Annotated in this window: 48 protein-coding genes and 1 other RNA gene; 18 read left to right on the forward strand and 31 right to left on the reverse strand. The window is 48.6% G+C overall.

All coding sequences use genetic code 11. The features are described from left to right. Nucleotides 1-139 precede the first annotated feature (139 nt). A complete protein-coding gene (locus AC5JR3_RS15360) occupies nt 140-1,279 on the reverse strand; it encodes a quinone-dependent dihydroorotate dehydrogenase (protein WP_495847418.1) in 1,140 nt (379 codons plus the stop codon). A 146-nt stretch (nt 1,280-1,425) separates the two neighbouring features. Here AC5JR3_RS15360 and AC5JR3_RS15365 point away from each other — a divergent pair, with 146 nt between their 5' ends. After that, nucleotides 1,426-4,293 (forward strand): GAF domain-containing protein, encoded by a 2,868-nt coding sequence (locus tag AC5JR3_RS15365; protein WP_495847419.1) that lies wholly within the window; start codon nt 1,426-1,428, stop codon nt 4,291-4,293. A 725-nt stretch (nt 4,294-5,018) separates the two neighbouring features. Here the strand turns inward: AC5JR3_RS15365 and dnaK are convergent. Next, a complete protein-coding gene (gene dnaK, locus AC5JR3_RS15370) occupies nt 5,019-6,929 on the reverse strand; it encodes a molecular chaperone DnaK (RefSeq protein ID WP_495847420.1) in 1,911 nt (636 codons plus the stop codon). A 461-nt stretch (nt 6,930-7,390) separates the two neighbouring features. Between dnaK and dusB the strand changes: the two genes are divergently transcribed. Beyond that, nucleotides 7,391-8,443: a tRNA dihydrouridine synthase DusB gene (dusB, locus tag AC5JR3_RS15375; RefSeq protein ID WP_495847421.1), complete on the forward strand. Its 1,053-nt coding sequence runs from the start codon at nt 7,391-7,393 to the stop codon at nt 8,441-8,443. Nucleotides 8,444-8,726: 283 nt separating this feature from the next. Here dusB and AC5JR3_RS15380 read toward each other — a convergent pair whose 3' ends face one another. The 4 genes from AC5JR3_RS15380 to AC5JR3_RS15395 form a co-directional block, all read right to left on the reverse strand. Beyond that, complete coding sequence (locus tag AC5JR3_RS15380) at nt 8,727-9,101, reverse strand: low temperature-induced protein (protein ID WP_495847422.1); 375 nt, start codon at nt 9,099-9,101, stop codon at nt 8,727-8,729. A 167-nt stretch (nt 9,102-9,268) separates the two neighbouring features. Continuing rightward, nucleotides 9,269-9,556, reverse strand: coding sequence for a hypothetical protein (locus tag AC5JR3_RS15385; RefSeq protein WP_495847423.1), 288 nt, complete (start codon nt 9,554-9,556; stop codon nt 9,269-9,271). 85 nt (nt 9,557-9,641) lie between these two features. Next, nucleotides 9,642-10,706 (reverse strand): ABC transporter permease, encoded by a 1,065-nt coding sequence (locus AC5JR3_RS15390; RefSeq protein ID WP_495847424.1) that lies wholly within the window; start codon nt 10,704-10,706, stop codon nt 9,642-9,644. 704 nt (nt 10,707-11,410) lie between these two features. Further along, nucleotides 11,411-11,929 carry an adenine phosphoribosyltransferase gene (locus AC5JR3_RS15395; protein ID WP_495847425.1) on the reverse strand — a complete coding sequence of 173 codons (519 nt, stop codon included), beginning with the start codon at nt 11,927-11,929 and terminating at the stop codon, nt 11,411-11,413. Nucleotides 11,930-12,285: 356 nt separating this feature from the next. Here AC5JR3_RS15395 and AC5JR3_RS15400 point away from each other — a divergent pair, with 356 nt between their 5' ends. Both AC5JR3_RS15400 and AC5JR3_RS15405 read left to right on the forward strand, forming a co-directional pair. Next, the gene (locus AC5JR3_RS15400; RefSeq protein WP_495847426.1) at nt 12,286-12,912 is read left to right on the forward strand and encodes a DUF3038 domain-containing protein; all 627 of its coding nucleotides are present in this window, start codon (nt 12,286-12,288) and stop codon (nt 12,910-12,912) included. Continuing rightward, the gene (locus tag AC5JR3_RS15405) at nt 12,909-13,946 is read left to right on the forward strand and encodes a DUF4335 domain-containing protein (RefSeq protein ID WP_495847427.1); all 1,038 of its coding nucleotides are present in this window, start codon (nt 12,909-12,911) and stop codon (nt 13,944-13,946) included. Before AC5JR3_RS15400 ends, AC5JR3_RS15405 begins: the two co-directional genes overlap by 4 nt. A gap of 122 nt (nt 13,947-14,068) precedes the next feature. On the opposite strand, the gene AC5JR3_RS15410 is transcribed toward AC5JR3_RS15405, so the two are convergent. From AC5JR3_RS15410 to bioB, 4 genes are all read right to left on the reverse strand, one after another. Then, nucleotides 14,069-16,309: a PBP1A family penicillin-binding protein gene (locus AC5JR3_RS15410; protein WP_495847428.1), complete on the reverse strand. Its 2,241-nt coding sequence runs from the start codon at nt 16,307-16,309 to the stop codon at nt 14,069-14,071. A 237-nt stretch (nt 16,310-16,546) separates the two neighbouring features. Further along, complete coding sequence (lspA, locus tag AC5JR3_RS15415) at nt 16,547-17,020, reverse strand: signal peptidase II (RefSeq protein WP_495847429.1); 474 nt, start codon at nt 17,018-17,020, stop codon at nt 16,547-16,549. Nucleotides 17,021-17,177: 157 nt separating this feature from the next. Next, nucleotides 17,178-17,762 carry a biotin transporter BioY gene (locus AC5JR3_RS15420; protein ID WP_495847430.1) on the reverse strand — a complete coding sequence of 195 codons (585 nt, stop codon included), beginning with the start codon at nt 17,760-17,762 and terminating at the stop codon, nt 17,178-17,180. Between the two features lie 55 nt (nt 17,763-17,817). Then, entirely contained in the window at nt 17,818-18,921 is a 1,104-nt protein-coding gene (gene bioB / locus AC5JR3_RS15425; RefSeq protein WP_495847431.1) for a biotin synthase BioB, read from the reverse strand. A 217-nt stretch (nt 18,922-19,138) separates the two neighbouring features. On the opposite strand from bioB, the gene psb27 reads away from it, so the two are divergent. Next, entirely contained in the window at nt 19,139-19,537 is a 399-nt protein-coding gene (psb27, locus tag AC5JR3_RS15430) for a photosystem II protein Psb27 (protein ID WP_495847432.1), read from the forward strand. A 259-nt stretch (nt 19,538-19,796) separates the two neighbouring features. Further along, nucleotides 19,797-21,317 carry a family 10 glycosylhydrolase gene (locus tag AC5JR3_RS15435; protein WP_495847433.1) on the forward strand — a complete coding sequence of 507 codons (1,521 nt, stop codon included), beginning with the start codon at nt 19,797-19,799 and terminating at the stop codon, nt 21,315-21,317. A gap of 48 nt (nt 21,318-21,365) precedes the next feature. Here the strand turns inward: AC5JR3_RS15435 and leuS are convergent, their stop codons facing one another. Beyond that, complete coding sequence (gene leuS, locus AC5JR3_RS15440) at nt 21,366-23,927, reverse strand: leucine--tRNA ligase (RefSeq protein WP_495847434.1); 2,562 nt, start codon at nt 23,925-23,927, stop codon at nt 21,366-21,368. A gap of 112 nt (nt 23,928-24,039) precedes the next feature. On the opposite strand from leuS, the gene AC5JR3_RS15445 reads away from it, so the two are divergent. After that, the gene (locus tag AC5JR3_RS15445) at nt 24,040-24,459 is read left to right on the forward strand and encodes a gamma-glutamylcyclotransferase family protein (RefSeq protein ID WP_495847601.1); all 420 of its coding nucleotides are present in this window, start codon (nt 24,040-24,042) and stop codon (nt 24,457-24,459) included. A gap of 76 nt (nt 24,460-24,535) precedes the next feature. Here the strand turns inward: AC5JR3_RS15445 and AC5JR3_RS15450 are convergent, their stop codons facing one another. Together AC5JR3_RS15450 and AC5JR3_RS15455 are read right to left on the reverse strand one after the other, a co-directional pair. Then, on the reverse strand, nt 24,536-25,081 hold the full coding sequence (locus tag AC5JR3_RS15450; protein WP_495847435.1) for an anti-sigma factor family protein: 546 nt from the start codon (nt 25,079-25,081) through the stop codon (nt 24,536-24,538). 111 nt (nt 25,082-25,192) lie between these two features. After that, on the reverse strand, nt 25,193-25,852 hold the full coding sequence (locus AC5JR3_RS15455) for a sigma-70 family RNA polymerase sigma factor (RefSeq protein WP_495847436.1): 660 nt from the start codon (nt 25,850-25,852) through the stop codon (nt 25,193-25,195). A 617-nt stretch (nt 25,853-26,469) separates the two neighbouring features. Here AC5JR3_RS15455 and AC5JR3_RS15460 point away from each other — a divergent pair. Together AC5JR3_RS15460 and AC5JR3_RS15465 are read left to right on the forward strand one after the other, a co-directional pair. Beyond that, nucleotides 26,470-26,925: a response regulator gene (locus AC5JR3_RS15460; protein WP_495847437.1), complete on the forward strand. Its 456-nt coding sequence runs from the start codon at nt 26,470-26,472 to the stop codon at nt 26,923-26,925. Between the two features lie 131 nt (nt 26,926-27,056). Then, the gene (locus AC5JR3_RS15465) at nt 27,057-27,644 is read left to right on the forward strand and encodes a L,D-transpeptidase (RefSeq protein WP_495847438.1); all 588 of its coding nucleotides are present in this window, start codon (nt 27,057-27,059) and stop codon (nt 27,642-27,644) included. 142 nt (nt 27,645-27,786) lie between these two features. Here the strand turns inward: AC5JR3_RS15465 and AC5JR3_RS15470 are convergent, their stop codons facing one another. The 5 genes from AC5JR3_RS15470 to AC5JR3_RS15490 form a co-directional block, all read right to left on the reverse strand. Continuing rightward, nucleotides 27,787-29,136 (reverse strand): D-alanyl-D-alanine carboxypeptidase, encoded by a 1,350-nt coding sequence (locus AC5JR3_RS15470; protein ID WP_495847439.1) that lies wholly within the window; start codon nt 29,134-29,136, stop codon nt 27,787-27,789. A 101-nt stretch (nt 29,137-29,237) separates the two neighbouring features. Continuing rightward, complete coding sequence (locus AC5JR3_RS15475; RefSeq protein WP_495847440.1) at nt 29,238-29,672, reverse strand: GNAT family N-acetyltransferase; 435 nt, start codon at nt 29,670-29,672, stop codon at nt 29,238-29,240. Nucleotides 29,673-29,842: 170 nt separating this feature from the next. Beyond that, nucleotides 29,843-30,226, reverse strand: a complete 384-nt coding sequence (locus AC5JR3_RS15480; RefSeq protein WP_495847441.1) for a DUF4346 domain-containing protein — start codon at nt 30,224-30,226, stop codon at nt 29,843-29,845. Between the two features lie 317 nt (nt 30,227-30,543). Then, a complete protein-coding gene (locus tag AC5JR3_RS15485; protein WP_495847442.1) occupies nt 30,544-31,746 on the reverse strand; it encodes a GNAT family N-acetyltransferase in 1,203 nt (400 codons plus the stop codon). 96 nt (nt 31,747-31,842) lie between these two features. After that, nucleotides 31,843-32,550, reverse strand: coding sequence for a RibD family protein (locus tag AC5JR3_RS15490; RefSeq protein ID WP_495847443.1), 708 nt, complete (start codon nt 32,548-32,550; stop codon nt 31,843-31,845). A gap of 450 nt (nt 32,551-33,000) precedes the next feature. Between AC5JR3_RS15490 and AC5JR3_RS15495 the strand changes: the two genes are divergently transcribed. Then, nucleotides 33,001-35,091, forward strand: coding sequence for a sensor histidine kinase (locus AC5JR3_RS15495; protein ID WP_495847444.1), 2,091 nt, complete (start codon nt 33,001-33,003; stop codon nt 35,089-35,091). Here the strand turns inward: AC5JR3_RS15495 and AC5JR3_RS15500 are convergent. The 10 genes from AC5JR3_RS15500 to AC5JR3_RS15545 all read right to left on the reverse strand — a co-directional run bounded on the left by AC5JR3_RS15500 (nt 35,054) and on the right by AC5JR3_RS15545 (nt 47,211). Next, the gene (locus AC5JR3_RS15500) at nt 35,054-36,112 is read right to left on the reverse strand and encodes a Gfo/Idh/MocA family protein (protein ID WP_495847445.1); all 1,059 of its coding nucleotides are present in this window, start codon (nt 36,110-36,112) and stop codon (nt 35,054-35,056) included. The two genes, AC5JR3_RS15495 and AC5JR3_RS15500, sit on opposite strands and share 38 nt — an antisense overlap. A 29-nt stretch (nt 36,113-36,141) precedes the next feature. Next, nucleotides 36,142-36,858, reverse strand: a complete 717-nt coding sequence (gene rnc / locus AC5JR3_RS15505; protein ID WP_495847446.1) for a ribonuclease III — start codon at nt 36,856-36,858, stop codon at nt 36,142-36,144. 295 nt (nt 36,859-37,153) lie between these two features. After that, an RNA gene (gene rnpB, locus AC5JR3_RS15510) (RNase P RNA component class A) lies at nt 37,154-37,572 on the reverse strand. Nucleotides 37,573-37,600: 28 nt separating this feature from the next. Next, nucleotides 37,601-38,251, reverse strand: a complete 651-nt coding sequence (locus AC5JR3_RS15515) for a hypothetical protein (protein ID WP_495847447.1) — start codon at nt 38,249-38,251, stop codon at nt 37,601-37,603. A 303-nt stretch (nt 38,252-38,554) separates the two neighbouring features. After that, nucleotides 38,555-39,688, reverse strand: a complete 1,134-nt coding sequence (gene corA, locus AC5JR3_RS15520) for a magnesium/cobalt transporter CorA (RefSeq protein WP_495847448.1) — start codon at nt 39,686-39,688, stop codon at nt 38,555-38,557. A 49-nt stretch (nt 39,689-39,737) separates the two neighbouring features. Next, on the reverse strand, nt 39,738-41,009 hold the full coding sequence (locus AC5JR3_RS15525) for a hypothetical protein (RefSeq protein WP_495847449.1): 1,272 nt from the start codon (nt 41,007-41,009) through the stop codon (nt 39,738-39,740). A gap of 185 nt (nt 41,010-41,194) precedes the next feature. Then, on the reverse strand, nt 41,195-42,868 hold the full coding sequence (gene groL, locus AC5JR3_RS15530; protein ID WP_495847450.1) for a chaperonin GroEL: 1,674 nt from the start codon (nt 42,866-42,868) through the stop codon (nt 41,195-41,197). Nucleotides 42,869-43,304: 436 nt separating this feature from the next. Continuing rightward, on the reverse strand, nt 43,305-43,655 hold the full coding sequence (locus AC5JR3_RS15535) for an Lrp/AsnC family transcriptional regulator (protein WP_495847451.1): 351 nt from the start codon (nt 43,653-43,655) through the stop codon (nt 43,305-43,307). A gap of 396 nt (nt 43,656-44,051) precedes the next feature. Next, complete coding sequence (gene trmFO / locus AC5JR3_RS15540; RefSeq protein WP_495847452.1) at nt 44,052-45,416, reverse strand: FADH(2)-oxidizing methylenetetrahydrofolate--tRNA-(uracil(54)-C(5))-methyltransferase TrmFO; 1,365 nt, start codon at nt 45,414-45,416, stop codon at nt 44,052-44,054. A 304-nt stretch (nt 45,417-45,720) separates the two neighbouring features. Then, nucleotides 45,721-47,211, reverse strand: a complete 1,491-nt coding sequence (locus AC5JR3_RS15545) for a site-2 protease family protein (RefSeq protein WP_495847602.1) — start codon at nt 47,209-47,211, stop codon at nt 45,721-45,723. 189 nt (nt 47,212-47,400) lie between these two features. Between AC5JR3_RS15545 and AC5JR3_RS15550 the strand changes: the two genes are divergently transcribed. Further along, nucleotides 47,401-48,093, forward strand: coding sequence for an MBL fold metallo-hydrolase (locus AC5JR3_RS15550; protein ID WP_495847453.1), 693 nt, complete (start codon nt 47,401-47,403; stop codon nt 48,091-48,093). 252 nt (nt 48,094-48,345) lie between these two features. On the opposite strand, the gene ctpA is transcribed toward AC5JR3_RS15550, so the two are convergent. Next, the gene (gene ctpA / locus AC5JR3_RS15555) at nt 48,346-49,581 is read right to left on the reverse strand and encodes a carboxyl-terminal processing protease CtpA (protein ID WP_495847454.1); all 1,236 of its coding nucleotides are present in this window, start codon (nt 49,579-49,581) and stop codon (nt 48,346-48,348) included. Between the two features lie 351 nt (nt 49,582-49,932). Between ctpA and petB the strand changes: the two genes are divergently transcribed. Together petB and petD are read left to right on the forward strand one after the other, a co-directional pair. Then, nucleotides 49,933-50,601: a cytochrome b6 gene (petB, locus tag AC5JR3_RS15560; protein WP_495847455.1), complete on the forward strand. Its 669-nt coding sequence runs from the start codon at nt 49,933-49,935 to the stop codon at nt 50,599-50,601. A 135-nt stretch (nt 50,602-50,736) separates the two neighbouring features. Continuing rightward, nucleotides 50,737-51,219: a cytochrome b6-f complex subunit IV gene (petD, locus tag AC5JR3_RS15565; protein ID WP_495847456.1), complete on the forward strand. Its 483-nt coding sequence runs from the start codon at nt 50,737-50,739 to the stop codon at nt 51,217-51,219. 198 nt (nt 51,220-51,417) lie between these two features. On the opposite strand, the gene AC5JR3_RS15570 is transcribed toward petD, so the two are convergent. Further along, on the reverse strand, nt 51,418-52,557 hold the full coding sequence (locus AC5JR3_RS15570) for an RNA-guided endonuclease TnpB family protein (protein WP_495847457.1): 1,140 nt from the start codon (nt 52,555-52,557) through the stop codon (nt 51,418-51,420). 147 nt (nt 52,558-52,704) lie between these two features. Here AC5JR3_RS15570 and AC5JR3_RS15575 point away from each other — a divergent pair, with 147 nt between their 5' ends. From AC5JR3_RS15575 to AC5JR3_RS15595, 5 genes are all read left to right on the forward strand, one after another. Beyond that, nucleotides 52,705-53,127, forward strand: a complete 423-nt coding sequence (locus tag AC5JR3_RS15575) for an ATP-binding protein (protein WP_495847458.1) — start codon at nt 52,705-52,707, stop codon at nt 53,125-53,127. Nucleotides 53,128-53,194: 67 nt separating this feature from the next. Beyond that, complete coding sequence (locus tag AC5JR3_RS15580) at nt 53,195-54,196, forward strand: GDP-mannose 4,6-dehydratase (protein WP_495847459.1); 1,002 nt, start codon at nt 53,195-53,197, stop codon at nt 54,194-54,196. Nucleotides 54,197-54,251: 55 nt separating this feature from the next. Beyond that, nucleotides 54,252-55,400 carry a glycosyltransferase family 4 protein gene (locus AC5JR3_RS15585; RefSeq protein ID WP_495847460.1) on the forward strand — a complete coding sequence of 383 codons (1,149 nt, stop codon included), beginning with the start codon at nt 54,252-54,254 and terminating at the stop codon, nt 55,398-55,400. Between the two features lie 86 nt (nt 55,401-55,486). Further along, complete coding sequence (locus AC5JR3_RS15590; RefSeq protein ID WP_495847461.1) at nt 55,487-55,867, forward strand: hypothetical protein; 381 nt, start codon at nt 55,487-55,489, stop codon at nt 55,865-55,867. A gap of 170 nt (nt 55,868-56,037) precedes the next feature. Continuing rightward, nucleotides 56,038-57,210 (forward strand): cysteine desulfurase family protein, encoded by a 1,173-nt coding sequence (locus AC5JR3_RS15595; RefSeq protein ID WP_495847462.1) that lies wholly within the window; start codon nt 56,038-56,040, stop codon nt 57,208-57,210. Nucleotides 57,211-57,323: 113 nt separating this feature from the next. On the opposite strand, the gene AC5JR3_RS15600 is transcribed toward AC5JR3_RS15595, so the two are convergent. Beyond that, nucleotides 57,324-57,491 (reverse strand): hypothetical protein, encoded by a 168-nt coding sequence (locus AC5JR3_RS15600; protein ID WP_495847610.1) that lies wholly within the window; start codon nt 57,489-57,491, stop codon nt 57,324-57,326. Between the last annotated feature and the right edge of the window lie 180 nt (nt 57,492-57,671).

Consider the following 57,671-nt stretch of genomic DNA (forward strand, 5'->3'; position numbering starts at 1 on the left):
TCCCTCCTCCACTTTTGCCCTTCTCTCTTTTGTAAAAAACCTACACCTGTGAGGGCACTCATCCCCCAGTGGGGGCTTCCCCCCAAGCTGGGTTTTTCTCAAGAACAACTATTTACCGCTGAAGTCAGTGCCATTCTACTTAAATTGACGTGTTTTCTATCCCTACCGCTTCAGCAATAGAATTTAAACCTCGCTCCTCTAGGCGTTGCACTAATCCTTCCAGAACCTGCCTTACCATTGAGGGCCCTTCATAAACCCAGCCAGTATAAACCTGAATTAAACTTGCTCCTGCTGTAATTTTTTCCCAAGCATCCTCTGCTGTAAAGATGCCTCCAACGCCAACAATGGGTAACTGTCCGTTGGTTTGCTGCCAGATAAAGCGAATTACCTCTGTAGAACGCTGACGTAGGGGTGCGCCACTAATGCCCCCCGCTTCCTCTGTGACGGGCTTACCTGTTGCTGCAATCTGTTGCGTTTTGAGCATGTCGCGGCGAATCGTTGTATTCGTGGCAATAATCCCGGCTAGTTGATAGGTTTGTGCCAGCTTAATCACATCCGCGATCGCCTCCCATTCCAAATCCGGCGCGATCTTTACCAGGATTGGCTTTGCCAGGAGCTGATTTTCCTCTTGCAACGCCTCAACAATGCGACTGAGCTGTTCGGCATCTTGGAGCGATCGCAAACCTGGAGTATTGGGCGAACTGACATTAATCACAAAATAATCGCCCCACTCTTTTAAAAGGCGAAAACTCCCCAAATAGTCAGCCGGAGCATCAGACAAGGGTGTTACCTTAGATTTACCTAAATTAATCCCCAAAGGAATTACCCTAGGACGCTCTTGGCGTTTTGCCAACTCCGCCGCTATCACCGCACTACCTTGATTATTAAATCCCATACGATTGAGGGCAGCGAGATCCGCAGGTAAGCGAAATAGCCGGGGACGAGGATTTCCCGGTTGTGCCTGAAAGGTGACAGTACCGAGTTCAGCAAAGCCAAACCCAAAGGCACTCCAAATCCCCGCCGCCACGCCATCCTTATCAAATCCGGCGGCTAACCCTAGAGGATTGGGGAACGTTAGCCCCCATAATGTTTGTTCAAGACAAGCATGACGGAGACAATAGGCTTGCTCTAACTGGGCTTGAATGCGACGACTCAAGAAGCGATCGCTGTTGTGATCCAGCCAGCCTAGCACTTGCAAAGTCTGGCGGTGTACCCACTCTGGGTCTGCTTTTAAGCCAGAAAACAAAATCGGGCGAATACCCGCTTGGTAGATATCCATAGTTGAAGTACGAAGTATGAAAGAAATTATCCCTAGTTCCTCATCCCCTCATCAGCAATTAGCAATTAGCCTAACTCTTGGATAATACAAGCATTGACAAGTGCTGATATTTTGTTCCCGCACAAAGTAGTTGGATTGAGAGCATCATGGGTCAACAGCATCGACAACCCAATGACGAAAATCTTCTTGTTGCCTTGGGGCGCGTTCTCCAGACAATGCGGGAAGAGGAGAACGCCGATGTTTTGATTGAAACGGTTCTGGATTATCTCCAGAGCGAGTTTGATTATCGCTTAATTTGGATTGGTCTGTATGACCGTTTAGATCACCGCTTGTTTGGCAAAGGCGGATTTACTCCCGACGGGGACACAACGTTTCTTAAACAGCGTTTTAACCTTAATCCAGGAGATCTTTTAGAGCAGGTGGTCATCCAGCAGCGACCTGTGGGGGTTTCTGATTTGCGGCAGGAAGTTCGGGCTGGGGAGTGGCGGCGAGTGGCACAGCAGTATGAGGTTCAGGGGGCGTTACTCTTTCCCCTGCGCTGCAAAGACCGTTGTTTTGGTGTGGCTCTGTTGGGGTCGCACTTATGGGGGGTGTCCCCTCGCCCAGGAGAAAAAGCCCAGCTATCGTTACTTCTGGGAGGATTGGCGGCGGCGTTGTATCAAATCGAAGTGGACTGGCAACGTTCGGCAACCAAGCACCCTGACCAGGTGATGTTTCAGATGCTAGACCAGTTACTGAAACTACCGTCTTTAGAACTGCGGCTAGACTCGATTGTGAACATGACACAACAGTTTGTAGCGTCTACCCGCACTAGCATTTACTGGTACTCTCCAGAGCGCCGCTACTTCTGGCACCGCGTCGGCAATCTGCAATCGATCCGTCGCTTTGGAGAGCGTCGGACAGGGGCGGCGGGAATTACTGTGGCAGAAGCGAATGACTTTTATCAGGCGCTTTCTGGAGGTCAGTTAGTAGCCATTGGAGCAGGTCGTAGCCCGCTCAAAGCTAATAGTACTGGGCATTTGCTGGGACGGCTGCGGGCGCGATCGCTTCTAGCTGCACCGATCAAATCCGATTCAGAACTCCTAGGGTTTCTAGCGGTGGAAGATAACGAAGCCCGCATTTGGGAAGAAGCAGAACGACAGTATATCCGCGCCACGGCTCAAATTGTGGCGCTGGTAGTGGAGCGCGAGCATCTAGAAACAACGCTACAGCAATCTTCTCAAGATTCTCATTTTGCGGCGGCAATGAGTAACGCGATCGCTACTGCTACTAACACAAATACTGCCCTAAAAAACTGCGCCAAACTGTTGAGCGATCGTCTAGAGACAGAGCGTTTTATGGTGCTGCGGGAAGCAGAGGATGGACAATTTCACCTCCTCTACCAGCAACAACCCCCAAACCGCCGTTCTTTAACCGCACCATTAACGGTATTAGGTGAAACTGACCGACAGCGCCTCGCCTCAGTCACAGCCCCCATCGTCATTGAAGACTGGGAAGACGATGTCCAACTGTTGCCGTGGCGAGAGGTACTGCTGCCCTTAGGAGTGCATTCAGCGTTGCTGGTGTCTCTTCACCAAACCCTCCCCGGTGACAACACCACTCAGACCAGAAAGGGACTGTTGATCGTTGCCCATGATACACCGCGCACTTGGAACCAGACAGAACGCAACTTGGTAAGTGTCACCAGTCAGCAGATCGCTTTACTTCTGTCCTTTGATGATTTTCGCGCCTCGACAGAACAGGCGACTGTGACTCATCAACAGTTGCTAACCGGTTTAGATATCCTCTGGAATGCTCCCACAGCTCCCGATCAATTTGAACGTGCTTGGATGGAGCATCTAGCAAGCCTGTTAGAGTGTTCCCTCGCCGCCGTTTTAAGCTGGACTCCTCAGACGCCGACAGCAACGATCACTGCCGCTGTCGTCGCCAATTCTCGTTTTGCCCTGTCCCCCGTGGCAATTCCAGTGGCACACGATGCTTTAATTCAAGAAGCCCTGATCACGCCGGGTTTATTCTCTCGTAACGTTGCCGACTTACCTGCCGCCACTCGTCGCTGGTTGAATATCCCTGGTATCACTCAGGTGTATGCTATTGCCCTTTATACAGGCGAGCTAGCCCCAACGGGGATGGTGATCCTAGCTGGTGATGCTGGCACTCGTTTAAGCGATCGCTGGCGCTCCCTTGTGGAAACCCTGATGTCTCAGTTTGCCTGGTTGCGCCACTACCGTCGCCTGAGTGCCGTTAAAGGCAGCGAGGCGACAAATTTGCAAACCCTAAACTGGTACAAACATCGCTGTTTAGATACCCTGCACCAGATTGTTGCCGAGGGCGTCAGTGCCTTACTAGAACTGGAATCCCAAGCACCAACACCCCCTGCTAAAGGAGATGCCTCTTCACCCCTGACCAATCGTCAACCTTTACGGCAGATGCGAACTTCTCAGCTCTTGCACCACTTAGAAGGAACGCTCTCCACGTTAACCCCCGTACTGCGGGACGAACAGTGGCGCTTACAGCCCCACCTGAGTCCTGTGTCTCTGACAAATTTACTCAGGCGATCGCTCAGTCGTGTCGAACCTCTCTACAAGCAGCGCACTCTGAAAGTCCAAATCCATAACTCCAGTCAAATCAGCGTCTACGGTGACCAACTGAAACTCGAATGCGTTTTATTTGAGCTGCTCCTCACCTCCTGCTGTCGCGCCCAACCCAGAAGCCAGCTTGACCTCTGGTGCCGCTTTTTAGACCCATCTATCAACAGCAGCAATCTCCCCACAAACCCCAAAAAACTTCCCCTAGTCGATTTATCGATTGTTGAAAGTGAAATGAGCGCCAATCTTTTATCTATCGAAAGCCTAGACAAAAGGCTTGCCACCCTCTCTCCAGAACTGCCGTCTAGCCTACAACTAAGAGCCTGCCAAGAAGTCCTCCGCATCTGCGGCGGTGACCTGCTATTTTATCCCCTAGAAGCTGGTCATTACTGGACTCGCTTAATTCTGCCCGCCGCCAAGCAGAAGTGACCAAAAACATTGGGATACAAGCCCCGTCCTTCGACAGGAGTTCGGACGTTCGGCGAGGCGTTCGACTGAGCGCTCACGCCGAAGTCTCAGTCGAGTCGCGAAGGCTCACTCGAGCCGCTCAGGAACACCTATAAGGTGTTCCTGAGCCTGTCGAAGGACGGCTTTTTGATACAATGATGGTGGTTGAAATACCCACCTCATCTTGCAGCGATATACCAGCCATAGGCTGTGAAACCGGGACTGGGACGGTAAGAGGGAAAGAACCCAAGGGCAACGGACGCTCCGACCTGAAGGCACTAAAAAAACTGAATATGCAAGTTCATCAACTTTAATCGCGGGCGGGCAGTTCGAGATTTAAAACGGACGTGGAGGAAGACATAAATCCAAGCTAGGCTTGGTTGCCACCTGTGAAGCGTCAACCCCATTCAGCGACCATTCTCCTATTCGTAGGTTTTGGCGTGGTGAGGAATCCCCGCACCTTCAGGTCGGGGAGGATGTCAAAAAAGAGGGATACCAAGGGGGGTAACCAATTCATGCAAGAAGTCTAATGAACCCTACACCCTAGTCAGCCGATTCTTCTATAGTGCTTGCTGGCACTTCTTCATCCCCAAGCTGAACGCCTGCGGGAAAGCAAAAAAAAGGTTGATGAACTAGTTCATCAACCCTAATCTTTATATTCCCTTTAGAGAAGAGGCAAACTCATCGCTTGCACTCTAGCTCAAACACTACTTGCTTTCAGTTTCTGAGAACTCAGCATCAATTACATCATCAGAACCACCAGTGGGAGGCTCAGTACCACCAGGAGCGGGGCCACCAGGCTCAGGGCCACCAGCACCTTGCTGTTGATAGAGGTTGGTGCCAATACTGTAGAGCGCCTGCTGTAACTCAGTGGTGAGAGTTTTGATGCGGTCGTCGTCTTCCTGCTGGACAGCTTCTCGTAGGTCTTTGACTTGACCTTCAACCTTGGTTTTGTCAGCCTCAGGGACTTTGTCACCTAGTTCAGCGAGTTGCTTTTCAGCTTGGTAAACTAGAGAGTCAGCCTGGTTCTTACGGTCGATCCGCTCGCGGTACTCTTTATCAGCCGCCGCGTTGGATTCTGCTTCTTTGACCATCCGCTCAACTTCATCACCAGGTAGGGTCGAAGCACCCGTAATGCTGATCGATTGCTCTTTACCTGTGCCTTTATCTTTGGCGGTGACGTTGAGGATACCGTTAGCGTCGATGTCGAAGGTTACTTCAATTTGAGGAACACCACGGGGAGCTGGAGGAATACCATCTAAGCGGAAGGTACCCAAGCTCTTGTTGGTGTTAGACATTTCACGCTCACCTTGGAGGACGTGAATTTCCACGTTAGTTTGACCATCTACCGCCGTCGAGAATGTTTCTGACTTCTTGGTAGGAATGGTTGTGTTGCGAGGAATAATCTTGGTCATGACACCACCCAAGGTTTCAACACCTAAGGATAGTGGGGTGACATCAAGCAGCAAGATATCCTTGACTTCACCCGCCAAGACACCCGCTTGAATTGCTGCACCAGTGGCGACAACTTCATCCGGGTTAACGCTTTGGTTAGGATCTTTTCCAAGAATCCGCTTAACCAACTCTTGTACGGCAGGAATCCGGGTGGAACCACCGACTAAGACGATCTCATCAATGGCGCTCTTGTCAATTTTTGCATCACGCACCGAATTCTCAACCGGGATGCGGCAACGATCAATTAAATCAGCGCAAATTTCTTCAAATTTACTCCGTGTTAAGGTCGTATCCAGGTGCTTCGGGCCATCCTGGGTAGCCGTGATGAAGGGTAGGTTGATTTCAGCTTGGGTGACGCTGGAAAGCTCAATCTTGGCTTTTTCTGCGGCTTCCGTCAGACGTTGTAGCGCTTGCTTGTCCTTACGAAGTTCGATACCTTCAGCTTTCTGGAATTCGCTGGCTAAGTAATCAACGATTTTCTTATCGAAGTCGTCGCCCCCTAGGTGAGTGTCACCAGAGGTTGATAACACTTCAAAGACACCATCGCCCACTTCTAGGATGGATACGTCAAAGGTACCACCACCAAGGTCAAAGACGAGAATGGTTTCGTTGCTCTTCTTGTCTAAGCCGTAGGCTAGAGAAGCGGCAGTTGGTTCGTTGATGATCCGTAGTACATCAATGCCTGCAATCTTACCTGCGTCTTTAGTCGCTTGACGCTGGGAGTCGTTGAAGTAAGCCGGAACAGTGATCACGGCTTGGGTAACAGTCTCACCGAGGTACTTGCTAGCGTCCTCTACTAGCTTACGTAGCACTTGAGCAGAAATCTCTTCTGGCGCAAACTGCTTGCTTTGAGCTGAGGAGTCTAGTCTAACGTTGCCGTTGGCATTAAGGACTTTGTAAGAAACTTCCGTGAGTTCTTGACTAACTTCGCTATATTTGCGTCCAATAAAGCGCTTTACAGAGTAAAAAGTATTTTCAGGATTCATTACCGCCTGACGCTTGGCGATTTGACCGACTAAGCGATCGCCATTTTTTGCATAGGCGACAACCGATGGGGTCGTCCGAAAACCTTCAGCATTAGCAATCACGGTTGGCTTACCACCTTCCATGACGGCTACGCAGGAGTTCGTTGTACCTAAGTCAATTCCAACAACTTTTGCCATAAGAGTATTTCGGGTCTGTACTAACTACAAAGACTGGTATAGGGGTTTGGAGACAAAAAATTGAACGGTTATCGGTTCAATTCAGCAGCCAGTTCAGCTTCAATTGCCAGCTAATTTGCTTACTAATCTCTATACTGAGTGTGATTGGCTTGTCTCTTGAAGGGGGGGTTTCCGAACCTTCATCAGGGCGGTTCTACCCGCAGGGCGAAGAGTCACCCCTTCTTTTAGGTGCAATTCAGCCGTCTGATCCGTCCTAGTCGTGCTGATTGCTTTCACTTCATCTAATGTATGAAAGATTGGGGCCAAAGAGATTGGGGCGAACCGTAATGAATCAGTTGTATTTGCCGCCTGAAAGCAAATAATACCCAAAAACTCAGTCAGTAGAGAGGTAGTATGCTACGTCTCTACTTCAAATCAACTAGGTAAAATAGAAAAGCTCGATCGCGCCCAACGTCTTTTCTATGGTTTCCTTATCTCCAGAATTGCAAGCTCGACTTTCAACTCCCCTCAAAATTGGCTCGGTTGAGGTCAATAGCCGCGTGCTTCAGTCACCCTTATCTGGTGTGACTGACTTAGTATTTCGTCGCCTCGTGCGTCGCTATGCTAGTGACTCGATGATGTACACCGAAATGGTGAATGCAACCGGACTGCACTATGTCAAAGAGCTGCCAAAAATCATGGAGGTAGACCCGAATGAAAGACCCATTAGCATCCAGCTTTTTGATTGTCGCCCAGATTTCTTAGCAGAAGCTGCCCGGATGGCAGTGGAGGAAGGAGCAGATACGGTTGACATTAATATGGGTTGCCCCGTTAACAAAATCACCAAAAACGGCGGTGGTTCTTCCTTACTGCGGGAACCCCAAACGGCGGAGGCAATTGTCCGGGAAGTGGCGAAAGCGGTAGACGTACCCGTAACGGTGAAAACCCGCCTTGGCTGGTCAGACAAGGAAATTAATATTTTAGAGTTTGCCAAACGCATGGAAGATGCGGGGGCGCAGATGCTAACCCTGCACGGTCGCACCCGCGCTCAGGGATACAATGGCTCGGCTCGGTGGGAGTGGATTGGACGAGTCAAGGAAGTTCTCTCGATTCCCGTGATTGCCAATGGCGATATTTTCTCCATTGAAGCGGCGGTGCGTTGCTTAGAGCAAACAGGTGCAGATGGGGTGATGTGTTCGCGCGGCACCCTCGGCTATCCGTTTTTAGTCGGAGAAATTGACCGTTTTTTGAAAACTGGGGAGCAGTTACCCTCGCCAACGCCTGTGGAGCGTCTGGAATGTGCCAAGGATCATTTAGAGGCGTTATGGGACTATAAAGGCGATCGCGGTATCCGCCAGTCTCGTAAGCATATGACTTGGTATGCCAAAAATTTTCCCGGTGCGGCTGAACTGCGAGGACAACTAGCTGTCATTGAAACAGTAGAACAAGGTGTAGAGTTACTAAACCGTGCAATGGAGGGATTGGCTAATTTACCTTGCCCAGAAGAGGTCTCTGTCGAACCACAGTTGGTGTAGAGGCAAACCGCACTTGTCTCGAAGACGTTAAGCCATCAATCCCCTAGGGCAATTTATAGCAGTCACCCCATAGGTTAAGACATTCCTGATTCTCTAAAAGCAAGCTCTGGTTGAATCTTCAACTCACCGACTCAGGACTTTGCTACATCAGCCAGAGAAACCCAAAAAAACAAGGCAGGTGTTTTACCTGCCTTATCTATTTGAAAAGGACAATTACTTAAAAATTATCCTTGAAACAACGCTCTACACCTAGGCGGCAAAAACAGACCCATCTTAGTCGGGCTTAGTTGCCAACAGCACCTTCTAGGACATTCTCAATCTTGTCTTCGATGGAAACAGCCTGGGAATTTTCTGGTCGCTTCTGCTTATCAGCATCCGCCGTTCCCTGAACAGCATTTAGACCAGGGTTGGTTCTCGCCTGGGTATCTTTTTGGTTTGTCGCAGCGGGGTAGGAGCGGATTACCTTCTGCGACTCTCGTTCAATCCCAAGTAAGTTGTCCTCACCCTTAGTCGGACTACTGGTGGGGGCACTTGGGTTGGGATTAGCGCTGTAGGCAGGTAAAGCCTGAGAGAATAGTACAAAAGTGCAGACGAAAGCAGCTACCACCAAACGTGCTCGACGCCACAGGGTAGACCAGTTAAAACGATTAGATTTCATAGAAAGCTTCTCCTAATTTTTGGGAATTTTTGCATGAATCGGGTCAATAACCCGCTCAAAGCCAGTCAAATATTAAACTACCTTGTATCTATTGCCTCAAACTTTTGATCGCAGCAAATCTACACCTAGGTAGATCTGTAGGAGGCTTAAACAAAATGTTAAGTAACTTAACTTTGCTTAAGAAATTCTATGGTGGGGATTAAGGGGTCTTGAACAATACCCACACCTGTAAATCCCCACCGTTGCAACAGCGCTTTTAGCTGATTTTTAGAGATGGTTTCTACGGCAAAGCGATTGGCGAGGTCGGCACCGTGAGTATTGAGGTAACTTAGAGCCTCAAAATGCTCACGAAACATCAACAAGTATGCCGACGATGATTCGCGATCGCTATTAACCTGCGCCGCCAAATAGCGACCGTCAGCTCTAGACAGAAGGAGGTAATATACTTCACTCATTAGTCATTAGTCATTAGTCAGTTGTTCCAAGTGGGCGCTCCCTTACGGCTACCCAAACAGGGCTAATCTCCAATCCACCCATCTCTCACTTCAGATTAGCTAACCGAATCCGGGGGTCAACCACTTTCAAGAGTAAGTCCGCTAGTAAGTTACCCACAATCAGCATCAACGCTCCCATCATCAAGCTTGCCATGACCAGATAAAGGTCTTGGGCAATCACAGCGGACAAAATCAGACGCCCCAATCCTGGCCAGTTGAAGAAAAATTCGGCAATAAATGCACCACTAAGTAAGGCAGAAAACTCAAAACCCAAAAGCGTAATCAAAGGATTGACCGCATTGCGGAGGGCATGGACGTAAATAACTCGTTTTTCCGGCAGTCCTTTTGCCCGTGCTGTCTGGATGTAGTCTTGCCGCAAAACATCCAGTAATTCCCCTCTGGTGATCCGCTGGAGTCCTGCAAAACTGGTGATTGAGAGGGCAATGGTGGGCAAAATCATGTGCCAAGCAATGTCCAAAATCTTTCCCACAGGCGACAAGTCGGCATGGTTGATACTAGTCATGCCACCGACAGGAAATAAGGGGGACGTGTACTGGGCGAAGATCAGTAGCAGTAGAGCCGTGATAAAGCTGGGGAAGCCTTGTCCCGTGTAGCTTATAACCTGCAAAACTCGGTCAGAGGTGCGGTTTTGGTTAACAGCGGCAACAATTCCCAAGGGAATAGCGATCGCCCATGTCACAACTACCGAAGCCACAGCGAGTAGCAAAGTAGCAGGAATCCGCTCCCACAACAAATCCGCCACATCTCGGAAATAGACAAAACTAGTGCCAAAGTCACCCCTAGTCACCATCCGCACTAACCAACGCCAGTACTGCACAAGTGCTGGTTGATCCAAACCGAATTGCTGCTGTAGTTCCTCAATCCGTTCTGGGGAAATTTGGGGATTTTGCCTCAGGGTATCTAGGTAATCACCAGGGGCAAACTGAATAATAGCAAAGCTCAACGCGGAGGCTAGGAGCAGCGTCAAAACTGCCTGCAACAGCCGCTTGGCAATGTAGAAGGATGTCTCGCTTGTCAGGAGCATTTTCAGCCCATTCTGACTGGCTTTTAACCGATTACGGGTGGAAGAAGATTTAGTAGAAGAAGTCATAAAACGCCCCACTTCTTGAAAGCCACATTTTGCATTGACCTATCAGAATATCGATATTCTGGAGATTCAGACTTTTGGAAAACTGATCTAGAGACTAAAGGCATTGATTTTTTTGACAAAATCCTCAAAACTTTGAGTTTTCTATCAAGTTGGTCAAAAGATTAGGTTTTGAGATTCGTCTAGTTGCTGTAGCACTCAAAGACAAATATTCTCAACAAGTTGACTAAAAAATGACATATCGTAACTTTACAGGCTAGCCAAATTGTGGAATTAAGTTCCTTTATAAGATGGCATCAATCAATAGTAGCCAATTTTTTCCTGAATATAGATAAGTAAGACGAAGTAAATAATATGGGTTTGTAGTCAGGAGTAAATTCCTCAAAATCCAACCAATCCCTTGCTACGAGACGATTTCAAAAAAATATTACCTGGAGACACATCCTTGATATTTATTCCCGCCTACTTACTGGCAAGAAAAGTTGAAGAGCTTTATAAGTAACATCTTTATAGAACAAAATTAACTTTTCAGCCCAACTGCTAACGACCAATACTTCTGCCTTCACTGGCACCTTTCTCAAATACTAGTATGCTGCCTACACCACTTGTTGAAGAAGAGGTGGACATTGCTCTTTCATTCCCTGTAATTTTTTTCCAACCTACCTGGCGAGGCAATGCCTACCCAACGCCGAATCTTGCCTATCTTCTTAATACTCAATCAAGTTAATGATTGGCACATCCGGCAACTTTTGACGCCCACCTAAGTCTTTTAATTCGATGATAAAAGCGAAGCCTATCAGGTAGCAGTTTGTCTGCTGTACCAACTGGGCTGTCGCTGCGGCTGTTCCCCCGGTAGCCATCAAATCATCGACAATCAACACGCGGCTATCTGGATGAAAAGCATCTTGATGAACTTCTAGACAATCCATACCGTACTCCAGTTCGTACTCCACAGTATGAACGGCGGCAGGAAGCTTGCCGGGTTTGCGAACCGGGATAAACCCAGCCCCTAACATATAAGCTAGGGGAGGGCCAAAAATGAATCCTCGAGACTCCATTCCCACAACATAGTCAGGCGCGATCGCCGCTTCTTTACACTTTTGTGTAAGGGCATCAATGGTGTAGCGTAGCCCCTCTGGGTGACGCAGTAGCGTGGTGATGTCTCGAAATAAAATTCCGGGCTTAGGGAAGTCGGGTATGTCGCGAATGAGAGACTTAAGATCCATTGAGCAGTGAACTTTTGTAAAATGCAGGTTGACTCAGTAGTTGTAGCACGATTGCCTGACAGCAATGCCTCAAAGTGGCGATCGCACCAGGCAGCTATCCCAAGATGGCTGGCAGCAAAGCTCTGGAAATTCGTACAATAAGAGGCTGCATGGTTTTTGGCTGATTGCTAATACTCGAATTAGAAGTCACGTAAACAACATCAACGTTATGTTCTTAAGGCTTTGGGAACAAGCCATCCAAGTAGAAACCGAGCATAAATTCTCATGCAAAAATCAGGTATTCTACAGGCAGCAACCCGTCTGAGATTGAATTTTGCCAGAGTCAAAGCCATAGACAACCCTGGCTATTTATTTGAATGAATATTTCTGTGAGCGTAATGCCGACCAACAGTCCTCCTGCCCCATCAATGCCATTGATTTTAGACAGTCTACCCGATCCTACCCTGGTGAAAGAAGGGTGTCCGCTGCGGACACGGCAGCGGATTGACTTGATTTTACTGGCGATAGAAGCTCTAGAACTGGGTGGCTCAGAAGTTATGCTCGCCGTGGCGCGAGATTTAGGACTCCAAGACATTGTTAAAAATCGGGTCGTTTTGTGGCGCTTGCGCTGTACCAATCCTTGGCGACGAGCTCACACCAGACGTTCCCTAAGTTTGGATGAAGCCAAGGCATTAGTGTTGATTACAACCCATCTCACCCGACGCATGACTGTTGTCATTCGTCAATTGCTACTGGCGTATCAACAGCTTAATGAAAAGCAGCTTTCTGTCGAACATCACTTTCGCTTGTCGGAGTACTTAGAACGCTTCCGCGCTCACTTCAGAAGCCGGATGAATCCGCGACGGGCAAAAGTTGCTGCCTACAACTCAGACGAAAAGTTAAATGAGTTGGCACTGTCTCTTTTAGGTCAGTTACTGTTCTGTACGGGGACTTTGGGAACGCAGCGGCTTTGGACTAGTTTGTTTGATGGAGAGGTATCATGACAATTCGCCGTCAGTACAGTCTGCCAAACTGCACGCTGATTTTGGAGGGGTTAAGCGACGCTTCCCCAGCAACTGGGAATCAGTTTGATGCTCGCCCTTTAATGTCAATTTTGGTCAATGCCGAGTGTCATTTTTCTGGGAATATCCCGCCTCTGACGGGCGGTAGAGACTTTTTTGAAAGTCTGGTGAATACCGTAAACCGCTACGCCCAGGAATTTTTAAGCCAAGTACATCATCCCTACTTTCCAGAGAACAACCCAGGAGTGGTGACGCTGGAGAAAGTGGCGGATAAAGATTTGCATCGCTTGACATTGCTTCCATCTGCTGAGCCTACGCCAGTGGCTGCGGGGAGTAACTCGGCATCTACCCCAGCTCATGCCGTCCCCGTACAGATCGATTTGACAACGGTGCAGTTGTTTGATTTGGTGGATGCGGTCGATCAGTTTTTTGCCGATAGTCGTACTCTCCCAGGGATTTCCCTGCATTTAGAGCCAGTTTCTAAGCGCCATGCTAAGGCAGAGCAGCCGATCGCGCAACGGTCAGCCCCGGTAGCCTTGGGAGTCACCAGTTTGGCGATCGCCGCGATCGCGTTATTCTTTGTCCCAGTTCCTGAAGTTCGCCAACCCAGACCTGCAAACTCCCAATCTGAAGTCAGCGAAACTACAGGCGCTAACGGTGAAGGCACCGCCACACCTAATCCAGAGGAACTGGCGTCGGCTCCTCGCATTACTGACCCCAGCCAACTCTTGGCGCTGCAAAGTGATTTGCGTGACAAAATCGACCAAGTCTGGGAGAACAGACAATTTAATGAAAATTTAATCTACCGCGTTAGCGTTACTCAAGATGGCTCAGTCATCGGTTACAGACCGATTAATAGTCCAGCGGAGCTTGTTGGCAACGAAACGCCCTTGTCAGAGCTACTTTACCTCCCAGCCGATGGCAGTACATTTACGTCTGAGCCGATTGCTGATTTCCGAGTCGTGCTAACTCGAGGAGGTATCCCACAAGTTAGCCCTTGGGATGGTTTTAGGTAAACAATAGACCCAAAAGCAAAAATTTGTTTTTCCCTTTTGCCTTCAAGAGTGACGCCGTTGAGGATGACGCGTCTTGCTTTTCCCTAGGGGCAAGGCACAATGCCAAACCCCTATACGACTCTCTACCGCACAATTTGACGCATGTAATTTGCCCAAAGCTGGGCAGCTTGCCCGCTACTGCCTCGCGTGGGAGAGTTGTCATCGTTACCCAACCAGATCCCTGTGACAAGCTGGCTGTTAGGGACGTAGCCGATAAACCACAGGTCAACATTACGGTCGGTGGTACCCGTTTTTCCGGCTTCTCCCTGTCCAATAGAGGCACTACTACCTGTACCCCCCCTAACGACTCCCCTTAATAAGGCGTGCATGGTGTTGGCGACGGATGGGGAAACGGCTTGTCTATTTCTGTCGCCGTCCTCTTCAAAGTTGTAGATCACCCGGCAGGTTTTGGGATTGTCTGGCTCAGTACAGTCGCTACTATCGAGAATGCGTCGGATGGCGTGGGGCTGATTCCAGACACCACGATTAGCGATCGCGCCATAAGCCCCGGTAATTTCCAGAACATTGACTTCGCTTTGACCAATAGCAAGACGGGGAACCGGATCGAGTTTGGAGCCAATCCCTAGCCGTCGTGCTGTTTGCACCACGTTATTTAATCCTGCATCTTGAGCGACTCGGATGGCGACCACATTCTCTGATTGCGCTAAGCCTGTGTACATATCAATATTGCCTCCCGAACGCTGACAACCCGCGATGCCGTCTAAGGGGGCGCAGGAGTAAGTCTTTCCCGGAGAGCTACCTTGCTCCAAAGCTGCCGCGTAGGGGAACAGCTTGAAGGTAGAACCTGGTTGTCGCTGAGCTTGGGTGGCACGGTTAAATTGGCTTTTTTGGTAGTCTACGCCGCCCACAAGGGCACGAATTTCACCGTTATCGCTGTTGAGAGTGGCAATTGCTCCTTGAGAAAATCCGAGGCGAGAACCTGTACTGTTCACTGAGTCGCGCAGGGCGGCTTCGGCAGTGGTCTGCGTCTGCAAATCCAGCCCCGTTTCTACAATGAAATTACCTTCCTGGGCTAAATCTTTTCCCAATAATTGCTGCAATTCCGTGAAGACGTAACTATAAAAGTAGGGGGCTTTCGTGCTAGCGAGGGTTTCACGAGCCTTGGGGCTAACTTCAATTCGCGATCGCCTAGCTCGTTGGGCTTCCTCATCGGTAATCATTCCCAAAGCTCGCATCCGTGCAATGACATTATTCCGCCGTTGCAGGGCCCCATCATAATCCTGCACTGGGTTATAGCTATTGGGGGCAGGTAAAATTGCCACCAAGGTTGCCGCTTCTTGTAGCGTCAAATCTCTAGCGGATTTATCGAAATAAAACTGCGCCGCATCTTCAAAGCCGTAGGCATCAATTCCTAAATAGACACGATTTAGATAGGTTCTTAAAATTTCGTCCTTGCTGTAGAACGTTTCCAGCTTCAGCGCCACGGCTGCCTCCCGGAGTTTACGGCTGGCAGTATTTTCTCTGCCCACGTATTCCGTAAACAGGCTGCGTGCTACCTGCTGAGTAATGGTGCTTGCCCCTTCGCGAATGCCGCCGCCTTGGATATTTCTTACCAGTGCCCGCAAAACACCGTAGGGATCAACCCCAAAGTGCCAGTAATAGCGGGCATCTTCTGAGGCAACAGCAGCTTGAGGTAGGTAGGGAGAAAACTCAGATAGCGGCTTTAGCTCAACGTGGGATTCTGTGCGGGGTTGTCGCAGGAGGACGTCATCCCCTGAATAGACCACTACAGGGCCTTGAACGCCCGCTGGTAAAGGTCGCACTGGTACCTTTAGCCATTCAATGCCGACGAGCAGTGCTGCCAAGCCCGTCAACGCACCAGCCCCGTACAGCGCATAACGAATGCCTTTGATATACCAGGGCGGGGGATTGTGATATTGCAACCGGACGGCAGCGGCAAGTTCTGGCGGCCCAAGAGTCAAGATATCGCCGTGGCGCAGTGCCAGCATCGGCAGGCGACGCTTACCCCGATAAATGCCATTGGTCGATTGTTCGTCTTTCAGCAGGAAGTTGGTGCGTCGCCGTCCGTAACGTTCTAGGGACAAGTGAGTCTGACTGACGACGGGGTTACGCACCACAATATCGCAGGATTTAGAACTACGTCCCAATAGATAGCGATCGCCAACTAAAGGATAAATTTCGGCTTTATCTGCACCCGAATCCTGCACCCAAAGTTCTGGAACTTTGGCATTGGGCTTCAGTGCTAGTGCCTGAAAATTAATCTTGGCTTGAATGGTGTGTACTGCCTGGGTCACTTGACCAAGCAATGTTTGTGGCTGTTGTGGAGGCGGGGGAGGACTCATTATCTAACTATTAGCAAGTCAGCTTAATAGTGCTGGTACTTAATTTTACGATCAACCCTTTTTCTGGCGTTGCTGGTTGCAATTCTAGCAATAGCTACGATGAATCTGCTGTGTATGTTAGTAAGGCAGAGGAACAGAGGATGTTTCGCTCTGCCCTTCGATGTTGCCCTAGGGTGACGTGAAGGAGAAAATCGAAAGTTATCGCTTCTCCCTTCTAATAATATTGGGGCGATCACGCTATCTAGAACCCTCAGATGCAGGAGGATTGGCAAAACTGCCGATTAGTAAGAAGACAATGCCCACATTGATAAAGACATCTGCCAAATTAAAGATGGGGAATTGAATCAGCCGAAAATCTAGAAAATCGACCACATATCCGGCGGCAAATCGGTCGATACCGTTACCAAATGCCCCTGCCAAAACAAAGCCATAGCCTAGTTGCTCAAGTTTGGTAAGTCTGGGGCCAAATACGGCAAAGGCGATTAAACCGAGACTGACGATTAAGGATAGCCAGCGCAACCACCCTGCACCGTTTCTAAACAGACTAAATGCTGCCCCAGTATTGGTGACAAAAGTCAAGTGAAATACCCCCTCCCACAAGGGCACAGTTTCCCCTAGGTCAAAATTACGCACAACCCATAACTTAGTCAGTTGATCCAAAACCAAACTGACCAAGGCAACAATCCAAAAGAGGCGATTTTTTAGACGCATGAGGTTAGAGATTGGGGACTAGGGATGGGGAAGAGAGTGCCGAGTTGTGAGTTATTTCCTCGGATTGGTTTCCCCACTCTCGATTAACCGATCGCCTCGGTTTTTCACCTCCTGGACAGCGAGACGCCAGCGCTACAATTGCGGCTCTCCTACAGGGTTAGTAAAACATGATTTGTCGCAGAACAAAGGCTAAAACAGTGGTGACGCAGACAATAACTAACTGCCCAGGTAGGGGATAGCAGGAATATCTCACGACCGCCCCTAGTAGGGGCCCTAGCCCAGTGGTTGTCCAGGTAAAGGAGTGGAAAACAATTAAATAACCTATCCCGTAGAGGTGAATCGTTAGCAGACCACACAGACAGCTAAAGGCTAAGGATTCTAGCCTTGGGGGCAGTCGAAAGGCGAGCAGTCCGCAAACCCAGGCACCTGCAATAAAGCCGAGTAAGTAGCCGAAGCTCGGCTCTTTGAGATAGGTAATGCCACCACCTTGGGAAAAGACGGGGAACCAGGTTATTCCCAACACTACATAGGCAATTTGGGAAAGTGCCCCCGCATTTTTTCCTCCCAAGCAACCCGCCAACAGTACCGCTCCGATTTGATAAGTAACACCCAGCGAGTGAGTTTGAATGCCTTGCTGGGCCCACTCCCATGGCGCGTTGGGTACAAAGGCTTCGAGAAATGTTCCACCAATCGTTAGCAGTAAGCCAATCAGCGCCCACAGAAGTTCGTTGGGAGCAGACACAGTTAACAAGGGACTAAAACAGAAACAGGCAAGAGTCTACAAGCGTACTCGTTTTTTACTCTCTACTAAACTCACCCGGAATCGGTGCCTCGCCGCCTTGAAGTCCTAATTCTTCAAGCATGGCGTGGTCTAACGCTGGGGGTTGACCCATTGTTGTGAGGTAGTGACCAATCAGCATAGCATTGATGCCAGACTTTAAACCCAAAGCTTGGAGGTTGCCCATCACGGCTTCGCGTCCACCCGCATAGCGGAGAATTTGCTGGGGAAGGATGAAGCGGAAGATAGCGATCGCTTTTAAGGCTTCATAGGGGTCGAGTTGGGGACGCTCTTCTAAGGGCGTTCCCGGTCTAGCCGTGAGTAAGTTTATCGGCACTGATTCAACATCCAAGTCTCGCAGTGTCAGGGCTAAATCTACCCGGTCTTCCCAGCTTTCCCCCATGCCCAAAATACCGCCAGTACAGGCTTGAATACCTGCTGCTTTTAGGTTCTTGATTGTCTCGACGCGATCGCGCCAGGAATGGGTGGTAACGATTTCTGGGAAAAAGTTCTCCGACGCTTCCAAATTGTGGTTATAGCGCGTCACCCCTACCTCTTTGAGGGCTTGTGCCTGTTCTGGCGTCACCTCTCCTAAGGCACAGCAGGGCTTGATACTTGTTTGAGCAATAATTTCTCGGACTGTCTCCAGAATTTGTGCAAACTCTGGGGATTTTGAGCTGCTATATTTTGGGCCTCGTCCTTGACTTACTAGGCAAAAACGCTTTGCCCCTGCCAGTTCAGCCGATTTCGCTTGTGCCAGAATTTCTTCTTGAGACTTTAAGCCGTAAATTGGTGAATCATTGCTCGGATGGTGAGCCGATTGAGCGCAAAAACCACAATTTTCTGAGCAGTTGCCGGACTTAACATTAATAATGCTGCACAAGTCTACAGTATTGCCGCAGCACGCTTGGCGGATGCGATCGGCGGCGGCACAAAGCAACAAAATATTTTCTTGATCTTCAATTTCCGTAAGGGCAAGCGCTTCTTCTCGCTCGATCTGCTCTCCGGTAACAATCCGCTCAACCAGGTTGTTTAGCCATTCACCCAAGTCTGGCTTTGGTTCTCCAGAAGCCGGAGCACTATATGGCTGGCGGGACGACGTTGATAAAGGCGCTTGAACCACGCTGAGACCTCACAAATCGCGTTGTGCGATTAGACCAATCGCGATTCAGAGTCTACCCCAGTTTGTTGTGCATAAACAACATCTGCAGCTTTTGCACGTAATTATTTAGCCTCAACAGGCATCAGTGGAGATCGATACGGTCGTGATCTGTCCGTTACCAATCCGAGATAGGATTAACCTAAATTTTAAATTGCTGTACTTTGTGTAAATTATGGTTATGAAGCGCTACTTATCATGTCTATTCGCCCTGGTTTTGGTTGTTGTAGTTGGCTTAACGGGATGTTCTGATAACGGAACGGGTTTGACAGGGAATTACCGCCAAGACACTCTGACTGTGTTGCAATCTTTAAAAACAGCAATTGAATTACCTGAGGATGCACCAGATAAAGCAGCCGTTCAGATGACAGCGCGTCAACAAATCAATGATTTCGCCTCTCGCTATCGTCGCGATAGTGCCGTTGCCAATCTCAGCTCCTTTACAACAATGAGAACGGCATTAAATTCTCTAGCAGGTCATTACAGTTCCTATCCCAACCGTCCTTTACCCCAGAAGCTCAAAACACGTTTGCTTCAAGAGTTGCAGCAGGTTGAGGGTGCCCTACGGCGTGAAGGATAGTATAAAGCTGACTAGGGTGTGGCTTTACCCGTTGATCCCTGAACCCCTTTTTAATTGAAAATACAAATGTTAAAACAAGGGTTTGAGCAATCAAGCCCTTATTTTCATCGGGGTGTAGCTCAAAAATGGCTCAATTTTACTGGAACTGTGGAATAAACATCAAAGTCAATTAATTTCACAGTTCCTGATATGATCCTGAACCAGTTGTATCAGTTAACGAGTCCTGGTTTTGTATCCCGATGTTTCAAAAAATCTAAGCATGTCTAATTGGTTGATGGGATTGGTGCTAGGTTCGGCGTCCGTGCCACTGCAAATATTTCGGACAAGCCAGCAACAAAGACTCTCGCGCGGTTTAGTGTCGCTGTTGATGGTCAGTAGTAGCTTGATTAGCCAGGTAGGAATGACCCAATCTGCTCAGGCTCAAACCTTGGCATACTGCCAGTTAAATGCCGAGGCGATCGCTGAAAAAGAAAGCTTACGAACCAGCTCCCTCAAAGGCAACAAAGAGGCTCTAGACGGCTATAAAGCGATTGTAAACAAACATGCTGATAGCTTGCAGCAGTGCCGCCGTCGCACTTGGCCCCGCGACCAAGCAATTTGGTTGCGCCTGTACCCCTGTGATGCTAAGGAAGGTGCGGTAGATGACATCCTAGACCGGATTGTTAATCGCGGCTACAACCAAGTCTATGTCGAGGTATTTTTCGATAGCCAAGTGCTGCTACCTGCCTCGGATAACCCTACCCCTTGGGCGTCAGCCCTACGAAACTCAGGGACAGAGAACGTTGATTTATTAGCCCAGGTGATTCAAAAGGGACACGAACGGGGTCTGCGGGTCTATGCCTGGATGTTTACGATGAACTTTGGCTACTCTTACTCCCAGCGTTCAGATCGACAAAGGGTACTGGCGCGCAATGGTAGGGGAGAAACCAGTTTGTCTTTTGTCAAAGATGGCTCTCAAGCTTTCGTTGACCCCTACAACCAGCAAGCCAAGACCGACTATTACCGACTAGTCCAGGCTGTTCTAAAACGTAAGCCAGATGGTATTTTATTTGACTATATTCGCTACCCCCGTGGCTCAGGGTCTGACTCAGTCGCTACGCGAGTAGAAGATTTGTGGATTTATGGGGACGCGGCGAAACAAGCTCTGTACGACCGCGCCCTCAACAGCAAAGGACGGGAACTGATTCAGCGTTATATCAGCAAAGGCAGCATCAATAGCAGTGATATAGCAGCGATAAATAGTCTCTACCCGGATGAAGGCGCACCTCTTTGGCAAGGTCGCAACCCTTCAGGGAATGACACTGTCGCCTCTTTGCAATGGCAACTTTGGCAACTGAGTGTTGCCCATGCGGCTCAAGGGGTGCTGGACTTTCTCGCCTTAGCATCGCTACCTGCCCAGCGCAGTGGAATCAAAGCTGGGGCAGTCTTTTTCCCTGACGCCAATCAAGTGGTTGGTCGTGGTGGGTTTGATTCCCGACTCCAGCCGTGGGACAGATTTCCCAGTTCCCTGGAGTGGCACCCCATGGTCTACGGCGTTTGCGGTAATACAGGCTGCATTGATAATTTGGTAAAACGCACTCTTGATGGTGCCTTATCCGGCGGAGCGCAGGTAATTCCTGCTCTGGCGGGGGCCTGGGGACAATCTGTTAGTAATCGTCCATCCCTGGAAGCACAAATGAGTAGCCTGCGGCAGTTTGCCCCCCAGGTTAACTCGGTGAGCCATTTTGCTTTTTCCTGGCAAGAGCCTCAGTTCGATCGCGATCGCAAGTTCTGTCAATAAGAGGGATAGTTTGAGAAAGTCAGGGGAAGCGATCGCTTCCCCCTTTGTTTAAGCCACTACGAAATTCACCAATTTCCCAGGCACAACAATGACTTTTTTAATTTCCTTGCCGTCGATGTAGCGCTGGGCAACTTCCGAATCGCGAGCATACTGTTCTAAGGCTTGCTTATCAGCCTGCGCCGGAACTTGAATCGTGCCACGGGTTTTACCCATAATTTGAATCACCAAAGTAATTTCATCAGCCACCAAAGCCGTTGGGTCAACCTGCGGCCAAGCTTGAGTATGCACGGATTCACCATTACCGATCAGGTGCCACAATTCCTCAGCCATGTGAGGAGCAAAGGGAGCCAAGAGCAGCATCAGCGTTTCCATGCCTTCGGCATAGATTGGGGAGTCTTTACAACTGGCATCCGTGAGGGCATTACTCAGTTTCATCAATTCGGAAACAGCCGTATTGAACTGATAGTTGCTCTCTAAATCCTCAGTGACTTCTTTAATAGCGGTGTGAATGGCACGGCGCAAGTCTTTTTGTGCTTTATTCAATTCTCCCGCTTGGGGATTGGGGCTAGGAGAGAGGCGGCCAAAATCAGTTACCAACCGCCAGACACGGTTGAGGAAGCGGAACTGTCCCTCTACATCAGCATCGTCCCATTCCAAATCCTTTTCTGGCGGCGCTTTAAACAAGATGAACATCCGAGCAGTGTCGGCACCGTACTTGGTCAGTACTTCTTCTGGTGCGATGCCGTTGTACTTGGACTTGGACATTTTTTCATAAGTGACCTCCAGCGCGTCCCCAGTTTCTGGATCTTTCGGGTCAGCAGAGTCAATCTCTGTCGGGACGTAGTACTTGCCCGTTTTGGGGTTTTTATAAGTGGTGTTTTGCACCATACCTTGGGTGAGCAAGCTTTGGAAGGGTTCGTCAAAATCGAGTAAACCGCGATCGCGCAACACCTTGGTCACAAAGCGCGAGTACAACAAGTGCAAAATCGCATGTTCAATTCCCCCGACATACTGATCGACGGGCATCCAGTTATTCGTTTTTGCGGAGTCAAAGATTTGAGACTCGTTCCTGGCATCTGGGTAACGCAAGAAATACCACGAGGAATCAATAAAGGTATCCATCGTGTCAGTTTCTCGCTTGGCAGGTGTCCCGCAGCTCGGACAAGGGACATTTACCCAATGTTCCAACTGAGACAGTGGCGACGCACCCCGACCGCTAAACTCGACATCTTCCGGCAACTCCACAGGCAAATCGGCTTCCGGTACTGGCACCGTGCCACAGTTAGGGCAGTGAATGACTGGAATCGGCGCACCCCAGTAGCGTTGCCGGGAGATTAACCAATCCCGCAGGCGATACTGAATGCGTGCTTTCCCGATTTTTTGCCTCTCGGCGTATTTAATCACCTCTTCCTTGGCTAGGGGAGATTCCATCCCATTGAAGAGGTCAGAATTGACAACAATTCCCGGCTCGGTGTAAGCCTGCTTCGGAGATGCCTTAATGTCTGCCGCATCTGCCCGCACAATCACCACTTTGATTGGCAAGTTCTGCTCCGTGGCAAATTGGAAGTCCCGCACATCGTGAGCTGGAACGCCCATTACTGCCCCTGTACCGTACTCGTACAGCACGTAATCGGCAATCCAAATCGGAATTTCTTCTCCCGTAAAGGGATTAATCGCTTTGCCCCCTGTTGGGATGCCCTGCTTGGGTTTATCTTCGGCAGTTCGTTCTAATTCGCTTTGGTTCGCTACTTCTTGAATGAAGGCATCAACCGCTGCGGCGCGCTCGCTTGTTGTCACTAGCTGCGTCAGGGGATGCTCTGGTGCCAGGACAACGTAGGTGACACCATAAACGGTATCGGGACGGGTGGTAAACACACCAATTTTTTCGTCCATCCCCACGATGGGAAACTCTAAGTAAGCTCCGACAGATTTGCCAATCCAGTTTGCCTGCATCAGCTTGACCCTCTCTGGCCAACCTGTCAATTTGTCGAGGTCATTCAGCAATTCTTCAGCGTAGTCGGTGATTTTGAGGAACCACTGCCGCAACAACTTACGCTCTACCTTGGCTCCACTACGCCAGGAGCGACCTTCACTATCAACTTGCTCGTTTGCCAAAACGGTCTGGTCAATCGGGTCCCAGTTAACTGCGGCTTCTTTTTGATACGCCAAGCCTGCTTGGAGAAACTGCAAGAAAATCCACTGCGTCCACTTGTAGTAGTCCGGCGAACAGGTGGCGACTTCCCGGTTCCAGTCGTAGGAAAGCCCCAACCGTTTCAACTCAGCACGCATCTGAGCAATGTTGGCGTCAGTCCATTTGGCAGGATGAATGCCCCGCTGAATAGCCGCATTTTCGGCGGGCAAGCCAAAGGCATCCCACCCCATTGGATGAAGCACCCTGAACCCTTGCATGCGACGAATTCGGGCAATTACATCCGTAATTGTGTAGTTACGGACATGGCCCATATGCAGGTTGCCGGAGGGATAGGGAAACATAGACAGCGCATAAAATTTTGGCTTGTCTACCTCTGTGGGAGCTTGATCTAAACCCAATTTATCCCACTGCTGTTGCCATTTTTCCTCTATCTCTGCCGGGTTGTAACGTGACTCCACGAAAGAATCTCCTGGATAATTAACCTTGTCCAATTCAACAATTGTGGCATATCCAGTTAATTACAGGGCTTGGCGGCTGCCCTCTGGGCAACAAAATCTCAAGATAAAGATGATGGTAGAAAATTTGCGCGTGTTTGTTTACGGAACTCTCAAGCCGGGAGAGGTAAATTATCAGCGTTACTGTGCGGGAAGAACAATTGAGGAAAAGAGCGCGATCGCCTGGGGTCAACTTTTTGATCTCCCGTGCGGTTATCCAGCAATGATTCTCGGCAATCAGCAAGTTTACGGCTTCTTACTCACATTTACCGACACAGCCGTTTTAGAGGATTTAGACCGACTAGAAGACTACAACCCACATCGACTACCAGAACAAAACGAATATAATCGGCAGCAAATTGAGGTGTTTGATGGGGCAGGAAAATCCTTAGGCAACGCCTGGGCATATTTTATGACCCCCCAGCAAATCCAACGCGCCAACGGGAGCTTCCTTCCCCAAGGGTGGTGGAGTGGCTATCCATACTCAGAGCAATAGGGGCAAACATCGTTCGCCCCTAAGCTTTCTTTAAAGTCAAATAGCTAGATTTGATATTAGTTGATAGTAGAACTTGCTAGTTCACGTTTGTTTGAGCGGAGTTTTGGGTAGCGGAGGGGTCAGCAAATGCACCGGAAGCGGGAGAGGCAACAGGTGCTTTGGGAATTTCGACTACAGGTCGATTGAGGGCAATCATCAAGGGTTCTTGAGCCGCCTCTTCTGGTGCTTGAGCAAATTGTGGGACTAAGGATTGGCTACCTGGAAAAAGTCCTGTCAAGGCACTGACAAAAACAGCCGCGATCGCTGTACCACCCCAAGCTGCCCACCGAATAGTCCGGCGGCGTTCAAGGCGTGAAAAAACGTGATCGGCGACTTGTTGTGCCGATTGTTCGCGGGGGACGGGTAGAGTCTGTATTCCCTGACGTAGTCTGAGCAGCCGGGAATGCAAACGTTGCATATCCGGATCGGCTGCTAGCAGCTCTTGCACTTGCTTTCGCTCTGTTGCTGTCACCTCACCATCTAAGTAGGCACTTAGCAGTTCAAAGCCATCGCGTTGCAGGATATCCAATTCGTTAGGACTCCGCTGCTTAGAATGTTTACGAGCGTCAAAATTGGAGGTCATTTTTGCGTCACCGCCGAGTCATACCAAGCGCTCTTACAAAGCTTAGTCTATACATCTCATCATACAAAGAACAACCATTCATGGAAATGGTTCCCGAGATGGATTCTGACTTCAACACCCATCTAAGTAATTTTGCAGTTGAAGTTGCAGCCGAGAACGCGCCCGTGCAATTCTTGACTTGACTGTTCCGAGGGAAACACCTGTAATTTCGGCAATTTCCTCATAGGCCATGCCTTCGATTTCTCTAAGGACAATTGTCGTGCGGAATACTTCTGGTAAGTCCGCGATGCACAAGCGCAGTTGTTCGTAAAATTCACGGGTCGCCATATCATCATCTGGGCTGGGATTATCGGAGGCGATTTCCCAGTCCATCTCCCCATCGTCCATACGACGGGGCGCATCTAATGATAGGGGTGGTGCTACCCGTTTGCGTTTGCGTAACTCATCGTAAAACAGGTTGGTCGCAATGCGACTTAACCAGCCTCGAAATTTGACTGGCTCCTGCAAACGCTTAATGTTGCGGTACACTCGAATCCAAACTTCTTGAGCCAAGTCAGCTCGATCCTGCCAATCCGGAGCAAGATGGTACAGAATTTTGTCTACGTGGGATTGATACCGACGTAGGAGTTCGGCAAAGGCGACACGATCAGGACGGATTCCCGTCTGACAGTGCAAAATCAAGTCGTAGTTCGAGAGTTTTTCGGGTTGCACCGGTACTTGAGGAGCAGTTGCCTCAACCGTTGACCAGGATACAGGAATCGATTGGCTCATGGATGAAATGTGGGAGAACGAACATCCTTCTTCCCCAAGACACCCTACTTGCTTTTAAAGTTCCCGTTGATAGATCAGCGTACAATGGCATTTTTACAAACAATTGACAAGTTATAGTCAGCAAATGAATCATGATCTCAGTGAGGAAAACTTAAAACATCCTCCTAGAGTGGTAGTTACTCGATAGCTAGAAATTTTTCAAAATTCCTAACTTAGTTTTTGTCTGAAGGCTAGTCTGGTGTGTTATTGCTTGTAAAAGATGCCTAATGGGCAGTTAGGTTTATACTCAAACCCAGTGTACGTCAGGCGGGAATTTAAAGAGCCGGGGTCTTGGGAGCTATATATAGTTCTCGCCGACAGGCAACGTCTCCGGAAACTTAGCTTGAAAAAAGATGTGATGATCAATCACGAGCGCAGAAAAACCGATAACTCTTTCACCCGTTAGCCTTTCTCCCCTACCCTCCGTACTAAATAACGTTAAATCTGAAAAACCAATACCCATTGAGGATTAGGCTAGGGGTAGAAGTTTTGATTCCTTTGTTCCGTGTGTAACGCTGTCGAGACTGAATTGCTGTTAAAGCAGTAGGTAACGAAAAATTTTAAGGAGTCGTAGCTAAATGCGTGACTGGAAACAGCAAATCACCATCTTATTAGCAGAAGAGTCTGCCAATGACCAGCACTTAGTCAGGCAGGCGCTGCAAGAAAGTAGCTTACCCGGTGAAATGCGTGTCGTTCAGAACGCAGAGGAACTACTGGACTATCTTTACCACCGCAATCAATTTAGCGAACTCGCCAATTCACCACAACCGAATCTGATTTTGCTGGATTTATATTTGCCAAATCTAGAGTGTTCGCAGGTGCTACAGCAAATTAAAGCTGACCCGAAGTTGCGGCGCATCCCCGTTGTGATCCTCACGAGTTCATCAGCAGACGAAGATATCCGCCGTAGCTATGAACTGGGTGCCAGTTCTTATCTCACTAAGCCAGTAACATTTGAATCATTGGTCGAGCTAATGAATACTTTAAGAGAGTACTGGTTTGAAGTGGTGGAACTACCGCCAGCCAATAATTAATGAATCAAGGAGACTCTCTCCCGATAGCTCGCGATATTTCTACCTTCTACTACTAGGGGTAAACTTCTATTTGTGCAGTCAATAATTGGATCGGGATCATGGCAAGCAATGACTCACTTTCACATAGCTTTATGCTGATGAGCTTTGGGGCGGCGGGTGTCTTGTTTTTTATGGCTGTCCAGCCGAAGCCTGCTCAACAATCCTCAGAGCCTAAAACAGTTGTCGCCGCACTTCCCACGCCGCCGCAATCCTCCTCTAGAAAAACCTCAGCGTCTACTGTATCTAAAGCATCTCTCCTAACGCCCTACATGAAATGGGCTGCCGCTTCCTTAACTACCCGACTAGTGGTTGATTTAAGTGATGCCCAAGTCTACCTTTATTGGGGCGATCAACAATTGGCGAGCTACCCAGTTGCGGTTGGTCAACCCGGATGGGAAACTCCGACAGGAACGTTTAAAGTTATCCATCAGCAACGTAATCCTGTGTGGCAACAGCCGATTACGGGTGAGTTGATAAAAAATAGCCCGAAAAATCCGTTAGGCGATCGCTGGATTGGATTTTGGTCTGATGGGCGTCATCAGATTGGCTTTCATGGGACGAATCAAGAAGCTCTGGTAGGGCAGGCAGTATCCCACGGCTGCTTGCGGATGCGAAACCAGGATATCCGCGCTCTCTACGAGCAAGTAAGTCCTGGGACACCCGTGATTGTTAAGGAATAAAAAGATATTTATCGTTGATATATTATCTGTATTGGAATACCCAAATAATCACTAATTCATGGGCTAACCATCCTACTGCTTCTGATTGAATGTTGGTATTAGTTCTAAGTTGATATTTTTGTAGAGATTATATTTCTTACATTCACTTAAGTAGTTTACTTTGAGAGGTTTTACTCTTCCTTGCTAAAGCGGGAGTTAACTCAACAGGCGGTGATGATACTGCACCCCACTGAGTTACTAAACCGCGTAACAGAGATTCTTGTTCTGTGCGAAACATCTGCAAACTGCCGCCAGCGTTCATAATGGCAAACCAGATAGTGCCCTGCTGTTGTGTTGGTAATGCTCCGGCTAAGGAACTGACCCGATCAAGACTGCCTGATTTCACGACGGCTAAAGGAGGTAGCGATCGCTGACTTAAAATGCCTTCATCCTGCCCGACAACCGTAAATACATCAGCAACCGTCATCCCAGAGGGCTGTAAATAGCGTTCAATGGCTAAAAACATTGCTACAGCAGCACGAGGGGAGATGCGATTTTCTTCCCCCAAGCCAGAACCATTGATCAGGCTAATTTCTGCGGGCGGAACCCCAGCGGCACTGGCGGCTTTTTGGGCGACGACTTTTGCTCCCCCGACAGAATCTGCCAGCATCTGGGCCATTTTGTTATTGCTATAGCTGTTCATCTTTTTCAGCAGTTCAGCTAAGGGGTAAGAAGTATGGCGCACTATTGGCTCGACGTTAGCCGGAAGGGAAGAAGCCACCTGTACTCCTCCCGCGATCGCTACTTGGGGGCGTGGCGTCCCTGGCGGCAAGGTCTGATACTGGCTCAGGGCTTCGGCTGACCAAGTTTGAGCGTTTAACCCTTGCTTGAGCAGATTTCCTGACTTCATCGGGTCAGACTCAAAGTTCATGTAGAACTTGTCAACAATAATGAGATTGCCCGTTACTTGCTTGATACCGCTTTGATTTAAGAGATTACCAACCGCGATCGCTTCTTCCCACACAAATAAGGGGTCTTCTCCCCCCTGAACAACCAAATCTCCCTCTAATACCCCGTTTTCAATTGCTCCGGTTGTTCCAATTAGCGTCACAAACTGGCGCTCAGTACCAAAGGTAGAAAGGGCGGCAAGAGTCGTCGCCACCTTCGTTATAGAAGCAGCAGGCAGAGGCACTGTACCTTGATGATTTGCTAACAGAGTATCCCCGGTTTGTATCCATACGCCCTGGCTGTCCCTAGCAAATCCCTGGGATGCCAACGTATTCACATATTGGTCAATTAGAGGGGTAACGATATTAGCAATCTCTGCTGGTAGTACCAAAGGAACAGTTTTTGCCGCAACAGACAAGGCGTCATTTGGGTTCATCGGTGACGGAGAAGCCTCGGAGAGGGGTGCCGAGGTTGTAGTTTTTGGGGAATTCGCCGTAGAACAGCCAACCAATAGTGTCAGCAGACTGGCAGAGAGTGCAGCCGTTAGCGATCGGGTTTTGGGCATTTTACTGTCTGAGTTCAAATCCACTATGAGACCATAAATTCTACCTAGCATTTACTACCTACGTGCTACTAAAAATTGCATCCGATATTGACGTAGGGATACTAATCGCGATCGCCTCCATCCATTTCAGAGTCGTCGTATATCCACATCGGTTTAACCCCGCGTGAATGCCTGAAGCCAAGTTTTTCGTAGAAAGGGATAGCATTATCTACTGCAAGCAATATCTGCTGATGAAAATTAGCATAACGGCTTTGAAGATGTCGCATTATCTCTCGTCCTATCCCCTTGTTTTGATAGGACGGCAACACCAATAGGTGAGAGTAGTAAACAACAAGTGCCCCATCCGAAATAGCGTTCCCAAGTCCGACTAGTAAATCCTGATGCCATGCTGAGATTACCGTTTGAGAGTTTGTGAGAGCTAACAAAAGTTCATCAGGTTTCTCTGCTGCCGACCATCCACATTGTGAATAAAGATCGATCACCAGATCGCGAGGGAGTTCTGATTTTTCACGATACTCAATTTCTTCAAAAATCATCACTACTGCTGCGGAACTAGAGTACTAGGATAAATTCGCCAAGTAATCGTCTGGAACGATACCTCGGTAAGTGGTTCGCCAAGTGTCTATGTGGATTCGGGCAATTAAAGGAATGTCGGCTAGCGTAGCTTCTCGCACAACCATGGACAAGCACATGTACAGACACCTAACTAATCCTGGACGTACTCTTGTCCGCTAACTAAAGCCTGTTCAGCTCGAACAAATTCCCGTCCTAAATAGGCGGCATGAGCGAGCAGAGAAACGGGGCAAGGGTTAGTTTCTTCAAAAATTTTCACAGAAAGTTCTTTTGCTGTTCTGCCTGCGTATAGGGTTGCTTGAGGACGTTCTACTTTTTCCCGTGCTGAAATAACTTTGCCCGTGTCTGGATCGACTGCCAAACCCTTTTCATTGATCACGTTCGTATAATGTTTGGCACAAATTAATCCGGCATCCCGATCCAGATAAATAATAAAATATCCGTCTGGGTCAAGGTCAATATGGCGTTTTGAGAGCTTCTCGTCAACTGTGGTTAGGGCGTCTGTGGTTTGATGCATATCTCAGTATTGATTATTTCAGCTCAGAGTTTCTGATTTTTTTCAAGTCGGCAATGAACCTATTTCTAGTTTAGAAGTTGATTGCTCTATTCAGAGAATTAGAAGTTGGTATATTCCATTTCTCAACCCAGTAGAGTCTATCTACAATTTAGTATTCTTCTTTTTGTCCTGGCGTCCTTTGCTCTGCGAAAATATCGGCATACTTCACGCTAACTGAGAATGGCTATAGGAAAAATATTGTTCATTAGACAGCACTAAGGTTGACACTACCCACCCAACTGAACAAATTAAGCGGTCACAGAATCAGCCTGTATTAATTAATCAATGGCATCTAGATCGAGAGGAATGTCCCGCTTGCTAAAGGGCAAATCCTGATTGATGGCGTCAATTTCTTCCTGTTCCATCGCATTTACTTCGCCGATGTAGTTATGCAGAATTTGGGCAAGGCGTCGATTGTAGAAGCGGTGCAAGCTGTGGTTGGGGGTGGCGGGGAAGCCGCGACGTTTTTTGTGGCGTCCTCCTGCACCAGGGTCAAAGCTTCGGATGCCGTTGGCGATCGCCCAGTCAATGGGAGTGTAATAGCAGGTGTCAAAATGTAAGCAATCGTACTCTTCAAAGCAGCCCCAGTAGCGCCCGTACAGTTGATCGCCTTTGGTGAGGCAAAATGACATCCCCACCGGACGGTGTTCATCTCCTTCTTGATAGGCGGCGACGAGTAAAACGCGATCGCTGTAATTGGGATAAAGCTGCTCAAAAAATTTGCGGGTGAGGTACTTGCTACCCCAGTAAAACTTGTCGCAGGTGCTGCTGTAGAAGCTGTAAATCAAGGGAAAAACTGATTTAGGAATCTGATCACCTTTGAGGAGTTTGAGGTACAAACCCGCATTCGTCACGGCTTTACGTTCCCGCTTGATATTGCGTCGCTGATTAGCGTTAAAAACTGCCAGGTAATCATCAAAGCTTTGGAAGTTATTGTTTTGCCAAATGTAGCTGTGGTGTAGCCAGCTAGTGAAGCCGTGGCGTTCTATAACCGGACGCCATTGGGGGTCAACAAAGAGGAAGTGACAGCCAGAAAGCTGGTTGCGATCGCAAAAATGGTCAATGGCGACCACCATCATTTCTGTTAATTCAGCCTCATCTTCTCCCGGAGCCATTAAAAATCGATAGCCTGTCGCTGGCGTAAAGGGCGTCATCCCTAGCAGCTTAGGATAGTAGCGAATACCTAGCCGATGGGCAAGATCCGCCCACTGATGGTCAAAAACAAACTCGCCATAACTGTGACCCTTTATATACAACGGGGCGGCAGCAATCAGTTGTCGGTTGCGCCACACGGCTAGGTGATTCGGCAACCATCCCGTTTTTGCCGTCGCACTACCGGATGTTTCGAGGTTATTTAGCCATTCCCATTCTAAAAACGGCGTCTTCAAGGGCAAAGCGAGGGCATCCCACTCTGCCTGGGGAATGTCAGCAATGCGGTTGACCCAGGTAACAGAATACTCAGTCTGGGGGTGTTGAACCATTGGGGAAATCCAGGATAAAAACTTGTTAAAGTCCTGACGAACCAGCATCTACACTCTGATTCAAAAAGCCAAGCTTTATCTAACTTAATACAACCTTTATCTTGGTTGCAGCCGATAGTGCAAAAATACTTCCTGCCCAACAGTTTGGGCACTCAAAAGTTGCAAACGCCGCGCCTGATGCTCCAAAAATCCGCTACCTTCAACTGGGGTAGGGGCTGACGTTCCCCCTAAAACGAGGGGACAAACCGTTAGCCAAAATTCATCAATCAAGTCAGAGGCGAGTAAAGCCGCAACCAACGTGCCACCCCCCAAGACGGCAACTCGTTTTAAACCGAGAGTAGCCAGTTGCTGTAACGCCTCTGTCCAATTCATAACGCCTGCGGTGGCATTAGAAACTAGAATTCGTTCAAAATAAGTCTCTTTTGCTTGTTTCTGCCAATATTCAGCACCAGTTGTAGTGGTTAGTAACCATCGGGGGACAGACTGTTGAAAAAAGCGTAATTCTGGGTCAATTTTGGCGGAGGCGGAACAAACAATCTGTACAGGCTGTGATGGTTTTCCTTGTTGTTGGCGTTGTTCTAAAAGTTGGGGAGTAGAAATGCTCATTGTTGTGCCATAAGCTCGCAAGGTTCCGGCACCAAATAAGACTCCATCAGCTAAAGCAACTTGACGTTCTAGGTGTGCTTGGTCAGCTTCAGAAGAAAAACGCGCAGGCGATCGCTTAACATCAGCAATTTTGCCATCCGTACTCATCGCTAAAACGACTGTCGTTGAGGGTCGTTGCAAAATTAAATTTGTAGTCATATTCACTGAGGCTATTGTGCCAGTAAGTTTAGACATCCCTTAAGTAAGGGAAGCCAATATATAAATTCAGCGAAGCTAAGGCTTTGACCTACCCGATGATTTAGAACCGTTCTAGGATGGAAACGAGTTTTAATTTAAAGTCAGACACCATGAGCCAATCCTCACAACCTACAACCTCGGAAAATTTGTCTTCTTTCCCTAGCTTCTAGCTTTTAGCTTCTAGTCCTAATTTCTGGTCAGTTTAAGTGGCTTGATGTCAAGATATTACTTTCAGGAGTTACCGAATTGTGGGACGGTTCATTGAATTAGCTATATTCAGAAGACGAAGTTTTGGTTAAGCCTGCTGTGTAGAAAACAGAAGAAGGCAATCCTGATCTGCATCTAAGAGGTAATTCCTCTACTGTATTAATTGTTGCTGCTGGGTATTCCACCTCGATATATCGATATCCTATGGCTAAGCTAGGTCAATCCTCCTTTCGCCGCATCCTACTATCACGCCTTCTGCTTTTGAGCGTACCGGTGTTACTGACGGGGGTATATGTGACCTATCGGAAAGCACGCTCGACCCTTCTAGAAACAGCTCGTCAAAATCTGACTGAAAGCGCGGTCAGAAAAGCTGAGAGTATTCAAGAGTCGATTACTGCCCTAAAAGCGAACTTGGTAACGGCTAGCGAGACGGTGGTGCTACAGTCGCGATCGCGCCAATCCTATCAAACCTACCTCAACCAACTTGCCCAGCAGTTACCAACACAAATTCAATGCGTCCAGTTGACGAATTTACAAACTAGAACACTGGAGGCGAGTACCTGTGGCAATCAACCGCTCAATACCACTGTCCCTGTAAATTTCTGGTCTCAGCGGCAAAATCCACGCATCTTAGACCGCTCGAAAGTTTATGTTTCTGCCCTTTCAATGCCGCCATCCACACAAGCAGCAAGTCAGAAACGCCAAGCTTCCTCAAGAAAACAATTAGAGCTTGTCTTCAGCGCCCCCGTGTATGACGCGGACGGACAACTACAATATGCCCTCACCATTCAATCAGCCCTACTCCAGCAAGAGCAAACTCGACCCGGTTCCTTAGCGGGTTATCCGGTTGTTTTTAACCAAGATGGCTTAGTGCTGGCGCATCCCATTGCCGAACGCGTCGGCAGCAACATTACCCAAGACTCAGATGCCCAGCGGCTGGCAACAGTCAGGAAAAATGCGATCGCCAACAATTCTTCGTTTCTCCACTTGTTCTCATTGGAGAAAGACGGCGAGGAATATCTGGCTGGCTATACCTCGCTCTCTAGCCCCATCACCAGCGAACCCAATCAAAGATGGATTATTCTTGCCGTAACGCGCCTGGATAGTGCCTTGGCGGGGCTGGGAGACATTCAGCAAGTTTTGTTGATCCTGACATGCGGCTTACTTGCCACCTGTTTGTTGGCGACAATCTATATTGCTCGAACTTTGGCACGTCCCTTAGAAAAACTGCGAGACTACGCCCTCAGCGAGCAGGAACGGCACTTTACTCATCGGGTTCCTCACAATTTCCAAATTCGGGAATTTAACCAACTCTCTGAAGCCATGGAAGGCATGATTCTGCGGCTAAAAGACTGGGCGGAAGAACTCGAAACCGCCTGGAAAGAAGCGCAAGCGGCTAACCAGCTCAAAAATGAGTTTTTGGCAACCACATCCCACGAACTGAGAACTCCTCTCAATGGCATCATTGGCTGTATCCGACTGGTTAGGGATGGTTTTTGCGATGATCGGGAAGAAGAACTAGACTTTCTCAAGCGAGCCGATGATGCGGCTATTCATCTTTTAGGCATTATTAATGATGTTTTGGACATTGCCAAAATTGAATCTGGGAAGCTGTCGGTAGAACTCGAACCCATCGATTTGCAATGCTTAATTGACGAAGTGATTAATCTCCAAGCTGTTCACGTACAGCAAAAGGGTTTAACTCTTCATACCTCCAAATTGGACGATGTGATTGCGGTTAATGCCGACCCCGCCAAACTGAAGCAAGTACTGATCAATGTCGTTGGCAATGCCGTGAAGTTCACCGATCGAGGCAGTATCACCATTAAGATGCGGCTGGAGTCTAATCAGAATGGGCAAACTACGCCGGAACTTCAAGATGCGGCGATCGACAATCAGCTCTCTCTAACTAACGGGAAATATCCTACTGTGGCGATCGCGATCAAAGATACGGGAATTGGTATTGACCCCATGCAGCAGCAAAAACTTTTTCGTCCCTTTGTAATGGTGGATGGTAGCACCACCCGTAAATTTGGGGGGACAGGACTGGGATTGGCAATTTCGCGGAACTTAATTGAACTGATGGGCGGTACCATTTCTCTTGGCAGTAAGGGAGAAGGTCACGGCACCACGGTCGAGATTGTCTTACCAACCATTGAGCCGTCACTGCTGCCCTTTAAAGACTGTCCGGAGGCAACTCAAGTAACCCAGAAGAAGGCGGCGACAGACAATAATGGGGCGGATAAAAATGGCGCTGTCATTTATCCTGCCCAATCCGCAGCGGGGGAACTGTAACGGGAACACCTCCTTGGTGCAGCGATTGACTCAAGCAATGGAGAATCTGCACCAGTTGTGCGCCAACCCAGCCAGAAGAGACTGGGGAAGGAGTGGCTTCGATGATGCTGGTTAAAAAGCGATCGCATACCCGCCCCAATGGTTCTCCCGGTTCAATACCCACGACTTCCCTAGCCAAACCCACTGGTGTAAACGAGTCGTCCGTCTGCTCAAAGTGCCCCTGTTGAACGGTTAGAGGCGCGTCTGTCAGTAGCTCATCAAAAATTAACGTGCCGCGATCGCCAACAACGCACAAACGCCGCTGCTTGTCGGGATTTAGCCAGCACAAATGGATAGACGCACAAACGCCATTGGGGTAAGTCAGTGTCGCCCAAACCAGGTCAGCCAAACCTTGTCCTGATGAGGCAATTAAGGAAGGATTTTGCTGAAGCCAAACTGTCCCCGTCGCTTGCACCTGCACGGGGGTTTGCCCCAGTAGGGTATTGAAAATGGCTATGTCGTGAATTGCCAAGTCCCACAAGGCGTCAACATCCTGACGCACTGGCCCTAAGTGGGTACGCGTTGCATAGCCATAGCGTAAGGCTCCCAAACGCCCTGACTGAACAACCTGGGCAGCACGTTCCACGGCAGGATGAAACAGATAAGTATGGTCAACCATCAGTTGCCGAGACTGCTGTTCGGCAAGGCGGCAAAGTTCCAAACACTCCGCAGGATCGAGGGTTAGAGGTTTCTCTGTCAGGACGTGATGACCTTGTCGCAAGGCGTCGGCAATTAAAGGGTAGTGGGTGGCGGCGGGAGTAGCGATCGCCACGGCGGCAATATCCTCTTTTTTGCGTATCGTTTCCCAATCCTGGGCTAGCATCACATCCCCATCCAACTCAAAACGCTCTCTTACCTGCGCCAAGCGTTCTGGATGGGGGTCAACTACCGCTACGACACGGGCTTGAGGATGTTCCAAAAAGTTCCGAATCAAGTGAACGCCCCAACGTCCCGCTCCCAATACAGCAATCCCAATCTTCATGAAAGTTTTAAGTTGACGGACTTAATCACTTACCCTTCATAACTCATAACTGTGGAAAACGCTTCCTTGGCGGCGGCTTGTTCGGCTGCTTTTTTAGAGCCGCCTTTGCCAGTACCAAGTCGTTGATCCTGAAACCAGACTTCAGCAGTAAAGCGCTCTTGCTCGCCGTGAGACCCTCCGGTTTCCTGGACGCGATACTGGGGTAACACTTTGTAACGCGCTTGCGTCCACTCCTGAAGCGCATCTTTGTAGTTCTGGCGGGCAGGGTCTTTGCGAATTTCTATGGCAAGTTGCTCTAAGTGGGAGTTTAGCCAGGGGCTAATCAGTTCTAGGTTATGAGTACTAAGGTAAAGCGCTCCTAGCACGGCTTCAAAGGCATCCGCTAGCCGCGACATTTCCCCCGCTTTATCGTTCGCCGCACTATTAGAAACCAGCAAGTACCGCTCCAATCCGTAGCTAGTGGCTAACTGTGCTAATAAGCGATCGCTTACCAAGATCGAACGAATCGCCGCAAACTCACCGACCAAAGCCTCCGGATAAGTTTTAAACAAAAACTCTGAAGTCGCCAAACGCACCACCGCATCCCCGACAAACTCTAACTGCTCGTAGTTTGCCCCTGCTGAAATACTCGAATGCGTCAGTGCTAAATCCAAAAGCGACCAACGCACTGGTACCGTCTGAGGTAGCCCCAGTTTTTGCACTAACTTCTCTAATTGCTTTTGCCGACGAGGGTCTGTAAGAGGCATTAGTTCTGAGTCCTGAGTCCTGAGTCCTGAGTCCTGAGTCCTGAGTGTGGAAGAAAGGATGAAGTATGTTCGGCGAAGCCGTTGCCGAAGGCGCTTGGTGAAGGATGAAGGATGAAGTATGAAGGGTGAAGTATGAAGGGTGAAATAGGCGATTGGAGTAATGGCTAATCGTTGTCAACTTTTCTCTCCCCTGCTCCCCTGCTCCCCTGCTCCCCTGCTCCCCTGCTCCCCCGCTCCCCCGCTCCCCCGCTCCCCTGCTCCCCTGCTCCCCATGCCCTCATCACCTCAAAAATAGGGAAAGAGTCGGACATAAGCCGGGTTCTGTTCTTCACAGTAGAGACTTAGCGTACTACGTCTCTACACGGGAAGGGCGGTTATCTATCTGGGACGCCTGTTACCAGACGCCTCAAGCAGTTCTCTAACAACGGGACTGGTAAAAGACCAACCATAGTCCCTTCGACCTTGCTCCTGACCGGGGTTTACCGAGCCAGCACCTCTCAATGCTGCTGGTGCGCTCTTACCGCACCTTTGCACCCTTACCTGTTTGTAAAGGCGTAGCAGGCTACGTCTCTACACCATCGGCGGTATGTTTCTGTGGCACTATCCTCACGGTCGCCCGCACTGGGCGTTACCCAGCAAGTCTGGTCTTTCAGGAGCCCGGACTTTCCTCAGACTCTCACAACGTGCGAGTCCGTAACCACCTTCGCCTACTCTTTCCCAGATCTAGTCTAAAGGCTAAGTGTTACTTCCGCTTCGGTTTCCACGCTTCAACGATCGCGCTTTGCCAAGTTGGTTTGGTGATTGTTAGTTGACAAGACAGATCATAAAAGCGTCTGCTAGATGTAGGAGCAGTTGGATCGGGAAATTGTAAGCTTAGGCGCAGGGAGATGTAGTCAGTTTTGTCCGCCGCTCTCTTGAGCTTTCTAGGTTTAAATAAGGGAGAGGTAATTGCTAAAGTACCGCTAGCGTCCCGTTTGAGAACATCTTCAGCCGTCAGAGTTTCCCTGAGGCTTTGACTAGGAGCAATGACGCTAAAGACTTGGGGTTGGAGTAGATCCAATGTCATACCGGGAGGGAGGCGAATCACTCGCCGCGATCGCCCTTCAAAATCAATCAGAGCACTTTGATCCCAGTTCACATACAGAGAATAATCTGGAGACTTGTTATCAATACTGAGTTGAAGTTTCTGAAGGTCTTCAAGCTGGTATTGCTCTTCAAATTTAAACTTTATATCTACTAAGCCTTGCAACTCTTGTGCTTCTAGTTGTTGAGCCAGTAAATCCCGATTTAGCTCGATAACTACTAGTTTATCTATTTCCTTAATCATTCGGTAAATGACATAGGCGACGGAGATAAAATAGACTACCAAAATAAATAAATTGCGGCTATCCATGCAGAAACAAGAATAAGGTATGAAGAATGAAATAAGAATACTTTGATTTCATCTTTGATACTTTATTATTTGATTTTCAACATTTTACCTTCAACTCATTGCTCGTAACAATTAACTAGAAAGCATGAAAAATGAAAAATTAAATTCCATTACATAGTCTCAAACTCCTATTTTTTAAGTGGGGAAGAAGAGGAATATCTGATGGTTTCACGCCTAAACGTGTTTCTCCCATCACTAGCGCCCTACCTTCAATCCCTCTACTTATTTATGGGGTTGATACTTCATAAGTCACACTTCAGTTGACTATTTCTGCTGAATTGTGGAGAGGTTTTTAAACCAGCCGCGTCGCCAGAAGAAGGCAGACAAACCTAAGGCGATCGCAATCATTACACCCCAAGTTGCAAAGTAGCCCCATTTCCACGTTAGTTCGGGCATATACTCAAAGTTCATCCCATACACCCCAGCGACAAATGTTAGCGGAATGAAGATAGTTGAAATGACCGTCAAGACTTTCATAATCTCATTCATTTTATTGCTGACGGAAGAGAGATACACATCCATCAAGCCGGAAGCAAGTTCTCGGTAAGTTTCCACTATATCCATGACTTGAACGGTATGGTCATAACAGTCTCGCAAGTAAACTTGGACTTCAGAACTAATCAAGTCACTATCGCCGCGAATCAAACTATTAATAGCATTACGTTGGGGCCAAATACACCGACGCAAGGCGAGTAATTCCCGCTTAACTTGGTAGATTTTCTCCAAAGTTTGAGGAGTGGGGTTGGCGATCACTTCGTCCTCTAAGTCTTCAATACGTTCGCCGTATTCTTCCAGTACGGGGAAGAAACCGTCAATAATGGCATCTAGTAAAGTGTAGGCGAGGTAGTCGGCGTTGGACTTGCGGATGTTACCTTTGCCACTACGAATGCGATCGCGCACCGGACTAAAGCAATCTCGTAGAGGTTCCTCCTGCACCGTTAGCAGGTAGTATTGCCCCAATACAAAACTAACTTGTTCAATATAAAATCCCTCTCCCGTTTCTTTGGGCATCACCATCTGGCAAATAACTACCAGCTGATCCTCGTAGTCTTCCACCTTCGGGCGCTGAGGGACATTGACCACATCTTCTAGCACCAAGGGGTGTAACTTAAAAACTCCCCCTAACCGCCGCAAGATCTCTTCACTCCCCAATCCCTGCACATCTACCCAAGAAACGGATTCAGTATCCAGGTAAGGCGCACAAGCTTCTGGCGTTAAGTTGGGGATACGAATTACTTGGCTTTCGTTGTAGTCGATTAGCACAATCTTTGAAGGACTGGCATTCTCTTCAATATTGAGCGTCCCTGGAATACTACCGGGTTTGTCATAAAAATAATCAAATAAATCTTCCTCTTCCTCTTCTCTAGGCACAGTAAAATTTGCAGTTGATAAATTCATGTCTGTCATGTATGCCTACCTAATCTTTAGGGCTTCCCTACCAATCCGACTAACAAAAAGATTTAGCAATAAAATCTATTTCTTGTTTTAGACCTTCTGTATGCCAGCTAACATACCCTCCAAATAAGCAATTACCCTGGTTGTCAAAAATAGAAACATGATGAACATTAAGATGATTGACGAACAATCGAAGTGTTCCGCTATTATCTCTGAATTGCAGATGAATGTTATTGTCTCTCTCCCCTGTTATTCCAGAAACTTTTTCTAGAAATTGCAGATAAAGGCTATTGTCTCTCTCTAGTGTTATTCCAGGAAGTTTTTCTAGGCGAATAATTACTTGTTGTAGTATGTTGTCACTCAACCTAAAACCTTCAGTTCCCAAAACATTATTAACGATTAAACTTGCTGTTTTATGACAACTCCAATACCAACTATGAGCATCATTAACTGCTAACGCCATAGCTACATCAAATTGACCAACAGTACGAGCAGCTTTCTCTGCTAGATTAACATCGGTACAGATATATTCATCTTTTAAGCTAAAGTTAGTTGCCACATCAAAATTAATGCTGGATTTGAGAGGGTAAGCAATAATATCTGAAGACTGAACAATATTAGTCCACCTTAAAGGATTATATGGATAATTCTTTGTGACCTCTTTTATTTGTTCAGAGGTGACGCCAAGCATGGTATTAAAAAATAATATCGGCGAACCCATTGTAGTTATACTCTGAAGCTTAATTTCTTTAATATTTTCAGTTTTACGAAAACCTTCGATCATTGCTCTGATGTCAAGGGCTGGATCTCTAGGAGTTAGTTTTGAATTAAATCTTTCAGAAAATAAAATATCCCATAAGATAACACTTCCCAACGAGTGAGCAACTATATGGAGTTCAGTTTCTTCTAGATGCTTTGTTATAAAGTCCTGTAAATCCTGTGCAATAACTTTTCGGATAGCCTCTCCACGTTCTGGGTTAAGATAAGTTAAAACGTCTCCGACAAAATCCGAAAAAAATCCTTCTCTAAAACTTTTATAACGGAAAATATCATCAACATTGACTTCAGGAGATTCTTGTTGCGCTATCTGTAAATCTTGATGAATCTGATTCCATATCTTACTAATATCTTTGACAATGTTTCCCCAAAAGCTTAGATGGAAGTGAGGAAGTGGTTTTCCTCTCTTTACAAATTCATCTTTAATTAAGGCTTTTAATGTATCTGCACAGCGGACATCTCGCGTGGCGACACCGTGAATAAAAAATACAAGCATAGTAAACCTAATTAAACCTAATTCAAGGCGTTCTCGCTCACAGATTGCCAACGGAGGTGTACTTTCCTTCTTCGATAGCAGGTGCAAGGTATGAGCTAATACAGTATCTCTAAAAAATTAGATAACTGCCACAAAAAAAGCAGCCTGTTTTATAAAACAAGCTGCTCAACTTTTTTCAAGCCCGCTTAGGGGGCTTTTTATTTAGCCTCAGACGAGGGAACGGTGGACGCAATGGACTACATCATGCCCATGCCGCCCATGCCGCCCATACCGCCCATGCCGCCCATACCGCCCATTCCACCCATGCCGCCCATGTCGGGAGCAGCAGATTTCTTCTCAGGCTTCTCGACAACCAAGGCTTCAGTTGTCAAGACCATTCCGGCGATGGAACCTGCATTTTGCAGGGCAGAACGAACAACCTTAGCCGGGTCAATGATACCTGCGGCGATCAAGTCTTCAAACTCACCTGTAGCGGCGTTGTAACCAATGTTGGTGTCGCTGCTGCGGACTTTTTCAACGATTACAGAACCTTCTACACCTGCATTGTCTGCCATTTGGCGCAGAGGCGCTTCTAAGGCTCTAGCGACGATGCCGGCACCGATTTTTTCTTCTTCGCTCATGCCGTTTTTGACATCGGCAATTTTGCTAATTAGGCGAATCAGAGTGCTGCCGCCGCCAGGGACGATTCCTTCTTCAACTGCCGCTTTTGTGGCGTTGAGGGCGTCTTCAATTCTTAGCTTGCGGTCTTTGAGTTCGGTTTCAGTTGCCGCACCCACTTTGATTACAGCAACGCCACCCGCAAGTTTAGCAATCCGCTCTTGTAGTTTTTCTCGATCGTATTCGGAGTCAGTATCTTCCAACTGTCTGCGAATTTGGGCAACCCGTTTGTCAACATCTGCCTTCGTTTCACCACTAGCAACGATGGTGGTGGTGTCTTTGTCGATGGTGATTTTCCGGGCAGTTCCTAGCATATCTAGGGAGGCGCTATCAAGTGTCAGACCGATATCTTCAGAGATCAGCTGACCGCCTGTGAGAACGGCGATATCTTGCAGCATCTGTTTGCGGCGATCGCCAAAGCCAGGAGCCTTGATGGCAGCTGCACTCAGGACGCCCCGTGCTTTGTTGACAACCAATGTTGCTAAGGCTTCGCCTTCAACATCTTCGGAAATCACCACTAGGGGTTGACCCGCACGAGCGACTTTTTCCAGAACTGGAACTAAATCCTGGATAACGCTAATTTTTTTATCGGTAATCAAAAGGCGGGGATTTTCAAATTCCACTGTCATCCGTTCGTTATCGGTGACGAAGTAGGGAGAAATGTAGCCCCGATCCAATTGCATCCCTTCAACAACATCAAGTTCGGTTGTCAGGGACTTGGATTCTTCAACGGTGATGACGCCGTCTGTGGTGACTTTGCTCATTGCTTGGGCAATCATTTCACCGACTTCGTCATCGTTACCAGCGGAAACGGTGGCGACTTGGGCGATGGCACTTCCAGCAACAGGCTGTGCCATTACCACGATTTCCTTCACTAGATGGGCGATCGTTTTCTCGATCCCACGCTTGACAGCTACTGGATTCGCTCCCGCCGCGACGTTCTTCAAGCCTTCACGAATCATCGCTTGAGCAAGAACTGTAGCCGTAGTTGTGCCGTCCCCAGCAATATCTTTCGTTCTAGAAGCGACTTCTTGAATTAGCCGCGCACCAGTATTTTCTAGGGGGTCTTCAAGTTCGATTTCTTTAGCAACAGTGATCCCGTCATTGACAATCTGAGGAGAGCCAAATTTCTTCTCTAGCAGAACATTACGTCCTTTAGGCCCGAGGGTAATCTTGACGGCGTCAGCCAGAGCATTGACGCCGCGCTCTAAAGCCCGTCTCGATTCTTCGTTAAACGAAACAATTTTTGCCATACTTTCCCTTGCTTTCGTCGTCGTTCCATCCAAAATTTAGCACTCATACCAGGTGAGTGCTAATTGAATTTTAGTTCGGTTATCCCCCCTTGGGGTGATGGGGTGATGGTACGTAAAGGGAGCAGGGGGAATGAAAACAACAAAATTTTGTTGCCGTTAAGTAAGTAGGCGAGCATAAATCAGACTTTGTATTGCCCTGTAAAAATTGTTACACGGGTTTGTAGCCAAAATTAGGGCTTGTTTTGAGGAATTTAGCCCTGACTACAGACCAGTAATATTTACATATCCGACTTAACTCGAATGGCACTGACTTAAGCGGCAAATAGTTGTTCTTGAGAAAAACCCAGCTTGGGGGTCTTCCCCCCAAACCCCCCACGCTGGGGGATGAGTGCCTCCCCCAGACCCCCTGCACAAGGTTTGATCTGTGCCATTCGACTTAATTCCTTTTTTCATGGCTAACGTCTGAGGCGTCGTTAGCAGGAAAAGAACCTCTCGGCACTTCTTTAACTGTAGAAAGTACGATTGTGGTGCGAGTTTTGACGATACCTGATAAATTCTTGAGTTCGTCGCTAATGACTCGCTCTAAGTCTTCCGTATTACGGCAACGCACCTTTAGTAGATAATCGTCATCGCCAGTAATCTGATGACATTCCTGGACTTCAGAGAGTTTTTGCACGCATTGCAAAAAAGGGACTCGATCTGCCGGTGTCTTTAGAGCGACCGCGATAAAGGCTATCAAACTACAACCGACAGCATCACGGTCAATCAAGACAGTGCACCTTTGCATCACTCTACATTCCTTTAAACGCTAAACCTGATTGGCGGTAGCAGAAACCAGCTTATTCAGGAGCGAGGCTGATGTAGACTCGGTATCCTGCACCTTGGTTATCTGTCGTAAACGAAGTGAAAGTTTATCTTCCCACTTGAACTCTAACGTAATGAGCCAGGAGCGGAGATAACTACTTTACAGATGTGGTGAATTTTCTGAGCTATGAGTCGTCAACCTTATTGCCTGTCGGAACTTACGACGATTTTCATTGATATTCACCAAGACCCGTTTTTGAAGGGTGGAATTTCCCATAGCTTCGGAGCTATGTTCCCTACCTGTGTAGCTAACTCAACTAAAAATTGCTGTATAGGAGTTTGCGTTTTAATTAGCGATCGCCTCTGTAGTCAAAGCAAACTAACTTGCTATTGCCGCCAGTTGCCATTGATTTCTCCAGGTTTCTAGATCAGTAAAAGCGCGATCGCGGTAAGCTCCGTAACGCTCCTGTTTATTTTTAATTTTTTCAGGCAAAGCTGGCAAAATACCGAAATTTGGTGGCATGGGCTGGAAGTGCTTCGGCGAGGCTGAACTGATGAACTCCAGCAGCGCCCCCATCATGGTTGTTTCTGGGAGAGTCACAGGCGGTAAGCCTAAAGCCAACCGTGCCGCATTGGTTCCCGCTAGCCAACCTCCCGCTGTAGCAGCGGTGTAGCCCTCCGTGCCAATCAGTTGTCCGGCGGCAAGTAAGGTTGCCCGTGTTTTAAACTGCAAGGTTGTCTGCAACAGTTGAGGGGCATTGAGGAACGTATTACGGTGCATTACCCCCATTCGCACAAACTCGGCATTTTCCAACCCTGGAATCAGACGGAATACACGCTTTTGTTCGCCCCAGCGTAGATTGGTTTGAAAGCCCACCATATTCCAAAGCTGCCCTGCCTTATCTTCTTGGCGCAACTGCACTACGGCATAGGGGCGCTTGGATTTGTTTTCAGGGTCGCGAAAATCCCCATGACGGCTATCAAACAGCCCCACAGGCTTCAACGGGCCGTAGCGCATAGTGTCCTCACCCCGTCGCCCCATTTCCTCAATTGGCAAGCACCCTTCAAAGAACTTGGCAGTTTCTTTTTCAAAGTCCTTAAGTTCCGCTTGTTCTGCTGCACAAAGTTCCTGCCAAAAGTGTAGATACTGCTCCTTATTCATCGGGCAGTTGAGATAGGCGGCTTCTCCTTTGTCGTAGCGAGAGGCAAGAAACGCGGTCTCTTGATCGATCGACTCGCCTACCACAATTGGACTTGCCGCATCAAAAAAGCTCATGTACTCCATGCCTGTAAAGCGCTGCAAGTCTTCAGTTAGGGCAGGACTAGTTAAGGGCCCTGTGGTGAGAACGACAATTCCCTCTTTGGGGATTTCCTGAACTTCAGAACGCCGCAACTCAATTAAGGGATGCTGGGCGAGAGTTTCCGTTAATTCGTGGCTAAAAACCCCTCTATCTACGGCTAAGGCTCCCCCAGCAGGCACCGCATGTTCATCGGCTTTGCTGATAATAATCGAACCCAAGCGTCGTAGTTCTGCGTGCAACAAACCCGATGCGCGATCGCTAGACTGTGCGCCAAAGGAATTACTACACACCAGCTCTGCCAGCTCCCCGGTGTGATGAGCCGGACTGTTCTGCACTGGGCGCATTTCATGCAACACCACTGGCACCCCAGCTTGGGCAATCTGCCAAGCCGCTTCCGTCCCTGCCAGTCCGCCACCAATTACTTGAATCGGTTTGTTCTTCATTAGTCCTGAGTCCTGAGATCCTGAGTCCTGAGTCCTGAGTCCTGAGTCCTGAGTAAGGAAGAAAGTATGAAGTATGAAGGGTGAAGTATGAAGGGTGAAGGATGAAGGATGAAGTATGAAGGGTGAAGGATGAAGTATGAAGGATGAAAAGGGTTATTGGTTCTCTTCCTCTCCCCTGCTCCCCCGCTCCCCCGCTCCCCTGCTCCGCTGCTCCGCTGCTCCCCTGCTCCGCTGCTCCGCTGCTCCCCTGCTCCCCATCACCTTATCAGAAGAATTCTTCCCTATCGCCAGTTCACCAATCTCCCTAAATATTCAACCACTGCACAACTGTCCCTGGTACGGGTAGCAGCATAGCGATCAAAAATGCTAGTGCTAGCAGTCCGCAGACATCGCGCCAGTTGTTGAGTTCTGAAACATCATTGAGGGCAGGTTCGTCTAAAACGGGCATAAATAACAGAATAATTGCCCAAAGTAGCAAATCTGGATGAATCAAGGCGAGAACTAGCACCAATACGCGGGTAATCTGACCGATGGTCGCTCCGGTTTTTTGCCCAAACATGGCGTGGACAATGTGACCGCCATCTAGTTGTCCGACGGGCATTAAGTTAAACGCCGTCACGACTAAACCAATGTAACCAGCGATGCCTACGGGATGAAGGTTGATTGCCATTCCTGCGGTTAGCTGACTTCCTAACGCCAATTTGCTCAGTACAGTGAGTAAAAAGGAAAATCTGGGGTTGAGGGATTCAAGGGTCAAGATTCCCGATGCGTCTGATAAGGGGACAACGCTGGAGTGGGCAAGCCCCCAGATCAGCAAAGGTAGGGTAACGACTAATCCTGCCAGAGGGCCTGCAATTCCGACATCAAATAAGGCTTTACGGTTTGGCACAGGCGATCGCATTTGGATAAATGCCCCAAATGTTCCCAGGAAGAAGGGGATGGGAATAAAGTAAGGCAGAGTTGTCCGCATCTTGTAGAGCAGCGCCACCACGTAATGACCTAGTTCATGGATGCTGAGAATTGCCATCAGGGAAAAGGCATAGGGTAGCCCCCTCAGCAAAACCGATGGATCAGATTGCACCTGTTCGGGAGAGATTCCCGCCAGCCATACCCCGGCAACGGTGGTTGTAAATAACGTAATTAGCAACAGTGCCAAGGCTAAAGCGGGTCGCGTTACAGGTGTGGTATCACCTTTAGCCGCCGCTTGGGCTTGGGGGTTGGGAACCAAGGCAAAAAAGGGCTTACCGCTGAAGCTTTCTTGAAAAATGAGGAAAAAGCGATCGCCAAATTCTCCCTCAACATTTTCCCGTACTGTCTTGTAGGCAACTTCTGGATTTGAGCGCAGCTTCCCACGACAGATCACCGCTTGCGGTCGGTACTCTATGTTTTGGAGATAGTAAATACCCCAGGGAAAACAGTTTCTTAACTCTGCTTCTTCCTCTTTGGTGATGGGACGTGCCACCGACTTCTCGTCCAGTGTTGGCAAGGGGTTCGCTGCCGCTGCTTGAGGCGTTGCCTGGGCAGCCTGAGGGTTGACAGGAGTGACATCTCGCCTTCCCTTCTGAATCAACAGCCAGTACAACAGCGGGCAAACTATAAAAGGAGCGATCGCCAAGACTAGTGGCATTGGCGTATCCTCCCCCTGAATCAACGCCCAGCCACTCCAAACTAGCGCTGGTGTCATCATCACCAACCACAACAGCCATACAGGTGTGGTTGTAATGCTTGTCACACTACGTTTGATGATGAAATAGGTGAAGAAGGCTAGTAGGATGAGGAGCAACCAGAGTTCCATGATCTCAAGCATTGAATTTAGTGTAAAGGAGCTTTATCCAAGCGAATGACAGTACCGTCTACCCGAAGCCAATAACCTCTTAGCCCAGCGATTAACTGCGATGCGTAAGCGTGCGAGGACAAAAGCTTCCTTGCGATCGATAACAGGCGTCCCCCAAGTACTACCTGCTTCCATTCAACCAGCAGCTTCATGCCCTCTCAAAATCCATCGTCCAACCAGTCAGCCACTGCACTAAAAACACCACGCAAGTTCCTTAATAACATTTTCGCATTTCCACCCAATCGAGACACTTTGGGTGCGACTGCTTATTTCATTGTAGAGAACGACGCCAATCTCCTCATTGACTGTCCAGCATGGAATGACAGCAATGAGAAATTTCTGCGGGAACGTGGCGGTGTAACTTGGCTGTTTCTTACCCATCGCGGCAGTATTGGGAAAGCCAAAGAAATCAGTCAAGCTCTAGGCTGCCAAGTCCTGATTCAAGAGCAAGAAGCCTATCTGTTGCCAGGGCTAGAAGTAACTTCCTTTACTAAAGAACTCACCCTGACTTCCAATGCCAAAGTCATTTGGACGCCAGGGCATTCTCCCGGTTCTTCTTGCCTGTATTACAAAGGTGATGGAGGAGTCCTCTTTTCCGGTCGTCACTTATTGCCCAACCCGCAAGGGGAACTGATGCCCCTACGAGGCTCAAAAACCTTCCACTGGCAACGACAAATCAATAGTATCCAACTTCTCCTAGCTAGCTTCACCCCTGCCACCCTCAGCTACCTATGTCCTGGTGCAAACACAGGCTTCTTACGCGGCAAGGGTATATTCGATCGGGCATATGAACGACTATCCCAACTCAACCTGGATGAACTACGGCAAGTTGAAGCTAGCTAATGGCAAAGTCCTTAGTCGGTGAGTCCTGAGTCCTGAGTGGGGAAGACAGTATGAAGTATGTTCGGCGAAGCCGTTGCGAGGCGATTGATGAAGGATGAAGTATGAAGGGTGAAGTATGAAGTATGTTCGGCGAAGCCGTTGCCGAAGGCTAGGGTGAAGTATGAAAGGGGTTATTGGTTCTCTTCCTCTCCCCAGCTCCCCTGCTCCCCCGCTTTCCTGCACCCCATCTCCCCTGCTCCTAATTCTCACGCTCTACGCGGCATCAGCGATAACAGGCGGCTGGTTCAATAGCTCCAAAGCTGCCTGATATTGCAAATCAGCAGTTGAGCCTATTTGGTCGATAGAAATAGGTTCTAACTCAACCTGCTGATTGGGTTCGATGCCTAATTTGTTGATGTCTCTGTGGCTAGGGGTTTCGTACTTGGCAACGGTGACAGCTATTCCTGCACCATCGGGTAGGTCAAACAAGGATTGGATTAAACCTTTGCCAAAGGTTTTTTCGCCAACGAGTATGGCTCTCCCATTATCTTGTAGCGCTCCTGCAAGAATCTCGCTGGCACTGGCGGTGCCCTGATTGACTAAAACAATCAGAGGGTCTTGCGTGAGGGCAAAACCATAGGCATCAAAGCTTCCCAGGGTGCCTTGGCGATTCACGGTATAAACCACTGTGCCGCCATCAAGCCACAGACGCGCAATCTCTACTCCGGCTTGCAACAAACCGCCAGGATTATTGCGGAGGTCAAGGATATAGGCTTCTGCACCTTGGGCTTCCAGCTTGTTAATGGCTTCGGTAACTTCGGCTGGGGCGTTGGCGCTAAATTGAGTTAAGCGGATATAACCAACGGGGACGCCAGATGAGGAGTGGTCTAAGGCAGCATAAACGGGATTAAGAGCGATGCGATCGCGCTGGAGTTCCACCGAGCGAGGTTCCCCTTTTTCGCCCTGAATTTTCAGCGTCACTTTTGTCCCTACCGCACCGCGCATCTGGGCGGCGGCTTCATCCAGCGTTAGGGTTGAGGTGAGGATGCCATCAATTTCTAAAATGCGATCGCGAGTCCGAATTCCCGCTTCATCTGCCGGAGAACCCGCAATGGGAGCAACAACTTTCAACTCTCCTGTTTCCGCATCCAGAGCAATTTGTAGCCCTACCCCCGACAGTTCCCCCGTCGTATTAACCTGTAAACTCCGGTATTGATTCGGTTTCAACAGCCGCGTGTAAGGGTCATCAAGACTCGCTAGCAGGTCTTGAATCGCCACATAAGTACTTTCCCGGTCTTTGAACGGTTGCTGCAAAGCCTTTTGACGCAGGAGCCACCAGTTCTGATGATTAAACGTTTCATCTAAATAAGCTTGGTTGACAATTCGCCACGCTTGTGAATATAGCTTTTGATCCTCTGTAAAGGCGGCGGCAGCAGGCGTCCACCAGGTAAACGATACAACGATTGCCAGTATGAGGCAGAGTCCCGCCCCGAAGATACGTTTATGCATAACTAAAAAATAATTTACTTAACAAATTTTTACTCTGTTCGGTGGTGTGATTAAGCTGAGAAAACTTAACATTCAAAAACTCTACGCCTCTAAACTTTCCCGACTCAGGCGGGCTTGAGATTAGTCCCCTTCCAATCCAGGCAACGTCATCTACTCATTGAGCTATGTTACATTTTTTGTATTGGGGACGATGATAGAGCCATCAACCAGAGCTTGCCATGTATAGTTTTTTATACTTTCCTTGGTGCCCTCGCACCCGCATCCCTAGCGAAAGCTTACTCCCCATGTGGTGCAACACCTTTTAGGTGTCAAACATTTCATCAACAGCATCCTTTTAGGAATTCTGGCTTCATGTTTTCCAAGCAGATCACTGACTCAAAAGCATACAACTGGTTTGAGGAACGTTTAGAAATTCAGGCACTTGCCGAAGACGTTACTTCCAAGTATGTACCTCCCCACGTTAATATCTTCTACTGTCTAGGAGGGATTACCCTCACTTGCTTCCTGATCCAGTTTGCCACTGGATTTGCCATGACCTTCTATTACAGACCCACTGTCACCGAGGCATTTACCTCTGTGCAGTACTTGATGACAGAAGTAAACTTCGGGTGGCTGATTCGCTCCATCCACCGCTGGTCTGCCAGCATGATGGTGCTGATGATGATTTTGCACACCTTCCGGGTTTACCTCACTGGCGGTTTCAAAAAGCCCCGTGAGCTTACCTGGGTAACTGGTGTCATCCTAGCTGTAATCACAGTGTCCTTTGGCGTGACTGGCTACTCCCTACCTTGGGATCAAGTCGGGTACTGGGCGGTCAAAATCGTCTCTGGTGTCCCGGAAGCAATTCCTTTTGTCGGGACGTTTATCGCGGATATGGTACGTGGTGGAAGCAGTGTTGGGCAAGCAACCCTCACTCGCTACTACAGCGCCCACACCTTCGTTTTGCCTTGGCTGATTGCTGTCTTCATGCTGTTGCACTTCATCATGATTCGCAAACAAGGCATTTCCGGCCCCTTGTAAAAACCCATTTAGCTGTTAGCTATTAGCCCTCAGAAGTTGTCGGTCTTTGGTCATGGAAAACTCTCTTCTAACGGCTAAAGGCTAACGGCTTTCTTGCCTGCTGACTTTTGTTGATATAAGGAGAACAATTTTAAGATGGGAACTCTCAAAAAGCCCGATCTCACCGATCCCGCTCTACGCGCCAAACTGGCCAAAGGCATGGGTCACAACTACTACGGCGAACCCGCTTGGCCTAATGACCTGCTGTACATCTTTCCCGTCGTGATCATGGGAACGATTGCGCTGTCAATTGGTTTAGCTGTGCTTGACCCAGCAATGGTTGGCGAACCGGCTGATCCTTTTGCCACACCGTTAGAAATTCTTCCAGAATGGTATCTCTATCCAGTTTTTCAGATCCTGCGTACCGTACCTAGCAAACTCTTGGGAGTTGTTGCTATGGGAGCCGTTCCTCTGGGTCTAATCTTGGTGCCCTTTATCGAGAACGTGAACAAGTTCCAGAACCCGTTCCGCCGTCCAGTTGCGACAACGCTATTCCTGATTGGTACACTTGTCACTCTGTGGTTGGGCATTGGTGCTACCTTCCCAATTGACAAGTCTTTGACCTGGGGTCTGTTCTAAAACACTCCCCCGCTTTACCTTGACGCCTTGTAAGTTTCACTTCGCCGTGCTGAGTCACTGCCAGGAGATACTTACAGGCGTTATTTTTTAGGAATTGGCAACTAATAACTAATAACAATTGACACTCCCCCAGATAAATCAGGGGGATTCTAGAGGATGTGTCTGACCGGGCTAAAGCCACAGTCAAACACTATGCTTCTAGTTAAGCGGAGTGCCATTCACCGCTATCCCTGAATCAACCGCAACCATTGCAGTTACAGCATTCTGTAGATCCAGTGGACATGAAAAACCCACCCACTTCCCTATATTCCACGAGGCATTGATATCAGCATTGACTCGATACCCATCAAAGCCTTTGAACCAGTGTCCTGACCTTTTCCCTATTACTCCATTGCGGTTGTCCGACTTAGACGTGTAGGGAGCAGGAATGCTTTGAACAGGAACGCCAGCACCAATAGCTTTATAGTGAGTGAAGATTTCAAGCTGATAGAATGCCCAGCTATCCCGGTTTGAGGAGGCGTCAGACTTCGTTTTCTTCCGTTGCTTAGAATGGCGAATGCCTGACAAATCCTCAAACCGAATCCCCATATTGAAATCTTTAGCAAACTGCACTAGCTGCTTAGAGATCTCATGGTTGATTTGGGTCATGATTCGTCTTTCACGTTGCTCTAGCCGCTTTACTTCCTTAAGTTGTTTAGCAGCCTGCAAAGCCTTGCGAGTTTTCTGAAACTTGCGCCTCAGAACTTTGACCTTGCCAGCTTTCCAAAACTTGCCAAACCCATTAGGCAGCGCAGCAACAGCAATATTGTTTTGCCCTCTATCTACTCCAATCCAGTCTTGAATCGCTCTAGGATCAGCAACTTGCATTGACACTGAAACGAGTGCATACCAAATCCCTTTTTTAGACTTGCAGATCTTGATAGAGCCTAACTTGGCAGTGCCATCAATAATCTTGTCTAAGGTATTAATATGCGAAGCCTGGTGAACTAGCAGAGGGATTCTGCCTTTCTTCCCTCGAAAGAGGTTGAAGGCAACGCCGTAGAAATCACCCTGCTTAGATATCTCAAAGTTTTGGTTATTTGTCTCTAACCACATCCGCTTAAACTCTTTGGCTTTTGTTTTGGTGTTAGTATTGCGAACCGTTTGATTAATCCAAGCAGAGCCGATCTCTATGTGCTTAAACGCAGAACTGGTCAGCTTCTTGCGCTCCGATTTCTCAATCTTCAACAAGTCATTGGCCACCTGAGTATTGAGAACGGTTAGCCGCTCAAACTCTTGCGCCTTGACTTGGTTGAGGCGATAAAATGGAAGCTTTAAAGTGATTGATAGTTCTGCCATACAACCACTATAACAATATCTTACAGAGCTTGTAAGATAGAGTGGTGGGTTAAAACCCGCCACTTGTTTTCATCCCTCGGTTGAAACGCGAGGGCTTTCAACTTTGACTCATGTAAGATCAGGTCAGCTAAGGGTCTAGTAGACGGGATGTTAAAGCTTGATCGTCTCATAGTCAAGAGTGAACTGGATGTTCTGACTCAGGTACAGAAATGGTTTGAGCACTTCTTTCATTGCCACCTCTGGAACCGAGACGGGTCAGAGCAGCAATTTTACCGTCTGAATCTTGCCCTTGCTGAAGGGTTCACAAACGCCGTTCGTCATGCCCATCAGGATCTACCCGAAGAAACGACTATCGAGATTGAACTGGCACTTTGGGATAAAGCGATCGAAATTCGGATTTGGGATCAAGGAAAGCCCTTTAACCCCGATCTTTTAGAGGAACCCGAACCCGGAACTCTCCGAGAAGGGGGGTACGGCTGGTTTCTCTTGCGACGACTGGCAGACCACGTCGTCTACAAACGCTGTCCTGATGGCAGAAACTGCCTGCTAATCTCTAGCCGCATCATTTAAGATGGGCGAAAAGCTCTCTTAAAGCGCGAACTTCCCGGTAGTAGCACCGACAAACACGAATCCTCGTATGGTAAAAACAGCACTGATTACAGGAATTACCGGTCAAGATGGCTACTACCTAAGCCGCTTGCTTTTAAAACAGGGCTATCGGGTGGCGGGACTGATGCCACCACAACGGCAGGCTAGTCTGGCGCGATTGGGTGAGTTAGCCAACGAAATCAAAGTCTGTGCAGTTGACCTCACAGATGCTCCTGGTCTTCTGGCGGTTGTCGAACAGCTACAGCCCCAAGAGATTTATAATCTCGCCGCTCCCAGTTTTGTCCCTGATTCATGGAACGACCCCCTAGGTACTCTCGACTTGGTAACAGGGACGGCAACGCGGCTTTTAGCTGCTGTACGGCAGTTGGGCATTGATACGCGCTTTTATCAAGCCAGTAGCTCAGAGATGTTTGGGAAGGTTGATTGCTCTCCTCAGGACGAAGATACACCGTTTCGCCCCATGAATCCCTATGCCGCTGCGAAGGTTCATGCTCACTGGACAATGGTGCATCATCGGCAACGCTATGGGCTATTTGCCTGTAGTGGAATTTTGTACAACCACGAATCTTCCCGGCGTCCACCCGCCTTTGTGACGCGAAAAGTGTCTTTAGCCGCCGCCGCCATCAAATTAGGGCTGAGTCAAAACCTAGAAATGGGCAATCTGGATGCGAAGCGGGACTGGGGATATGCGGGGGATCACGTAAAAGCAATGTGGCGAATGTTACAGGTAGATCAACCGGAAGATTATGTAATTGGTACGGGGGAGTTGCACAGTGTCCGGCAACTTGTGACGACGGCATTTGAGTCTGTGGGCTTAGATTGGACGCGCTATGTGGTGGTCGATCCGAAGTTCCTGCGACCGGATGAACACTTTCAGCTTGTCGCCAATCCTGCTAAGGCAAAAAGAAATTTGGAGTGGGAACCTCAAGTGAGTTTTGAGGTTCTAATCGAGAAAATGGTCTTGAAAGACCTAGAGCGTTTGCAAAGCGGAGCAATTAGCGCCAGTGGTCTGCGCCAAATCCCGCATTGACTACCTAGACCTAAGCGCAAAGAACAGTTGTAGTAAGTTGAGGGGCAAATAAGACGTGGGCGAAATAACCACGACCACAACGGATTACGTCTTCGTTTTCCTGGAAATTTTTGGGTGTGAAGGCGGCATTCAATCCTATGTCAAAGATATTTTGCAAGCGTTTGCGTCCTTGAATAACAGCAAAACTGCTGAGGTCTTTCTGCTGCGAGACAGTCCAGAATGTGAAAATCCTTTTGAGGAATACCCGTTTAAATTTCATTACCTCAAAACGTCGTCGCCTCTGTTGGGGCGCTTGCGTCTGACGACAGCCTTACTGAATTGTTTGCTGCAACGCCGTCCTCGCCATGTTTTTTGTGGTCACATTAAGCTAGCACCACTCGTTCAACTGCTGTGTCAGTCGTTGAGGATTCCCTACACGGTGTTGACCTACGGTAAGGAGGTGTGGGAGCCATTGCCGAAGCACGAGCGTCAGGCGCTTGTGAAGGCGAGCGGAATTTGGACGATTAGTCGCTATAGTCGCGATCGCGCTAGTGCGGCAAATGGCATCAACCCTGATCGGGTGCAGATGTTTCCCTGTGTTGTAGATGGTGAGATGTTCACCCCTGGGCCAAAACCCAAATCCCTAAGCGATCGCTATGGTCTAGAGGGTGCTAATGTGCTGATGACTGTAGCTAGGTTGTGGTCTGGAGATATCTATAAAGGTGTGGATGTGACGATTCGGGCACTTCCGGCGATCGCTAAAATATTTCCAGAGGTCAAGTACCTGGTGATTGGTCGTGGAGATGACCAACCGCGACTCGCCCAGCTTGCCCAAGACTTGGGTATTGCCGACCGGGTAGTCTTTGCGGGTTTTGTCCCCACTCCTGAGCTTGTAGACCACTACCGCGTTGCCGATGCCTACATCATGCCCTCCCAAGAAGGCTTTGGCATTGTTTACTTAGAGGCAATGGTCTGTGGCATCCCGGTATTATCTGGTGACGCTGATGGCTCGGCTGACCCCTTACAAGATGGTCGTCTGGGGTGGCAAGTCCCGCACCGTGATCCCGATGCTGTCGCTAATGCTTGCATTGAAATCCTCAAAGGAGATGACCAACGCTGTGATGGGCAATGGTTGCGAGAACAAGCCCTGGCTTTGTTCAGTAAGGACGCGTTGACCTGGCGCTTAAAAGAACTTTTGGAAATAGCCGCAACTGCCAAACCCTAAGTAACAATCGGGAAACCGTAATTTTGGGTGCCGATTAATCTGGACTAGGATGGAAGTATTCGGCGATTATTCACTTTTAGACTATTGTGAACCAAGACGTTCCCAAACTTTTTCAAATCAACTTGTCTGGCTTAGGCTGTTGGCTAACGCTTTTGGCAACATTTATGTTGTTAGGAACCGTCGGCTTAGGCTGGCTAGCCAACGGCATCTTAATTGTCATTGGGCTAGTAATAATTTCCCCCATTATTGGGTGGTTGGGATTTCGTTGGTGGTTAAAGCGCAACCTAGTGGACGACCAGTGCCCTGTTTGTAACTATGAGTTTACAGGTTTCACTCGTACGGACTGTCAATGCCCCAACTGTGGCGAACCCCTCAAGGTAGAGCAGGGACATTTTCAGCGCCTAACCCCCCCCGGTACGATTGATGTAGAAGCCGTAGAAGTAACAGTGAAACAGATTGAAGATTAATTCATTGCTGTAGGGGCACTATTGGCTGGGCATCAACTTAGGGTGAAACCCAAGCTGGGCAGTAATTTCGCGACAACGCCCACAAGTGGTTCTTGTTTTATAGGCAAAGAATAAGCGTCTTTGGGTTAAATTGACACCAATGGTCGCGCCTGTATCCTTTGGAGAAAACCTTGACCCATCGCCCGATTTACCTCGATTGCCATTCCACAACACCCATGGACGAAAGGGTGTTGCAGGCGATGCTGCCTTACTTCACTCAACATTTTGGCAACCCATCCAGTATTAACCATCATTACGGTTGGGAAGCGGAAGCAGCGGTTAAGAAAGCACGGGAAACCTTAGCCGAGGCAATTCACGCGACACCGGAGGAAATTGTCTTTACCAGTGGCGCGACGGAGGCTGACAATTTAGCGCTTAAAGGGGTTGCAGAAGCCTATTTCAGCAAAGGGCGGCACATTATTACCCTCGCGACTGAGCATAATGCGGTGCTTGACCCCTGCGAGTATTTAGAATCTTTGGGGTTTGAAGTAACTTACCTACCTGTACAGGGAGATGGGTTGGTTGATTTAGCTGAACTAGAGCAGGCAATTCGTCCCGATACGATTTTGGTGTCGGTGATGGCGGCAAATAATGAAATTGGCGTGTTGCAGCCTTTGGTGGAAATTGGCGCGGTTTGCCGAGAACATGAGGTACTTTTCCACACGGATGCGGCGCAAGCAATTGGCAAGATTCCTTTGGATGTGGAAGCGATGAAGATTGATTTGATGTCGCTGACTGCCCATAAGGTATATGGCCCTAAGGGAGTTGGGGCGCTTTACGTCCGCCGCCGCCAGCCGAGAGTGCGGCTTTCACCGCAGTTACATGGTGGAGGACAGGAGCGAGGGATGCGCTCTGGGACGTTGTACACGCCTCAGATTGTTGGGTTTGCAAAAGCGGTGGAACTGGGGCTGGAAGAGCAGGAAACCCAGTCAAAGCGTCTTCTGGGATGGCGCGATCGCCTCTACTCGCAATTGAGTCAGATAGAGGGGGTGCATCTCAACGGTCATCCGACTCATCGGCTTCCTGGTAATTTAAATATCAGTGTGGAAAACGTTGATGGCTCGGCGTTACTGTTAGGATTGCAGCCTGTGATGGCGATTTCTTCCGGTGCGGCTTGTTCATCGGTCACTACAGCACCTTCCCACGTTCTCATGGCGCTGGGGCATTCGGAGTCTTTGGCTTATGCGTCAATACGATTTGGTCTAGGACGCTTCACGACGGAGGAAGAAATTGATACTGTGGCAAAACATGCGATCGCCACAATTCAGGCTCTCCGCAGCGCCCAAGCGATGAGTTACCGCTAAATTCTCCCTCACAACCAAGCACGGCTGTAAGACCACATCGCTTAGTGGTGCAGAAAACTCAGGACGATCTCCTTGTGAGAATCTAACCATCTTAGAGAATTCAATCCGGCAGTCTAAAGCATCTCGTTTACGGTAAGAGGCACACGCCGGAGGCGGATTATTATTATTCCCCAGGCACTTTTTGATTGCAAGATGGCGGAGAGGATTTCGGCAAACCCTTGTAGGTGCCGTTGGTCTTTCGGCTGCACCCATTGATGCCAGTCTTGCAGTTGACGATACAAGAGGGGCGTTTCCCTGAGATTAGCTCTGAGTTTGGGAACTTAAGCGTCTCATGAAATGCCCCTTTTAAGCTATTTCTGTCTCGTTTGAGACTCCCGCTAGAACAAGCCTTTCAAGACTTTTCTGCACCACTAAGGGGGGATGACACTGGATATAGCAACCGTCAAGGCAGTTAGGACGTT

It is taken from the genome of Kastovskya adunca, assembly GCF_059505785.1.

Coding starts and splice junctions, on each gene's coding strand:
- AC5JR3_RS15360 (WP_495847418.1), bottom strand. CDS start 1,279: ATGGATATCTACCAAGCGGGTATTCGCCCGATTTTGTTTTCTGGCTTA.
- AC5JR3_RS15365 (WP_495847419.1), top strand. CDS start 1,426: ATGGGTCAACAGCATCGACAACCCAATGACGAAAATCTTCTTGTTGCC.
- dnaK (WP_495847420.1), bottom strand. CDS start 6,929: ATGGCAAAAGTTGTTGGAATTGACTTAGGTACAACGAACTCCTGCGTA.
- dusB (WP_495847421.1), top strand. CDS start 7,391: ATGGTTTCCTTATCTCCAGAATTGCAAGCTCGACTTTCAACTCCCCTC.
- AC5JR3_RS15380 (WP_495847422.1), bottom strand. CDS start 9,101: ATGAAATCTAATCGTTTTAACTGGTCTACCCTGTGGCGTCGAGCACGT.
- AC5JR3_RS15385 (WP_495847423.1), bottom strand. CDS start 9,556: ATGAGTGAAGTATATTACCTCCTTCTGTCTAGAGCTGACGGTCGCTAT.
- AC5JR3_RS15390 (WP_495847424.1), bottom strand. CDS start 10,706: ATGACTTCTTCTACTAAATCTTCTTCCACCCGTAATCGGTTAAAAGCC.
- AC5JR3_RS15395 (WP_495847425.1), bottom strand. CDS start 11,929: ATGGATCTTAAGTCTCTCATTCGCGACATACCCGACTTCCCTAAGCCC.
- AC5JR3_RS15400 (WP_495847426.1), top strand. CDS start 12,286: ATGAATATTTCTGTGAGCGTAATGCCGACCAACAGTCCTCCTGCCCCA.
- AC5JR3_RS15405 (WP_495847427.1), top strand. CDS start 12,909: ATGACAATTCGCCGTCAGTACAGTCTGCCAAACTGCACGCTGATTTTG.
- AC5JR3_RS15410 (WP_495847428.1), bottom strand. CDS start 16,309: ATGAGTCCTCCCCCGCCTCCACAACAGCCACAAACATTGCTTGGTCAA.
- lspA (WP_495847429.1), bottom strand. CDS start 17,020: ATGCGTCTAAAAAATCGCCTCTTTTGGATTGTTGCCTTGGTCAGTTTG.
- psb27 (WP_495847432.1), top strand. CDS start 19,139: ATGAAGCGCTACTTATCATGTCTATTCGCCCTGGTTTTGGTTGTTGTA.
- AC5JR3_RS15435 (WP_495847433.1), top strand. CDS start 19,797: ATGTCTAATTGGTTGATGGGATTGGTGCTAGGTTCGGCGTCCGTGCCA.
- AC5JR3_RS15445 (WP_495847601.1), top strand. CDS start 24,040: ATGGTAGAAAATTTGCGCGTGTTTGTTTACGGAACTCTCAAGCCGGGA.
- AC5JR3_RS15450 (WP_495847435.1), bottom strand. CDS start 25,081: ATGACCTCCAATTTTGACGCTCGTAAACATTCTAAGCAGCGGAGTCCT.
- AC5JR3_RS15455 (WP_495847436.1), bottom strand. CDS start 25,852: ATGAGCCAATCGATTCCTGTATCCTGGTCAACGGTTGAGGCAACTGCT.
- AC5JR3_RS15460 (WP_495847437.1), top strand. CDS start 26,470: ATGCGTGACTGGAAACAGCAAATCACCATCTTATTAGCAGAAGAGTCT.
- AC5JR3_RS15465 (WP_495847438.1), top strand. CDS start 27,057: ATGCTGATGAGCTTTGGGGCGGCGGGTGTCTTGTTTTTTATGGCTGTC.
- AC5JR3_RS15470 (WP_495847439.1), bottom strand. CDS start 29,136: ATGCCCAAAACCCGATCGCTAACGGCTGCACTCTCTGCCAGTCTGCTG.
- AC5JR3_RS15475 (WP_495847440.1), bottom strand. CDS start 29,672: ATGATTTTTGAAGAAATTGAGTATCGTGAAAAATCAGAACTCCCTCGC.
- AC5JR3_RS15480 (WP_495847441.1), bottom strand. CDS start 30,226: ATGCATCAAACCACAGACGCCCTAACCACAGTTGACGAGAAGCTCTCA.
- AC5JR3_RS15485 (WP_495847442.1), bottom strand. CDS start 31,746: ATGGTTCAACACCCCCAGACTGAGTATTCTGTTACCTGGGTCAACCGC.
- AC5JR3_RS15490 (WP_495847443.1), bottom strand. CDS start 32,550: ATGACTACAAATTTAATTTTGCAACGACCCTCAACGACAGTCGTTTTA.
- AC5JR3_RS15495 (WP_495847444.1), top strand. CDS start 33,001: ATGGCTAAGCTAGGTCAATCCTCCTTTCGCCGCATCCTACTATCACGC.
- AC5JR3_RS15500 (WP_495847445.1), bottom strand. CDS start 36,112: ATGAAGATTGGGATTGCTGTATTGGGAGCGGGACGTTGGGGCGTTCAC.
- rnc (WP_495847446.1), bottom strand. CDS start 36,858: ATGCCTCTTACAGACCCTCGTCGGCAAAAGCAATTAGAGAAGTTAGTG.
- AC5JR3_RS15515 (WP_495847447.1), bottom strand. CDS start 38,251: ATGGATAGCCGCAATTTATTTATTTTGGTAGTCTATTTTATCTCCGTC.
- corA (WP_495847448.1), bottom strand. CDS start 39,688: ATGAATTTATCAACTGCAAATTTTACTGTGCCTAGAGAAGAGGAAGAG.
- groL (WP_495847450.1), bottom strand. CDS start 42,868: ATGGCAAAAATTGTTTCGTTTAACGAAGAATCGAGACGGGCTTTAGAG.
- AC5JR3_RS15535 (WP_495847451.1), bottom strand. CDS start 43,655: ATGCAAAGGTGCACTGTCTTGATTGACCGTGATGCTGTCGGTTGTAGT.
- trmFO (WP_495847452.1), bottom strand. CDS start 45,416: ATGAAGAACAAACCGATTCAAGTAATTGGTGGCGGACTGGCAGGGACG.
- AC5JR3_RS15545 (WP_495847602.1), bottom strand. CDS start 47,211: ATGGAACTCTGGTTGCTCCTCATCCTACTAGCCTTCTTCACCTATTTC.
- AC5JR3_RS15550 (WP_495847453.1), top strand. CDS start 47,401: ATGCCCTCTCAAAATCCATCGTCCAACCAGTCAGCCACTGCACTAAAA.
- ctpA (WP_495847454.1), bottom strand. CDS start 49,581: ATGCATAAACGTATCTTCGGGGCGGGACTCTGCCTCATACTGGCAATC.
- petB (WP_495847455.1), top strand. CDS start 49,933: ATGTTTTCCAAGCAGATCACTGACTCAAAAGCATACAACTGGTTTGAG.
- petD (WP_495847456.1), top strand. CDS start 50,737: ATGGGAACTCTCAAAAAGCCCGATCTCACCGATCCCGCTCTACGCGCC.
- AC5JR3_RS15570 (WP_495847457.1), bottom strand. CDS start 52,557: ATGGCAGAACTATCAATCACTTTAAAGCTTCCATTTTATCGCCTCAAC.
- AC5JR3_RS15575 (WP_495847458.1), top strand. CDS start 52,705: ATGTTAAAGCTTGATCGTCTCATAGTCAAGAGTGAACTGGATGTTCTG.
- AC5JR3_RS15580 (WP_495847459.1), top strand. CDS start 53,195: ATGGTAAAAACAGCACTGATTACAGGAATTACCGGTCAAGATGGCTAC.